This is a genomic window from Pleurocapsa sp. PCC 7319 (assembly GCF_000332195.1).
Classification (GTDB): Bacteria; Cyanobacteriota; Cyanobacteriia; order Cyanobacteriales; family Xenococcaceae; genus Waterburya.
In genome coordinates this window covers 2,624,332-2,682,002 of sequence record NZ_KB235922.1, presented here as the reverse complement: position 1 = coordinate 2,682,002, position 57,671 = coordinate 2,624,332, and the positions used below count along the sequence as shown (strand labels likewise).

The following is a 57,671-nucleotide window of genomic DNA, read 5'->3' as shown; positions in this document are numbered from 1 at the left end:
GTTCATGCCCTTTCTGATGGTTCGGGTTTGGCAGTTACTATTGCTCGCTATTACCCTCCCAGCGGTATGGATATTAACCAAAAAGGTATAGCTCCTGATATTAAAGTTGACTTGAGTCGGGAAGAGCAAACTACTTTAAGTGTCAATCCAGATTTGATTGGTACTAAAGCAGATCGTCAATATGCTAGAGCGATCACCATACTTAAAAATGAGTTCATTAGCAAAACGGGTAGTGATTTTTCAGCACCGCTCACAACTCGCTAAACCTTTCCCAGCAATCCCAATCTAAAATATAAATTCATTAAGTAAATTGACTAACAGGGATGTAGATGGGTTTTTGGCTCAAGAAAAAACCAGAAATTGAAGAGTTTGGCATGACAAAATCAGCCCTTAGTCAGTAATTAATGGCTAAAAAACTACTGATGAGATTCTGGTATATTGTGAATTTAGCAGCTTATTTTGGGCAACTTACTGATATATACCTAAAGAAATCGTTTTTGTTGATTAAATTTTCATGTCAAGCTTCAATGTAACATCCGCCGCCAACACGACTAGTGAAACCAGATCTATTGAAGAAATCTCCATAATTATTGCTGCCCAAGATCTTACTCCATCTATGTTGAGTCAAGATTTTCTCAAATTTAGTGGCATTATTCCTAAAGAATGGAAGTTTTCCCAGCAACCGATACAAAAGCCTAATTTTGCTCAATTAAGTTTTTCTAATGGTGTTGGTCTTACCGCTCAACCCCGCACCATCAGCATTAGTGAATCACTGGGGTCGAAAGAATTATCAGAGTTGGCAGTCGCCACTGTAGCTAGTCAATATATCCACAAGTTACCCCATGCTGAATATATGGGCTTGAGTATTAGCCCTAAAATTTTGATTCCGTTCCCCAATGCTCCTCAAACCGTACGGCAATATATAAGTGGCAATTTACTTGGCTCCGGTGCTTGGAAAAAAATTGGTAGAGTCCCCGTACAGGCAGGTATCAATTTAATGTATCTCTTAGATAGATGCCAACTAACAATCAACATCTCAGAAGCCAGATTGCAGCAACCCCAGAAGCAGCCCATCATAGCAATTTTGTTCGCCGGTAGTTTTAATTACAGTGTGAATGTGGGTAAAAATCAAGAAAATAAAGCGATTCAAATAACTAATTTCCTCAATAACTGGAAAACAGATTTAGAAGAGTTTAGAGAAATAGTGCATCAAAAGTTTTTAGAATCTGATAATGGGGAATTTGGGCAGTCTATTGGTGAAACTAGTTTATTTCCTGGTCAAACTCTCTAGCTTTTTTTTGTCGAACAATTACAATAGAAAGGTTGTCCTTTTAAATTAAATAATTATGGCAGTACCCAAGAAGAAAACTTCTAAATCAAAACGTAATAGTCGCAAAGCTACTTGGAAGCGCAAAGCAGCTTTGGAAGCCCAAAAAGCTTTGTCTTTAGGAAAATCCGTCTTGACTGGACGTTCTAATAGTTTTGTTTATCCTCAGGATGATGACGATGATGACGAAGAATAGATTAGAAGAATAGATTAATTACCTTGTTGGATTCTGAGTGATTAAATCGGTAAAATGATGAGTGGTGTGTTTCCTTAAATGGTACACATCATTATTTTTTAGCTTGCTCCGATGGCGATTATGCCGAGAAAGTTTTTTTCCAAACCAGATTCATCTCAAAGCGATCGCGTTCCTCCCGGTCAGTATTTAGCCAAAGGGTTTCCCGTTCTCACCTATGGAGAAACACCCAAAATAAATACTAAAGACTGGCAGTTTAAAGTGTGGGGGTTAGCCGAACCCAAAACTTTTACTTGGTCAGATTTCATGAGTTTGCCTCAGCAGGACTTTACTGCCGATTTTCACTGTGTTACCAGGTGGTCAAAGCTAGATGTCCAGTGGACAGGAATCAAAGTCACAGATTTTCTTCAGGAAATTGACCTCAACTCGAAAACCACACATCTTCTTCAACATTGCTATGGTGGTTACACCACTAATTTAGCTTTAAAAGATTTTGCGCGAGCTGAAAACTTTTTTGCCCATACTCTCAATGGGGAACCCCTCACCGCCGAACATGGTGGTCCTATGAGATTAGTAGTACCTCACCTCTATGCTTGGAAGAGTGCGAAGTGGATCAGTGGTATTGAATTTCTCGACCACGATCGGCCTGGTTTTTGGGAACGCAATGGCTATCATCATCGTGGAGAGCCTTGGAAGGAAGAACGCTATGCAGGAAAATATTAAAGTTAATGTAATTTTTACATCAAAAATTGGTTTTCATTTTGGTTAAAATCTGCCTAAGAAACAGTTTTAGTGTATATGTAATATTAAGAACAATTCAAAGTACTTGTCTATGCTTTCTCTAGAAACCGATAAAGCCTCAACTGAATCCAAATTAACGCAAAAAAACCGAATTTTGCTGATTGAGGATGAAGATTTGATCAGAGACATGATTGTAATTGCATTAGAGGAAGAAGGCTATGAGGTGCATACTGCCATTAATGGTAGAACGGCACTAAATACGTTGCAAAATTCGGACTTGGCTCGCACAAAATTAATTCCAGACTTAATTATCTTAGACTTAATGCTACCGGAAGTTAATGGACTAGATATCTGTCGTCTGTTGCGCTTCCAGGGAGATATTACTCCGATCTTAGTAATTAGTGCTAAAAGTAGTGAAACAGATCGAGTATTGGGATTAGAGGTTGGGGCAGACGATTATTTAACTAAGCCTTTTAGCATGAGAGAGTTGGTTGCTCGTTGCCGTGCACTACTACGTCGCCAAAGATACAGTAATTCTGTGCCAACTTCGATCCAGAAGTATCGCGACATCAGTTTATTTACTCAGGAGTGCCGAGTTGTGGTTCGCGGTACTGAAGTTAATTTGTCACCCAAAGAGTTTCGTATGCTGGAGTTGTTTATGAGCTATCCTCGCCGAGTTTGGTCACGAGAGCAGCTCATAGAGCAGGTATGGGGTCCAGATTTTCTGGGAGATACTAAAACTGTTGATGTTCATATTCGTTGGTTAAGAGAAAAGCTTGAGGAAGAGCCTAGCCAGCCTGAATATCTAATTACAGTCAGGGGATTTGGTTATCGCTTTGGTTGACACTCCCACACATATTGTTAATTAATTTTGATTGATAGCTTAACCGCAATTAACTATAACTATAGTTACTCAGTCAGGATTAACAAAAACCCTATGGCAGCTCTATATTTTTTCTTAGGACTAGCAGTTGGCTTGGGAATTTTTGCCGGGCAGCAATATCGCTTTAAAAAGCAGCTAAAAAAAACCCTGAGATCTTATGGAACCAATATAGATGAAGAGATTGCTCTCCCTTTACACTCTCTAATTCGTCGAGAGTTGCTTGATTTAGACCGCCAGCGCCAACAGCTCAAAAAAGATAAACGTAATTGGCAAGAACTAATTGAGAAAGCACCAATTGGTTATTTACAAGTAGATGCGGAAAATCAACTTTTAGGTTGTAATCAAACAGCTAAAGATTTACTGAGAATTGATAGTCGGCGATCGCTAAAAATTCGTCTGTTGTTAGAAGTGGTACGCTCCTATGATTTAGATAGCCTGATCGAAGAAACCCGCAGAACTCAACATCCGCAATCAAAAGAATGGGTATATTATTTTACTCGTTATACACTGCCTCAGGATCAAAAGCAGGATCTTGATACTCAAAAATTAGCCAGTCGCCAAACAGTAGAATCGATCGCTCTCAAGGGTTATGGGTTTCCTTTATCCAATCGACAGGTAGGAATTTTTCTTGAAGATCGGCAAACCTTGGTCGAGTTAGCTCAATCACGCGATCGCACTTTTTCCGATCTTACCCACGAACTTCGTACCCCTCTCACTTCAATTTCCTTAGTAGCTGAAAATCTGCTACGACGTCTACAAGATCCTGAGCGACGTTGGGTAGAGCAAATGAGCCAAGAAATCAATCGCCTAATTGAACTGGTTCAAGAATGGTTAGATTTAACTCAATTACAAGCTGCTCCTGAACGAGCTTTAAACTATAAAACTATTCAGCTACATGAACTGATAAACTCCGTGTGGCAAACACTAGAGCCAATTGCCAACCGAAAACAAGTAACCTTGACCTATAAAGGTGATCAGAATCTCACAATTTCAGCAGATCGTTCCCGTTTGATTCAAGTTTTTCTTAATCTTTTAGACAATGCGATTAAACATACTCCGCCACAAAAAGAGATATTAGTTCAAGTATTACCCTATAAATCAGCAGATTCAACATTAGAGCAGCTCAAGATTGATGTCATCGATTCTGGTGCAGGATTTAATGCGTCAGATCTTCCCTATATTTTTGAACGACTATATCGAGGAGACAAATCCCGCAAGAGAGAACAAAAGAATAATTCTTTACCTTCTGCCGATGGTAGTGGCTTGGGTTTGGCGATCGTGGAACAGATTATTCAAGCTCATGGTGGGACGATCTCAGCTAAAAATCATCCCCAAGTTGGCGGTGCCTGGTTGGAAGTATTACTGCCGATAACACAAAACTAAAATTCCAATAACCAATTTTGGTTACACAACATACAATTTCTAAGCAGAACTTAAACTTTATTTGTTATTAATAGAGAAAACACGATCAACTTTAAAATTCAACAATTTTTTAAATAATCAGTGACTTTATCTCCCAAAGCTAATAGCTCAGAGGAAAACCAATTAGAGCGTTCTCTTCGGCGAGTACAACAAGAGGTTCTCCGCATGGGCACTTTAGTTGAACAATCATTTCGCTTAAGCCATCAATCATTGTTTGAGCGAGAAGTTGATGCGTCTCAAAAAATCCTGATTATCGAAAAAGAAATTGACCTTTACTATCGTCAAATCGAATCTAACTGTGCCACCTTGATGACCCTCCAAGCACCTGTAGCTCAAGATTTGCGTTTACTTAGTGCCTTTATGCAGTTGGTACGAGATCTAGAGCGCATTGGCGATTATGCGCAAGATTTAACTGAAATGGCAGTTAAACTGATGAAATATCCGGCTCACTCTGTTTTGCCCGAAATTGCTCGAATGTCAGAACAAGCCCAACTGATGCTAGCTACCAGTCTGGTTGCCTTGGCAGATTTAGATTCTAGTGCAGGAGAAAGAGTAAAGGAGCTTGATGACATTGTGGATCATGCCTATGAACGAATCTACAATATTTTGGCTTTTCAAAAAGATGTTCCCGGAGTAGTTGAACCAATTTTGCTGTTAGGATTAATCATCCGTCACCTAGAAAGAATGGCAGACCATGCCACAAATATTAGTCAAAGAGTAACCTACATTGTGACTGGCAAAAGAAACTGAGTCACTCCAAATCTTAGGAGTTTTTTTGCTAATCTCACTGATCTCTTTTTACTGGGATTATGATAGTCGAATTTAATATAAATTTTTCTTTCTAGTGTGCGGTCACTAAAATGTCACGATTTTCTGGTTTTATAACTAAAGATTGAATATACTAGTCGAAATATTGGCTACAATAGTTATCATCAAAGTCCAACTTTGATTGTTAAAAATACTACTGTTTTGTAGTTAAATTTATATTAGGTGTGTGAGGATAGATAAAAGTGAATAAACTATTTTGGAAAGCGTTAAAAGTTGCTCCCGTATTATTTGCAGCATCATTATTTGCGGCTAGCGGTGCGAGTGCACAAGCAGTAAATGACACTCTGCAACAAATCAATAATTATCAAACTCAAGATCAAAACGATTCTCTATCTCAGGTAACTAACGTCAACCAACTGCGTGACGTATCTCCTACAGACTGGGCTTATGAAGCTCTCCGCAGTTTAGTAGATCGTTACGGTTGTATTGCTGGTTTTCCTAACCAAACTTATCGTGGAAGTCAGGCTCTAACTCGTTACGAATTTGCGGCTGGTTTAAACTCCTGTTTAAATCAAATTGAGCGTCTAATTGCATCTTCGGAAGCTGTTAGCCAAGAAGACTTAGATACTATCAACCGTCTAACCCAAGAGTTTGAAGCAGAACTTGCTACTCTTGGTGGCAGAGTCGATGAATTAGAAAGTCGTACTGCTATCTTGGAAGACAATCAATTTTCTACAACTACTAAATTAAATGGTGAAGTAATCTTCACTATAGCTGATGTATTTGGTGATGAAGTTGGAAACATTGACAGTGTTAGCGACGCTCAAACTACTTTCAGCGATCGAGTTCGTTTGAACTTTGATACTAGCTTCTATGGTGAAGACCGCTTAAGAACAAGACTCGAAGCAGGTAATTTCGAGCAACTTGACGGAGATGTAACTGGTACAGCTTCAACTCGTTTGGGTCATGATGCCGGTGGAGACAACGATATTGAAGTTAGCGACCTTCATTATCGCTTCCCCCTTAATGATCGAATTCGAGGTTGGGTCGGAACTGCTGGCTTAGATTTAGATGATATCTTTGACGTTGCAAATCCTATGCTAGAGAGCAGTGGTAGTGGTGCATTATCTCGTTTCAGTCGTCGCAATCCTTTATTGTTCCGTGGTACAGAAGGTGCTGGTGCTGGTGTTAATCTAGAACTCATTGAAGATAAATTAGGTGTCAACGCTTTATATTTGGCTAATGATGCTAATGATCCTGGCAATGGAGAAGGACTATTTAATGGTTCTTTTAGTGCTGGTGGGCAAGTCGTCTTCTCTCCTTTCGAGGCTTTGGAAGTAAGTGCAACTTATGTTCGTAATTTCCAATCAGGTGATGATGTCGATCAAGCAGGTGATACTGTAGGTTTATTTGAAGATATTGATAATGATGTGAATACACCTGATGTACTAACAGAGGGTTTCGCCGCTCAACCTTTTGGTGAGACTGATACTACAGCTAATAAAATCGGTGCAGGTGTGACCTTCGATTTAAACGAAAGAATGATCATCGCCGGTTGGGGTGGTTTCTCTGATGTTACAGGTTTAGTTGATGGCAATGACAATAACCTGGATGGTGAAATCTGGACTTGGGGTGCTAATGTTTCTTTCCTAGATTTGGGAAGGGAAGGTTCTAAACTATCTATCGCTGGTGGTATGCTACCTAAGTTTATTTCTGATGACGCTGTAAATGAGAATCAAAATGGTCTTCAAGAAGACAGAGACACATCTTACCTTGTCGAGGCGCTTTACAGTTTCCCTGTCAACGATAACATTGCTATCACTCCTGGTGCTTATGTTGTCTTCAATCCTAACCATGACGAAGACAACGATAATGTATATGTTGGTGTAATTCGTACTACATTCAAATTCTAAGTTCTGGATTTAATTAATATTGTGTGAAAACAAGGTTTGTAATGCAGACCTTGTTTTTTTATTTAGCTTAATAACTCTAGGTTAACTCTTTGTTAACCTTGTCTTTATCTATAAGTAATCGAAACAAGATAAATTATTGTAGCTACATAAGCAAAAAATCTATTTTGTGCTTATTTTTTTGAGTAATTGATGGCAGATAACTTATTCATCTTGCTTTCAAGCAGTTAACTTACAAGACAATATATATGGTTTCTACAATTTCTCTTAAAAGAAAAGCTTGGTTAGCTCCTGTGCTAGCCATCACGTTAAGTCTTACTGCTTGTGGAGGTAGTCCGACCGATTCTGAATCTACAGCAGGAGGAGATAATGCTGGAGGAAAATCAGTATCTCTGACTGGTGCCGGAGCAAGTTTTCCTGCTCCTATATATCAACGCTGGTTTTCAGAATACAATAAACAAAATCCTAATGTTCAAGTTGCTTACCAATCTGTAGGTAGCGGTGCGGGAGTTGAACAGTTTATTCAAGGGACTGTTGATTTTGGTGCCAGTGATGTAGCCATGAAAGACGAAGAAATGGCTCAGGTTGAACGGGGTGTCTCTTTATTACCTATGACTGCAGGAAGTATTGTATTAGCTTACAATTTACCTGATGTTCCCGAATTGAAGCTATCTCGTCAAGCTTATGTAGATATTTTATTGGGCAAAATCACTAAATGGAATGATCCGGCGATCGCCAGCTTGAATCCTGATGCTAATTTGCCAGATAGCAACATAACAGTTGTTTATCGCTCCGATGGTAGCGGTACTACAGGGGTATTTACCAAACATCTCAGCGCAATCAACCCTGAATGGAAAGAAAAAGTTGGTGAGGGAAAAACTGTCGAATGGCCCACTGGTATTGGAGCTAAAGGAAACGAAGGGGTAACAGCACAAATTTTGCAAACAGAAGGGTCTGTTGGTTATATTGAGTATGGCTATGCCAAACAGCAAGATATTCCTACCGCCACTTTAGAGAATAATGCCGGGAATTATATTGCGCCTTCTAGTGAATCTGCTTCTGCAGCTCTGGGAGCAGCTACCCTACCAGAAAACTTACGTGCTTTTGTCACGGATCCTGAAGGAGAAGATTCCTATCCAATTGTTACCTACACTTGGCTACTAGCGTATCAAAGTTACGATAATGCCAATAAACTACAGGCTTTCAAAGATGTGGTTAATTGGTCTCTCACTGATGGACAAGCTTTTGCCGAAGAATTAGGCTATATACCTCTACCTGATAACGTAGTGGAGAAAGTTCAGGCAAAACTAGATACGATTGAATCAAAATAAAATCGTTGGAAATTTAAACCTTTATTAAATTCCCTGTCAATATTGATGGGGAATTGTTTTGTTGAGCCTCTAATTTTGCTCATAAGTCTTATTATGGAAATAGCTATGGTCTATATAGCGACAAAGCTTAATTTAGAAACCTTATGTCAGAAAAACAACAACTATTATTAGTAGACGATGAACCTGGTATCAGAGAATCCGTACAAGCATACTTAGAAGATAATGAAGCATGGAGCGTGACCGCTGCCAGCAATGCCGAAGAAGCTTGGCAAACAATAGAATCTCAAGCTCCCGATCTGATTATTTCAGATATTATGATGCCTCAAGTCAATGGTTATGAATTTTTACAAAAACTCAGGGACGATCCACGCTACCGTTCTATTCCTGTAGTTTTTCTGACAGCTAGAGGTATGACTAGCGATCGCATTCAAGGATACGAAGCGGGTTGCGATGCTTATTTGGCTAAACCTTTTGATCCTGAAGAACTAGAAGCGATCGTCAAAAATTTACTATCCAAAAATCAAGTCGCTACAGATAATCAAGACAATAGTTCGGAATTAGAAAAAATTGCCAAAGAGTTAGTAGAAATTAAAGCCAAGTTAGACAATAAATTAGGTGGAAATTCGGGAATTGCGGTTACGCCGCCGCCGATTAAAATTGATTTAACCCCAAGAGAGCAAAGTGTTTTAGATTTAGTTGCTCAGGGTTTAATGAATAAAGAAATTGCCCGTGACTTAAATACTAGCGTGAGAAATGTCGAAAAATATGTCAGTCGTCTATTTGGTAAAACTGGTACCAACAGTCGTACAGAATTAGTCCGTTTTGCCTTACAGCATGGCTTAACTCAATAAGATCTACCTGTAACAGGAAAAAATAAATAAAAATATAAATATTTTTTTTAGTTCAAGATGATAGCTAACACCATTTTCTCAGGTACATTAATAACAACTTTCTTAGGTGCGTTTTTACCTCCCATTGCTTTGGATAGTTTGTTTTCTACTCAAGGTATTATGGTAATGCTATTAGTAGCCTATGCTGGCGCGATGTGGATGTTCCTCCGTAGCGCACCCAAAGTATATACTGTGATGGTGTCAGACCTACGAAACGCCCAACAGTTTTATGAAGGTTTACTAGAGCTTCCCGCAGCAGATATCCCTTTGCACTATTACTACAATTACGAACAGGCGATGGGAGCTGGGGGACTTGACCCTTTATACATGTCAACAACTCCTGGTGGTACTGGTTTAAGTGGCTCAGAAGGACTGTGGTATCAACTGAAAAAAAATACCCAACTTCATATTATTGCGGGTGCAAGTGGGGGCTATAAAGATCGTCAACGTCATGTTTGCTTTGATCGAGATTGCTTAGAGGCTCTTTTATTGCGAATTCAGTCAAGACGTTTGAGATACAAAATACGTCGCGATCGCCCTTTGAATTTTTTAGTTAAAGACATAGACAACCGTACAATTGAAATGGCGGAAGTGTCTAATTAACCTCAGTTTGGGTTAAGGTAATTTAAGGGTGAGGTCAGCTAATAGCTAATAGCTAATAGCTGTTTACTTATTTGGTGCAAGCTCCTTTCTCAATGGTATCGATAAGGGCTTGGTGCTTGACGCTTTCTTTCTGACTAATACTAGTTTTTACACCCCAATGACCATCTTCTGAGTTGCCGCTGATGCTGGAGTAATAAACAAAATCTTCCCCACCAGATTCTTTCCAGAAGCAAAAATAATCTTGAAGTAGTTGACCCATTCTCGGATCGTTTTGTGCGGCAGTCTTGATCTCCAGAGCATCAGAACCAGTAAGATGTTGTCCACCTTCATAGGCATAAAGTTTCAAATTATAGTTTTTCGCTAATTCTGCGTGTTCCGTAATTTGTGGTTTAATTTCTGCTTCGTAATATTCGCGCATTGAGGAGAAAACTTCATCCACAGAATTGGGGTTAAAATCCTCACCATCGTAAGTATCGATATAAGGGGCAATGGCGATCGCATGAAGATTACACGAACTTTGTCTACTTGTCGCAGTAAGATGTTCCAAGCCTTTGCTAATATGCCAACTATTGGAGGCTTGCCCTGCCAGAACCGGTTTGATTCGATCTGCGCGGTCACCAAATTCCTGACGAAAGATATCAGCAATATGACAAAGTCGGTCAACAACTGCTTTTTGTGGCAATTGCTCATGGTCTTTGTTAGCAATTGCTTCTGCTTCTGTTAAATTTTCTGCTGCCATCAATTGATCGAGAATTGAATTGTGCAAGTCATAGGTTTGGTCAAAGACCCAGTTCCACAACTCGTTACTGTTCTCCAGATATAGATTCAAGTCGCGATCATATTTTTGAGCAAATAATCTTGCAGTTTGGCGTATATGCTCATCATCAGCAAGATGTGGCAAAGTAATCCAGGCTTCTTTGTTAGTAATATTTGACAGTTCAATTAAATCTTCATAGGCAACACCTGACCCTGGTGCATCAGGCTTAATGCGATCGCTCCAGGTTTTAACAGAGCTGTGATTAGTCTCCAGAAGATCCATGTATCGCAAAATTTTAAAAGGTTTCACAAAATCCAGAAACTCTGTAGTGAATACATCTGGGGAGTTTAAATCATAACCTGAGGCAACAACTTTTAAATCGTATGGTGGATTATCAGGGTCTATATTTCGCATTATTAAATGCACTGAATCCAACTCACCATCAGAAGTTTTGCGATCAGACCTTAGAAAAGTACCAGTTACAGTTCCATCCGCTTCTCTTGTGGTAGAAAGCAAGGTTCCACCAAAGGTAAAAGAAATATCGCCACTTCCCTTATAGGAAAATTGCCACACCCCCGGCTGGTACTCAAGTCCCTCAAACCATAGTCCAGCATCGGATAGAGGATATCCTTTTTCTGACAATTTAAGATTAGGATCTTTCTCATAGGGTCTATCTACATATCCCCAATCTCTGGCACCTTTGACTACATTGACCCACATTTTGCTATTTGACCAACTCACATCTTTTGCAAGGTTAATCCCTAGAGGAAATTTACCGGAAAAAGCAAATTTATCCTTTAGGGCTGAATTTCCTGCTAAGGAATGAGAAAAGGTTAAAGATTTTTGAGCAGGAGAAAGAAAGTTGCCATCAACTTTTAGTTTTTCGGCATTAGAAGCTCTAGCACCAATTAGGATGCAAGATAAAGTAAAAAGAAATATATTTTTCATCGAATTATACCCAATAGGTACTTGCTATTAGAACTTTACGCAGATAAGTAGTTCCAGATTATTAGAAGCTTTTAGCCGTTAGCTGAAAACTTGAAAAGATAAATTGGATTAATCTATGCGAATTTCTAATTCTTGAGCTAATTTAGCAACATGAGGCTCTTTTAAAATTCCGAGATGATCGCCAGGAATATCAATAATTTCCAATCCTCCTACGGCTAGATTACCCCAACCCAATTGAGGATCTACATCTCCAAATTCCAGCATTTCATCCATTTGTATAGACCTAAATAGGGTAATATCACCTGAATATGGTCGCGGTATATAGTTTTGTGTAGCTCGATCGTATATTTGATTTACTTTAATTAATCGTCGCTCTTTTTGAACTTGATAATTTTCCTCGGCTAAATTCAAATTAAACTTATTGATTGATGTCCAAGATTGCTGTTGAACCTGATCTACATTCCCTTGGAGCCAATTGTTCTTGGATGCAAGATACTCAAGTCCCAAACGAGAAAATTTACGTAAATGAGTCCCAAGTCTCTTATAAAGAGGGTGTCGAACATAGGCATTAGGTCCCCAAGTATCGAACAAAGCTAAGAGAGCAACTTTTTCGCCTTGGGCTTGAAGTTGTTGAGCCGCTTCTAAAGCCACCATGCCACCGAAAGATATACCACCAAAATAGTAAGGTCCTTGAGGCTGAACAGTTCTAATTTCCTTAATATAGAGTTCTACTAAGCCTTCTATATCATCAAACCAGTGCTTGGAATCATCAATCATTTCAATTGACAAGCCATAAACAGGTTGGTTCTCACCCAGACAAGATGATAGAGGATAGTAAATACCAACCCCTTCAAATAAAAATAGAGGAGTTTTAGAACCATTAGGTTGAATAGATGCTAGTGGAGACCAAGATTGAGAATTGGCTTTCTGTTCTAAGAAACTAGCCTGCTGCTGAATGGTCGGCATTTGAAATAATGCCGCCAAAGGTAAATTAACTTCAAAAGTTTGTTTCAGCTTAGTAGATAGCTGAATAGCTAGCAAAGAATGCCCCCCAAGATGGAAAAAGTTATCTTGAATACCAATCGATTGAATATTCAAAACCTCTTGCCAGATCAGAGCTAGCTTTTGTTCTAATTCATTTCGTGGGGCAACGAAATCACTATCTAGATAGTGCTGGTTAAGCTCTGGTGCTGGTAATGCCCGACGGTCTATTTTGCCATTGGGAGTCAGAGGGAAACTCTCCATTTGCATAAAGACTGAAGGCAGCATGTAGTCAGGCAGTTTTTGCTTTAAGAACTGACGTAATTCGCTGTTGCTGACTTCCTGCTCATCATCGGGCACTAAATAAGCCACCAAACGTTTACCAGAAACTCCTTCGCAAGCCAAAACCGCTGTCTGCTGGATGGTGGGATGTTGTTCTAATAAAGCTTCAATTTCACCAATTTCAATCCGAAAACCACGTATCTTGACTTGGTAATCAATACGACCTACAAACTCAATGTTACCGTCGGGCAAATAACGAACTAAGTCTCCCGTTTTATAGAGCAGATTGTTGGTATCGCTGCTGAAAGGATTGCTGATGAACTTTTGGGCTGTCAACTCCGGTCGACTAAAATATCCTCGGGCGATACCCCGACTTTCCAGGTGCAGTTCTCCAGGGACACCAATGGGCACTGGTTGTAACTGTCGATCTAAGATATAAGTCTTGGTGTTGGCAATGGGGCGACCAATGGGAATTTCCGATACAGCTTGTTCGGTTTTTGAATTGGCAGCAGGTTCATAGACTGTTGCTGTGACAGTAGTTTCGGTTGGACCATAAGCATTAAGCCAGCGACATTGTTCTCCTACCAACTTAAGCCATTGGTCATAGAGAGAACGAGATGCTTTTTCGCCCCCCACTACCAACAAACGAACTGTCTGGGTTAAGACCAGTTCCAGCTGAGACATTTGAGTCACCAGTTGATGCCAAAAAGCAGTGGGCAAGTTAAGAATCGTCACTGCCTGTTGTTGCACAAACTGGAGGAAATCAGTGGCAGATAAGAGCAACTCTTCGGGGCGGAAGACAACAGTGGCACCACTAATCCAGCTAGGGAAAAGCTCTTCCACCGCAATATCAAAACTAATTGAGGCAAATTGTAGGATGCGATCGCCTGGCTGGAGATCAAATTCTTGAATCATAGCCAGATTATGGTTAACCAAGCCGCGATGAGGAATCATTACCCCCTTGGGTTTACCAGTAGAACCAGAAGTATAAATTAGATAAGCGAGATTTTCCGGAGAGGTTTGATTAACTGGATTGGATGGACCGTGCTGAGCAATAGAAGACCAATGGCGATCGAGACAGATGACCGTGGCATTATGTTCGGGCAAAGATGATTGCAGTTTCTGCTGGGTTAAAATAATTGGAGTTTGGGAATCTTCAATCATCAAAGCGATGCGCTCTGATGGATAGCTGGTATCCAGAGGCAAATAAGCGGCTCCCGCTTTGAAAATACCTAAGAAAGCGATCGCCATATCTAAGGAACGCTCTAGATAAATACCCACGAATATATCTTTCCCAGCACCAAGAGAGCGAAGATAATGTGCCAATTGATTGGCTTTTTGATTTAATTCTCGATAAGTTAGCTGTTGATCTTCAAAGACGACAGCGATCGCATCAGGAGTCTTTTGTACTTGAGCTTCAAATAATTGATGGAAGCACTTATCCTGAGGATATTCTTGCTGAGTGTCGTTCCACTCGATTAAGAGCTGATGACGTTCGGTTTGTGTCAGGAGAGGCAAAGTGGAAATCGATTGTTCGGGAGCTGCCACAATCCCTTCTAACAAGACCTGAAAATGTCCTGCCAGACGTTGAATCGTCTCTGGGTCAAACAAATCGCTGTTATATTCCCATAATCCCGTTAATCCTTCTGGAGTTTCGGACATCGATAGAGTCAGGTCGAATTGTGCAGTAACTTTATTTACCGGCAGGGGAGTCAGAGTTAAATCCGACATCTGGTGAGTTTCATCGGTGCCATTCTCCATGGCAAACATCACCTGAAACAGGGGATTATGGCTCAGACTCCTTTCTGGTTGCAGTACTTCTACCAATTTCTCCAAGGGCAAATCTTGGTGAGCATAGGCATCTAAAGTGTTCTGTCTCACCTGTTGCAGTAGTTCCCAGAAACTAGACGACCCTTCCACATTGGTTCTCAACACCAAAGTGTTTACCAAAAAGCCGATTAAGGACTCCAATTGTCGATGATTGCGGTTGGCAATGGGAGAACCAACCACAATATCTTCCGAGTTACTATAGCGAGACAGCAGAATAGAGAAGGAAGCCAACAGGGTCATAAACAGGGTTGCTCCTGCCTGTTGACCGAGTGCCTCGAGCTTGCTGCTTAATTCTCTTGGTAGCTCGAATCGGACTACACCCCCCTGAAAAGTTTGCACTGCCGGTCTTGCTCGGTCTGTGGGTAGTTCCAATAGTGCAGGAATTCCTGCTAGTTGCTGTTGCCAGTAATCGAGTTGATGCTGGTAGACTTCTCCTTGTAACCACTCTCGTTGCCAATGAGCAAAGTCGGCATATTGAATTGACAGTTCTGGTAAGGGAGATGGTTGTCCTTGAATATAAGCATTGTAGAGAGCGGATAATTCCTGAGTAAAGACTCCCATCGACCAGCCATCGGAGATAATATGATGCATATTCACCAGCAGCACCTGGGAATCGGCAGCTAACTCGATCAGAAGGAGGCGCAATAAGGGTTCTTGACTCAGGTCAAAGGGTCGCTCGACTTCTTCGGTGAGCATACGTTGTAATTCTGCCTCTCCCTCTCCTTCGGACAAGTGTTTTAGGTTGACTACCGGCACAGATATAGGGGTATGGGGGCGAATCACTTGTACCGCGATGCCATCGACCATCTGAAAATTGGTACGTAGTATTTCGTGACGACGCACAATTTCCGAGACTGCTTGCTCTAATGCTGTCAGCTCTAATCTACCTGTTACCTGCCAGGCAGTAGGCATATTGTAGGTGGAGCTAGCTCCTTCGAGTTGATGGAGAAACCACAGTCTCTGTTGAGCAAAGGAGAGAATTAGTGGTTCATTTCTGGAAACTGGCACAATTGGTGCCACCGTCGCGCTCCGTGTTTCCAGTCTTTCTAGCTGTTGAGCTAACTCGCCAATGGTGGGTGATTCAAACAGGTTTTTGAGGGATATTTCTGTGTTCTGTGCTTCTCGAATACGAGAGATGACTTGGGTTGCTAGTAGTGAATGTCCACCCAGCTCGAAGAAGTTATCTTCAATGCCAATGGGTTCTAATTGAAGGACTTGAGTCCAAATACTGACTAATTGTTGTTCGATGGGGGTGCTCGGGGCAACATAGGTAGCTGCGCTTTCTCCTCTAACTTGCTCTGGTGCTGGTAATGCCCGACGGTCGATTTTGCCATTAGGAGTTAGAGGGAAACTCTCGAGTTGCATAAAGACTGAAGGCAGCATGTAGTCAGGCAGTTTTTGCTTTAAGAACTGACGTAATTCGCTGGTGCTGACTTCCTGCTCATCATGGGGCACTAAATAAGCCACCAAACGTTTACCAGAGACTCCTTCACAAGCCAAAACCGCTGTCTGCTGGATGGCGGGATATTGTTCTAATAAAGCTTCAATCTCACCAATTTCAATCCGAAAACCACGTATCTTGACTTGGTAATCAATGCGTCCCATAAACTCAATGTTACCGTCGGGCAAATAACGAACTAAGTCTCCCGTTTTATAAAGCAGATTGTTGGTATCGCTGCTGAAAGGATTGCTGATGAACTTTTGGGCTGTCAACTCTGGTCGATTAAAATATCCTCGAGCGATACCCCAACTTTCCAGGTGCAGTTCTCCAGGGACACCAATGGGCACTGGTTTTAACTGTCGATCTAAGATATAAGTCTTGGTGTTGGCAATGGGACGACCAATGGGAATTTCCGAGACAGATTGCTCAGTTTCTGGGTTAGCAGCCGGCTCGTAGACTGTTGCTGTGACAGTAGTTTCCGTGGGACCATAAGTATTAAGCCAGCGACATTGCTCTCCTACCAACTTGACCCATCGGTCATAAAGAGAACGGGATGCTTTTTCACCCCCCACTACCAACAAACGAACTGTCTGGGGTAAGACCAGTTCCAACTGAGAAATTTCCGTCACTAGCTGATGCCAAAAAGCAGTGGGAAGGTTGAGAATCGTCACTTCCTGTTGTTGCACAAACTGAAGAATATCAGTGGCAGCTAAGAGCAGATCTTCGGGACGGAAGACAACAGTGGCACCGCTAATCCAACTAGGGAAAAGTTCTTCTACCGCAATATCAAAACTAATTGAGGCAAATTGTAAGACGCGATCGCCTGGCTGGAGGTCAAATTCTTGAATCATAGCCAGATTATGGTTAACCAAACCGCGATGAGGAATCATTACCCCCTTGGGTTTACCAGTGGAGCCAGAAGTATAAATTAGATAAGCCAGATTTTCCGGGTAGGTTTGATTAACTGGATTGGATGAGCTGTGCTGAGCAATAGAAGACCAATGGCGATCGAGACAGACGACGGTGGCAGTATTTTCGGGCAAAGATTCTCGCAGCTTCTGCTGGGTTAAAATAATTGGAGTTTGGGAATCTTCAATCATCAAAGCGATGCGCTCTGATGGATAACTAAGATCCAAAGGTAAATAAGCGGCTCCAGCTTTGAAAATACCTAAGAAAGCGATCGCCATATCTAAGGAACGCTCCAGATAAATACCTACAAATGAGTCAGCTTTAGCACCGAGAGAGCGGAGATAATGTGCCAATTGATTGGCTTTTTGATTTAATTCTCGATAAGTTAGCTGTTGATCTTCAAAGACGACGGCGATCGCATTAGGAGTCTTTTCTACCTGAGCTTCAAATAATTGATGGAAGCACTTATCCTGAGGATATTCTTGCTGAGTGTCATTCCACTCGATTAAGAGCTGATGACGTTCGGCTTCTCTCAGGAGAGGCAAAGTGGAAATCGATTTTTCCGGAGTCGCCACAATCCCTTCTAACAAGACCTGAAAATGTCCTGCCAGACGTTGAATCGTCTCTGGGTCAAATAAATCGCTGTTATATTCCCATAATCCCGTTAATCCTTTTGGAGTTTCGGACATCGACAGAGTTAGGTCAAACTGAGAAGTGGCTTGCTCTACTGGTATGGGAGTCAGAGTTAAATCCGGCATTTGCTGAGTTTGATTGGTGCCATTCTCCATGGCAAACATCACCTGAAACAGGGGATTATGGCTCAGACTTCTCTCTGGTTGCAGTACTTCTACCAATTTCTCCAAGGGCAAATCTTGGTGAGCATAGGCATCTAAAGTTGTCTGTCTCACCTGTTGCAGTAGTTCCCAGAAACTAGACGACCCTTCCACATTGGTTCTCAACACTAACGTGTTTACCAAAAAGCCGATTAAGGACTCCAATTGACGATGATTGCGGTTAGCAATGGGAGAACCAATCACAATATCTTCCAAGTTACTATAGCGAGATAGCAAGATGGAGAAGGAAGCCAACAGGGTCATAAACAGAGTTGCTCCTGCCTGTTGACTAATAGCCTCTAGTTTGCGGCTCAATTCTCTTGGCAGCTCGAATCTGATTACACCCCCCTGAAAAGTTTGCACTGCCGGTCTTGCTCGGTCTGTGGGTAGTTCTAATAGTTCAGGAATTCCTGTTAGTTGTTGTTGCCAGTAATTGAGTTGACGCTGATAAACTTCCCCTTGTAACCACTCTCGTTGCCAATGAGCAAAGTCGGCATATTGAATTGACAGTTCTGGTAAAGGAGATGGTTGTCCTTGAATATAAGCATTGTAGAGAGATGATAGCTCCTGAGTAAAGACTCCCATCGACCAGCCATCGGAGATAATATGATGCATATTCACCAGCAGCACCTGGGAATCGGTAGCTAACTTGATTAGGACGAGGCGCAATAAGGGTTCTTGACTCAGGTCAAAGGGTCGCTCGACTTCTTCGGTGAGTATACGTTGTAATTCTGCTTCTCCCTCTCCTTCGGACAAGTGTTGTAGGTCGATTAGGGGTAGAGATATAGGGGTATGGGGGCGAATCACTTGTACCGCGATGCCATCGACCATCTCAAAATTGGTACGTAGTATTTCGTGACGACGTACAATTTCCGAGACTGCTTGCTCTAGTACTGTCACTTGCAATAAACCTTTTAGCTCCCAGGCGGTAGGCATATTGTAGGTGGAGCTAGCACCTTCGAGTTGATTGAGAAACCACAGTCTCTGTTGAGCAAAGGAGAGAATCAGTGGTTCATTTCTAGAAACCGTCACAATTGGTGCCACCGTCGTGTTCTGTGTTTGTAATATCTCTAGCTGTTGAGCTAATTCACAAATAGTGGGTGATTCAAAGAGGTTTTTGAGAGATATTTCTGTGTTCTGTATTTCTCGGATACGAGAGATGACTTGGGTTGCCAAGAGAGAATGTCCACCCAGCTCGAAGAAATTATCTTCAATTCCAATGGGTTCTAACTGAAGGACTTGAGTCCAAATACTGACTAATTGTTGTTCGATTGGAGTTTGAGGGGCAACATAAGTGGCTGCGCTTTCTTCCCTAACTTGCTCTGGTGCTGGCAATGCCCGACGGTCGATTTTGCCATTAGGAGTTAGAGGAAACTGTTCCATCAAGACAAAATGAGATGGAATCATATATTGTGGCAGAGTTTGCTGTAGAAAGCTCCGCAGTTCTTTGGTGGTTAGTGAGGAGTCATCTGTAGCAACAAAGTAAGCTATTAATCGCTTATCTCCAGGAAGATCTTCTCGAGCAGTGACCAGACAATTGCTAATCGAGGGGTGTGAACTGAGATGGGATTCTATTTCACCTAACTCAATCCGAAAACCACGTATTTTTACCTGATGATCGATACGACCCAAATATTCTAGCTCTCCGTTGGGCAAATAACGTGCCAAATCTCCGGTTTTATACAGTTTTTCAGAATCATCAAAAGGATTGATAATAAATCGCTGCTCGGTAAGCTCAGGTCGATTTAGATAGCCTTTAGCAATACCGACACTACCGATATAAATTTCTCCTACCACACCAATAGGAACTGGTTGCAATAATTCATCTAGAATATAAATCTGCGTATTAGCAATCGGACGACCAATAGGTAGATTATTATTGTGATGGTCATATAGACAGATAGTAGCGCAGACTGTAGTTTCTGTAGGACCATAGGCATTGAAGAATTTACGACCTTGTGACCATTGAGCAGCTAACTCTGGAGGACAGCTTTCTCCCGCGACAATAATGGCTTCTAGCTCTGGAAGTGGCTCATGGGGCAATACGGCTAAAGCTGAAGGCGGCAGAGTTACGTGGGTAATCTGCTTTTGACGTAGAAGTTCGAGCAGATTCATTCCCGGTAATAAAGATTCGGAAGTGGCTAAACAGAGTTTTGCTCCAGCTACAAAAGTCATGACAATTTCTGAAATCGAAGCATCAAAACTAAAAGAAGCAAACTGTAATACACAACTATCAGCTTTAATACCAAAAGCATGGCTTTGAGCAAGAGCCAGATTACCAATTCCTCGATGAGAAACTAAGACTCCCTTTGGTTTACCGGTAGAGCCAGAAGTATAGATGACATAAGCAAGAGCATCTAAGGAGTAAGTAAGGTCAAGATTGTCGGTACTATATTCAGCAATAGTATTTTGCTGACTTTCTAAATTGATCGCCATACAACCTGCAGTTAATTCTGGACTCAGAACTCCTGAACAGGTCAATAAGACTGATAGTTGAGAATCTTCGATAATATACCTGAGACGATCTGGGGGATAGCTCGGATCGAGAGGGACATAAACAGCACCAGCTTTTAAGACTCCTAGAAATCCGATGATCATTAAAAGCGATCGCTCCATGCTGATTCCAACTAAGGTCTCTGGTTTCACTTCCAGTTGTTTTAGATAATGGGCTAATTGATTAGCTTTTTGATTTAATTCTCGATAAGTTAGCTGCTGGTCTTCAAAAATGACAGCGATCGCATCAGGAGTCTTTTGCGCTTGAGCTTCAAATAATTGATGGAAGCACTTATCCTGAGGATATTCTTGCTGAGTGTCGTGAGTGTCGTTCCACTCGATTAAGAGCTGATGACGTTCGGTTTGTGTCAGGAGAGGCAAGGTAGAAATCGATTGTTCGGGAGCTGCCACAATCCCTTCTAACAAGACCTGAAAATGTCCTGCTAGAAGTTGAATCGTCTCTGGGTCAAACAAATCGCTGTTGTATTCCCATAATCCTGTTAATCCCTCTGGAGTCTCTGACATCGACAGAGTTAGGTCGAATTGTGCCGTAAATTTGTCGACCGCTAGAGGTGTTAAAGTTAAATCCGACATCTGCCTGGTTTGTTCCATAGCATTTTGCAAGACAAACATCACCTGAAACAGGGGATTGTGGCTCAGACTCCTTTCTGGTTGCAGTACCTCCACCAATTTCTCCAAGGGTAAATCTTGATGACCATAGGCATCTAAAGTCGTCTGTCTCACCTGTTGCAGTAGTTCCCAGAAACTAGACGACCCTTCCACATTGGTTCTCAATACCAATGTGTTCACCAAAAAGCCGATTAAGGACTCCAATTGACGATGATTGCGGTTAGCAATCGGAGAACCAACCACAATATCCTCGCTGTTACTATAACGAGACAGCAGGATGGAGAAGGAAGCCAACAGGGTCATAAACAGGGTTGCTCCTGCCTGTTGACCGAGTGCCTCGAGCTTGCTGCTTAATTCTCTTGGTAGCTCGAATCGGACTACACCCCCCTGAAAAGTTTGCACTGCCGGTCTTGCTCGGTCTGTGGGTAGTTCTAATAGTTCAGGAATTCCTGCTAGTTGTTGTTGCCAGTAATCGAGTTGACGCTGATAGACTTCTCCTTGTAACCACTCTCGTTGCCAATGAGCAAAGTCGGCATATTGAATTGACAGTTCTGGTAAAGGAGATGGTTGTCCTTGAATATAAGCATTGTAGAGAGCTGATAGCTCCTGAGTAAAGACTCCCATCGACCAGCCATCAGAGATAACATGATGCATATTCACCAGCAGCACCTGGGAATCGGCAGCTAATTTAATCAGGAGCAGGCGCAATAAGGGTTCTTGACTCAAGTCAAAGGGTCGCTCGGCTTCTTCGGTGAGTATACGTTGTAATTCTGCCTCACTCTCACCCTCGGACAGGTGTTGTAGGTCGACTATCGGCACAGATAGAGGGTTATGGGGGCGAATCACTTGTACCGCAGTGCCATCGACCATCTTAAAATTGGTACGTAGTATTTCGTGACGACGCACAATTCCCGAGACTGCTTGCTCTAATGCTGTCAGCTCTAATCTACCTGTTACCTGCCAGGCAGTAGGCATATTGTAGGTGGAGCTAGCTCCTTCGAGTTGATGGAGAAACCACAGTCTCTGTTGAGCAAAGGAGAGAATTAGTGGTTCATTTCTCGAAACCGTCACAATTGGTGCCACCGTCGTGCTCTGGGTTTCCAGTCTTTCTAGCTGTTGGGCTAACTCGCCAATGGTGGGTGATTCAAACAGGTTTTTGAGGGATATTTCTGTGTTCTGTGTTTCTCGAATACGAGAGATGACTTGGGTTGCTAGTAGTGAATGTCCACCCAGCTCGAAGAAGTTATCTTCAATACCAATGGGTTCTAATTGAAGGACTTGAGTCCAAATACTGACTAATTGTTGTTCGATGGGGGTGCTCGGTGCCACATAGGTAGCTGCGCTTTCTCCTCTAACTTGCTCTGGGGCTGGCAATGCCCGACGGTCGATTTTGCCATTGGGAGTTAGAGGAAACTGCTCCATCAAGACAAAATGAGATGGAATCATATATTGTGGCAGAGTTTGCTGGAGAAAACTGCGCAGTTCTTTAGTGGTTGGCGAGAAGTTCTCTGTAGCCACTAAGTAAGCTACTAATCGCTTATCTCCAGGAAGATCTTCTCGAGCAGTGACCAGACAATTACCAATTGAGGGGTGTGAACTGAGATGGGATTCTATTTCACCTAATTCAATCCGGAAACCACGTATTTTTACTTGATGATCGATACGACCCAAATATTCTAGCTCTCCGTTAGGCAGATAACGTGCCAAATCTCCAGATTTATAAAGCTTTGATTCTGGATCGGTACTAAATGGATTGTGAATAAATCTCTCTTTAGTTAAATCTTCACGATTAAGATAGCCTCTGGCTAAACCTGCACCTGAAATATACATTTCTCCCGTAACTCCAATAGGAACAGGTTGTAAATGGCTATTGAGTAAATATAGCTTCAAGTCAGGAATTGGATAGCCAATGACACTGCTTGACTTTTCCAAATCTTCCATCGAAATAGGACGGTAGGTAACATGAACCGTAGTTTCAGTAATACCATACATATTTACTAGCTGAGGTGAGCGATCGCCGTGTCGCTTGAACCAAGGTCTAAGACTTTGAACTTCCAAAGCTTCTCCACCAAAAATGACATAACGCAGATTTAATTGAGGAGCGATATTAGCATTTTCTTCTACCTGAATTAGCTGTAAAAATGCAGAAGGAGTCTGGTTGAGAACTGTTACCCCTTCGTTGCTTAACAGTTGCCAAAAATTTTCTGGAGAACGACTGACTAAATAGGGAACTACTACTAATTTTCCACCGTAGATTAAAGCTCCCCAAAGCTCCCATACGGAAAAGTCAAATGCATAGGAATGAAAAAGTGTCCAGACATCATTGCGATCAAACTTATACCAGTCTTGAGTAGCAGTAAATAAACGTACTACGTTGAAGTGCTTCACTAATACTCCTTTTGGCTTGCCCGTCGAACCAGAAGTATAAATTACATAAGCTACATTGGTGGGTTGAACCTCCTTCTTAGGATTTCCAAGATTACAATTGGCGATTTCTTGCCAGTCTCTATCTAAACAAACAATTTTTGCTTGATGTTTTGGCAATTTAGTTACATATTTCTCTTGAGTTAATAGAACTTTAACCTCCGAATCAGAAATGCTGTAAGCTATTCTTTCTGAGGGATAGGCTGGATCTAAAGGTACATAAGCTCCACCTGCTTTAAGAATCCCTAAAATACTAATAACCGTGTCTAACGAACGTTCGACACAAATACCCACCAGTTGTTCTTGCTGTACCCCCAGTTTTTGTAAATAATGTGCTAATTGATTAGCCTTAATATTAAGTTCTTCATAAGTTAACTGTTGGTCTTCAAAAACTACGGCTATAGAATCAGGATGAAGTTTTACCTGTTCTTCAAATAACTGATGAATGCACTTATCCTGAGGATATTCTTGCTCGGTGTCATTCCACTCAAACAATAACTGATGACGTTCGGCTGATGTCAGGAGAGGCAAAGTGGAAATCGATTGTTCCGGAGCTGCCACAATCCCTTCTAACAAGACCTGAAAATGTCCTGCTAGACGTTGAATCGTCTCTGGGTCAAATAAATCGCTGTTATATTCCCATAATCCTGTCAATCCCTCTGGAGTCTCTGACATCGATAGAGTCAGGTCGAATTGTGCAGTAACTTTATTTACCGGTAGGGGAGTCAGAGTTAAATCCGACATCTGGTGAGTTTCATCGGTGCCATTCTCCATGGCAAACATCACTTGAAACAGGGGATTGTGGCTCAGACTTCTCTCTGGTTGCAGTACCTCCACCAATTTCTCCAAGGGTAAATCTTGATGACCATAGGCATCTAAGGTAGTCTGTCTCACCTGTTGCAGTAGTTCCCAGAAACTAGACGACCCTTCCACATTGGTTCTCAATACCAAAGTGTTCACCAAAAAGCCGATTAAGGACTCCAATTGACGATGATTGCGGTTGGCAATGGGAGAACCAATCACAATATCCTCGCTGTTACTATAACGAGACAGCAGGATGGAGAAGGAAGCCAACAGGGTCATAAACAGGGTTGCTCCTGCCTGTTGACTAATAGCCTCTAGTTTGCGGCTTAATTCTCGTGATAGCTCGAATCGGACCACACCCCCATGAAAAGTTTGCACTGCCGGTCTTGCTCGGTCTGTGGGTAGTTCTAATAGTTCAGGAATTCCTGCTAGTTGTTGTTGCCAGTAATCGAGTTGACGTTGATAGACTTCTCCTTGTAACCACTCTCGTTGCCAATGAGCAAAGTCGGCATATTGAATTGACAGTTCTGGTAAAGGAGATGGTTGTCCTTGAATATAAGCATTGTAGAGAGCTGATAGCTCCTGAGTAAAAACTCCCATCGACCAGCCATCGGAGATAATATGATGCATATTCACCAGCAGCACCTGGGAATCGGCAGCTAACTCGATCAGAAGGAGACGCAATAAGGGTTCTTGACTCAAGTCAAAGGGTCGCTCGGCTTCTTCGGTGAGTATACGTTGTAATTGTGCCTCACTCTCACCCTCGGACAGGTGTTGTAGGTCGATTAGGGGTAGAGATATGGGGGTATGGGGGCGAATCACTTGTACCGCAGTACCATCGACCACCTGAAAATTGGTACGTAGTATTTCGTGACGACGCACAATTTCCGAGACTGCTTGCTCTAATGCTGTCAGCTCTAATCTACCTGTTACCTGCCAGGCAGTAGGCATATTGTAGGTGGAGCTAGCTCCTTCGAGTTGATGGAGAACCCACAGTCTCTGTTGAGCTAAAGACAAAGAAAATTCTTCCTTGCAGGTTAACGGTACAATCTGATTCATGTCGATAATATAAATTTGAAGAATAGTTGTATGTAGTTAAAGATTTCTGACAGCAACTCTGAGTTAAGCAAAGTGCAGAGCGATCGCCTTATAATTCAGTCAAATTATTTTCTTGATTCAGTCAATCTGGAACAATTTACTTAATTTCAATACTTGGTCAAAATATTGATTAGTTTATGTAGTGAATTACTAAGCAATTCAATAAATTAAAATCTCTAGTTTTAATAGAATTGATATTTTTGAGCGATTGATGGTTTCTAATCATATATATGCGATAAAATTTAGCTGTATAAATATGCCCAAGAGAGAGCGAACATAGACATTACTAGTATTTTCTGGTTTTACTCCTGAAGAATACAGTTGTTGTCTAATCAATTCAACCTAGCTTTTAAAGGCTTGTTGAACTTATATTGAGATTAACTTGTATGTCTAAACAGCTCATTATTATTGATGATAATAAGCTGCTCATATTCTCTTTAAAATAATTTACATCTGTGTTTGCTTCAAAATTAATTGTAATATCAAGCTCATTAAATCTGTTTGTTTAAGATCGATATTTAGAAGTTATCTTTTTAAAAAAGTTTGTAGTTCTCATAAATATAATTGCACAAATATTAAAGAATTTCTATTGCTGATACAGCATCTTTACAAAAGCAATACATTTTAAAGAAGTTACTTAAAGTTCACATAAATGATCGTAGTTGAATACTTGAAATAAATAAAAATAACTCAATAAAATATTCAGTGTAATTACGAAGAAAATCTAAATTTGAGCAGATAAAAGAAAGCTTTTGACAACCATTGAAAGCTTTCTTTTCGCTTGATAAATTATTATGGATAGCAATTTGAAATTTGATTCAAAAGGTAACCAATTTTTAAGCGATCGCCATGTGAACTTAGGAGAGATTTCCTCAGAACCATTTTTAGGAAGCGTTGAGATAATTGAACAATCAATAATAGATTAATGACCAGATAATAGATTAATGACCAGACGAATCATTCAACTGTAACAAACCACTCTTTAATTCCTTGAGCAATTGCCTTAGCTAATTTTTGTTGTTCTTGAGTATTGGTAATCCATTCGAATTCTTCAGGATTAATCATAAAGCCTAATTCTAATAAAAACGTTGGTGCCGTATGGGGACGAGTCAAAGCCAAGTTATTCCAAAATGTGCCATAGCTAGGACGATTCAATTGAGTAACTAAGTAATTATGCAGAAACATGGCTGGATCATGGGCTTGGGTGTTATACCAGAAAGTGCTTATTCCCTGAGTATTCTCTGCATCACCACTATCAGGTAGAGCATTATAGTGAATCGAAATTGCTAAATCAGGTTTAATTTTATCGATCATCGCTACTCGTTTTTTGAGAGAAACATCGACATCTTCCTCTCGGGTTAAATAGACCTTTGCCCCTAATTGGTTTAATTCTTGCTCAATTAACTTAGACAGTAGTAAATTAACATCTTTTTCTGGATAGCCAGTGGGACCTTTAGCACCGGATTCCTGACCACCATGTCCGGGATCTAATAATATTTCTATGTTGTTCAGAGACTGTAGCTGAGTAACTTTGCTTTCTGCTAAATTACTTCCTTGATATTTGGCTGTATTAATATCAGAGGGCAATAAAGCTTGAGGGGGATGACGCAGAGTAAAAATCAAACTTGTTCCTTCATAGCGCAGATCGTAACCCCATTGTTGTTGCTGATGAAGTTCAAAAGTATAGTCAATTTGAGTTGGTGATACCTGTTGCCAATCAAGACGTTTAATTATGGGATTGGCATCTAGACGGATGGTATCGGTTTGAGCGGTGGTATTGTGCAGAGTAAGAGTAATACTGGTTTCTTTTTGCTTAACTTCTACAGGTACAGGCAATTGCAACGGAAAAATAATTTCTGTTGCTGATTCTACTTGTCTAGCAGTGATCCCCCGAATTATAGACTGAGGAGGTATATTACCCAGAACGGACTTAGTTTCCTCAGCTTTGAGCCAACCTCCATAATCTAACCGCAACCATTCTCCCTCTTTTCCTGTCACTCTGGCTCTCGTCCCTTTGGGCAAAGGGGTTAAACGGGAATGGTTGGTGCTGGCTCCAGTTCTAGCTACTCCAGCATCAGCAATTACTTCAACTACTTGAATATCTTTGGGAGAAAGAATCTCAATTTGACCTCGACCTTGTTTAGTTACTTTTTTGCCATCTCGTTCTAGTTCAAATACTGGCTTACCATAATTTCTGGAAATCTCAAGAGTAGTGCATCCTTGGTACTTTCCTGAATTGGAGTTGATAGAGGGTCTATTTTCGGCTGTTAGTACCGCAGAGTTGGGTGGTAAATCGATCGATTCTAATTGGGGTAATAGTAAAATTTTACTTCTGCCCACCATGGCAGAGACATTGGCATTAGGTGGAGCAACTGCACCAAGACAGATTGGTTCATGGGGCATGCGGGTAATATCTACTCCAGGAGTCAGAGAATCAGGAGCAAAAGCCAATGTTTTCGGAACTTCAGGTTGCTCGCTATTGCGAGTAACTTTAATCTTAATTTCTTCGTCTTGATGACGGATGGTAAAAATGTTTTCTCCCATCTTCAAAGGTAAACTCGGAGCGAAATGTCCAGCATGGCTACGTTTTTTGATGGGTTGGTTATTAATAAAAACTTGCTCTTGAGAGGGAGCTGTACCAATGAAAAAAATTTGCTCAGCGGTGGTCTGATGGTCTGGAGGCGGATACACAACTGTTAGAGGTGATTCTGCATGAGCTGACAATGGTATGGTCATCATACCTCCTATCAGCATAATGTCTGTCAAGGCTGCTAGACCGAAAACTTGTTTCATTGGTTTGCTTAAGAACTAGATTATTTCCATCCTGAGAGATCCATAATCTTAACAGCAGCAGCGTTATTTTTTCCGTAGGAAGAAACGTTAGTGGTATCGTCCGTAAACTCACCAAAGCTATCTACAACGGGGTCTACTGGAGTTCCTTCAACTACAGGATATTCATTATTACCTAATGCAAAAAATTCTTGAGCTTTGGGACTAGCAAGATACTCTAAAAAAGCGATCGCATTGTCCTTGTTGGGTGCATTTTTCAGTAATCCCGCTCCACTTATATTGACATGAGATCCTCTATCTTCTTGATTGGGAAAAATTATACCAACTTTGTCGAATACTTCTGGATTATCTTCGTATCTAGCCAAATAATAGGTATTAGCAATAGTGACATCTCCCACTCCAGCAGCAATGTCCTCAATTTGACTCGTATCATTACCCTGAGGAGGACGGGCAAAATTGGCAACTATTCCTTTAATCCATTCTGCTGTGCCCTGTTCTCCTTTCTCTTCAATCATTCCGGCCACTAAAGATTGGTTATAAATATTGCCGGAAGAACGCACGATTAACTTCCCTTTCCATTTGGGATCGGCTAAGTCCTCATAAGTAGAAATTTGCGTTGGATCTACTTGATCTTTGTTATATATAATTACCCGTGCTCTCTTACTGTAGCCAAACCAAAGATTATTAGGATCTCTAAGATGAGCAGGAATGTTTTGCGTTAAAACTTCCGACTCTACAGGGGCAAAAATATCAGCTTGTTGCGCACGCCACAATCGCCCCGCATCTACGGTAATGAGAATATCTGCCGGGCTATTGGCACCTTCACTTTTAATTCTTTCGATTAATTCATCAGCTTTTCCTTCAATCAAATTAACTTTAATTCCTGTTTGTTCCGTAAAACCGTCATAAAGCTCATCATCAGTATTGTAATGACGAGAAGAATAAATATTTACCTGTCCATTCTGGGTTGGCGCTGTTTCAGTTTGCTGTTCACTCTGAGATTGATTTACCTGAGCTTGGTTACAAGCAACTATTAAAGCAGCAGTACCGATACTAATAAATAAACGACGTGAAAATTTACTTATACGATTACTCATAAATATTTAGCTTAGTTCTGTTCAGAAATTTGAGATATTTAGCCTCATTATCATAACTTTTTTTGCTAAATATTCTCAATAGTTTGATAATTAAAACTACCATTAAAAGAACAAAGCCCTTAGATATAAGCCTTAAAGGGGTTAGGGGTCATAGCTAAGGGCTGTTAAAGTATTTAGCTTTCTACAAAAGTAAACTTTAGAGCTAAGAGTTTCAGTCTATTACGAGTTTTTTGATGCAGCAGAAACAGCTTGACGCTTAAACATTTCTTTTAGGACTAAAGCAGGATCGATATAACTACCATTATGCTTGAGTACCCAATGCAGATGAGGACCTGTAGTGCGTCCGCTCATGCCAATACGACCAATTCTTGCTCCTACGGGTATATCTTGCCCTTGAGCAATTTGAATTCCCCCATCTCGATCGACTAGATAGGTTCCATTAGGTGAATCCTCTATGTGACCTTCCATATGACAATAGACGTGTTGCCATTCTCCTGAGTCAATGGTCATTGAGGTACCACATGCAGTGCCATCTGATAATTCAGTGACTTGACCTGCCCACCAACTACGAATATAACTACCACGGGGGGCAGCTAAATCTAAGCCGTTATGAAACTGCCTTTTTCCAGTAACTGGAGACATACGATAACCAAAGGGAGACGTATAAGATTGAAAATTCTCCACAGGAAAAGAGCCTTTTTCCCAAATAGCAGAAACATCTTGAGCTACCAAGTTATTTTCTGGTAAATCTGATGCTTGTGTAGAAAAAATACTCCAGTTCTGAAATCCAAAGGAGATCACAAAAGCCGCAGCAGCAATGGCTAATAGGCGACTCAACCGAACTCTAAATCTGTAGATCATTTATCTTGGCTCAATCAATATATTAGTTTCTGTTTATTAGCCTCGTTGATGGAAATTAAATACACAAAGTTTCCCATCACAATTTAGCAAAGCAATAGATAATTTTTAAGTAATACCTAGGAGATAAACTAATAGAATAAATAGTATTTCTCATAAATTTGACTAGTAGCCACAAGTTACTCAATCGTCATATCGCTGAGTGACCTGTGACTTTCCTTACAAATATACTGTTTAATTTTCTCACTAGCAATATTTTACATAAGTATTTGTACTGATATTAATCAAAGCTTTAAACTGGAGGTCTATTGATTAAAGTTTTGTTGAAATTATTCAAAAATTCCGCAATTGATAAAATACATGCAAAATAACTATTTATAAGCAAAATGAGACTAGATATTATCCCTTTTTCATTTGAACTAGACACTATTGATCTTGCTGGTAGTTGTATCTGGTCACTCGCTCTTTATATCGGTCTAGATTCCACTAAAATTTGGATTAGCAATCAGTTAGCAAGATGGTTTAATTATGCTGAGGGCTGGCTCTATACTTCTGTGGAGGAATTTGAGAAAACACGTCCTGCAAGAGAATCTCAAAATGCTTTTTATGCTTCGGTTTTGAGCATTGTTCCTTTTTTGATTGCGGGAGCATTTACCAACTGGGTAGTTAATATTAGCTTTGGTGGAAGCAGTTGGGCGATCGCTTTAGGAACAATGACCTGTGCTTTATGCAGCTTATTCGCTTTAGCAAATCAGGATTATGACCAAGAAGAATAGGGAACTTAAAGATAGACAACCAGTAGGATTTACTAACAATCAAAGATTACTCTACCTTCCTAAGATAGTAGAGTAATCTTTGATCCAATCCGGTCTAATTCTTGTTTATTCGTAGAGCCAAGATTGTCTTACTGGTTTCCAGTTCAATAGTTCTTCTTCTGTAAACCAGAGAGCAACTTCTGTTTGAGCTGTTTCGATCGCATCAGAGCCATGAATTAAGTTGCGTCCAATACTAACACCAAAATCACCACGAATTGAACCAGGTGCAGCAGTTGTAGGATTAGTTGCACCAATTATATTTCTAGCTGCACTAACCACATTTTCACCTTCCCAAACCATAGCAATTACAGGTGCAGAAGTAATAAATTCAATTAAGCTATTGAAAAAAGGTCTTTCTTTATGGACACCATAATGTTTTTCAGCTAATTCACGGGAAACCTGCATCATTTTTAGTCCTACTAGAGTAAAACCTTTACGTTCAAAGCGATGCATAATTTCTCCTGTTAGATGACGCTGTACGCCATCAGGTTTGATCATGATAAAAGTGCGTTCCATACTCTCCTCAATATTCGGTTACAAAATGTCACAAACTTCAGAGTAACCTAGATTCTTTCTTTTTCAACTTTTTTGTTGAGGGATTAAAAATTTAATTGGCGTTGGCTTCTCGATAACGCTCCACGGCGAGCTTGACTAAGCGATCTACTAGTTCGGGAAAAGCAACCCCACTATGCGCCCAAAGTCGTGGATACATACTAGTAGTGGTAAAACCTGGTAAGGTATTGATTTCGTTAATAAATACTTCTCCCTTATCCTCTAAGTAGAAGAAATCCACTCTGGCAAGTCCTGCTGCATCAACTGCTAAAAATGCTTTAATTGCCATCTCTTGTATTTGAGTGATAACAGCATCAGGCAGATTGGCAGGGATATGATGCTGTGCTGCACCGTCAGTGTATTTAGTTTCGTAATCATAAAAGTCGCTATCAAAGGTAATCTCTCCCACCACTGAAACCTTAGGATTATCGTTACCTAATACGGCACATTCGACTTCTCTGGCAGTTACTCCCGCTTCTACGACAATGCGACGGTCATAACTAGCAGCATTGTCCAAAGCTTCTTCTAGCTCTGCACGCGATCGCACTTTAGCAATTCCCACTGATGAGCCAAGGTTAGCGGGTTTGACGAAACAAGGATAATCTAGCTGAGCTTCAATATCATCACAGAGTTTGGGAAAGACACAGGGACTGGAATATACCTGCGATCGATTTACTGCCACATATTTTACTTGAGGTAATCCTGCTTGGGTGAATGCCATTTTCATGGCAATTTTATCCATGCCCAAAGCCGAGCCTAATACTCCCGAACCGACAAAGGGAACATTCATCAAACTGAGTAAACCCTGTACTGTTCCATCCTCCCCATTAGGACCATGCAAAATAGGAAACCAAACATCAATTTCTGAGTAACTAAAATTTTGTCCTGCGGGAGTTAAAGAGGAAAAACCAGTGACGGTTAGATTGCTGTTGCTTTCTTGAGTAACAGTTTTTGTCTGTTCTCTTTCTAGTAATAATGGCTCTCCTGATTCCAGTACTTTTTGGGCTAGATTACTAGATTGCCAGGTTCCACTTTTATCTATATAGACAGGCAGGATATCGTATTTAGTTTGATTATCACCTTCTTTCAAGGCAGATGCGATCGCTCTGGCTGAAGTTATAGACACCTCATGTTCTCCAGAACAACCACCGAATAATAAGCCAACTTTTTGCTTTGCCATAAATTCATCTCCCCAAAATCTTCTTTAGATGCTACATCATCTCTAGGTTTTTGGTTGAATACTAGTCCTATTACAAGGGCTAAAATCAACTTAGTTTACTAAACTGGGTCATGAAGCAAATCAATATTTATTTCCAAAAATGGCAACGGATCTGATCTAAATAATTCTATCCAAGTTGCGATCGCATGATTTTTTCAATCAAGCCTTCCATAATTGCTCGACAGTTATAACTAGGTCGGGGAAAGTAGATGAAACTATTTGCTCGTTGTTGTGAAAAACTTGCTCCTCATAAAAACCCTCAACTAGTTTTAAAACGGTCACTTTCTTTTCGGCTGGATCGATAATCCAATATTCGGATATTCCTGCTGCAGCATATTCAGAGCGTTTGTATCGATAATCTCGATTAATTGATTCTGAGCTGACAACTTCTATAGCTAAGATTGGAGGAGTTTCTAATACTGCCGAGACATTTATGTATGGCTGTATTTGTTCGCGGGTTACTAAACTTAAATCGGGAATTCGAGAGCGACTAAAAGCTGTGCGAATACCGATATCAGTAAGAGTTAACCAATCTAATTTTAATCGCTCAATTTCGGCTTCAAAAATTTTACCGATTAATCTAATAATTAAGGAATGGCGACCAATAGGAGGATTCATTAGCAGCAATTCTCCATCCACAAATTCATAGCGATTATCCGTGCCATCGTCATAGTTGAGATATTCTTCAAAAGTAAGTTTGGATTTTACATTAGTTGTAGTCATCGGCTTTTATTAACTAACGGTTTAATAATTCTATCCAAGTTGCGATCGCTCGATAACAAGGAGCATTGCGAGGATTTTTGGCTCTACCGGAATTGCCGTGGTAAGCGCTATATATAGTGGGTGGTCAGGTAAGACTAAATCTTTGACAACCATGAATATCGAGTGTGAGTCGTTGAAAAAGATGGTCGACATCAAAAATGCCATAGCAAGGACGCTTGAGAACTTTAACTCGGTTGTTAAACCCTTCGACAAAGCTGCTGGTTAGTCGCTCCAGAAAATAGTTGGTAATTTGGTCAAGCCAGGTTTCAATCGTCCCCAGGAAGCTATCAAACTGAGAGATTTTACTTTGACGCACTCGTTTGCACCAAGTACGAATAGCGTATTTGGCTCCCGCCCTCGTATAGTTTCGCTTATTAGCCATTTGACTATTTAGTCAAAATGATATCACAGCCAATTGCCAAGTAAAATATAGGGAGCCCAGAAATAGGGACGATTACGACTATCATCCTTCAAAAATTCTAGTTGAGCGCGACGTAGGGCTTCTGCTTTGGTTAGATGGGGATTGGCACTTAACTCTCGGTAAAATTGACCTAAGAGATCGCCAGGAGACTCATCAGCAGAAACTTTCCACAGAGTTGCCAGAGTACTTCTGGCTCCTGCATTAATAGCAACACCAGCTAATCCTAGAGTAGCTCGCTTATCTCCTTTAGCAGTTTGACAGGCAGCTAAAACAAGTAACTCAATTGGTTCAGATTCAGTTTCTTGTCGACTTTTGAGGAAATTACTCAATTCGTTAACATTAATGCGATTATCCCAGGCAATGATAAAGGTTTCTTCGGGTTGAGAACTAAATTGACCATGAGTTGCAATGTGAACCACAGAGAAAGGAAGCGATTGAAGCTGATTTTGGAAACTTGAGACAGTAAATTCTCTATCTAAAAGGATTTGGCTGGGAATTTCTGCACTAATTTGGTTCAATTGTAGATCTACATTTTTGAGAGGAGGATAGCCTTGGCGAGATTCCGTCAAACCGGCTAACATAGCGTTTAATTGTTCTCGTTGTAAAGTTTTTGGTTCTCGCAGTTCTAAACCCGAAGTTACCGCTACTGCATATTTCTCAATTAAATAGTTCTTGCCGTCATAAAGAACAGCCATCGGAATATTTCTTAGAGGAGTATCGAGAAAAAAAACTAAGGTATCAACTTTAGCTCGTTCTAAATCTACAGCAAAAGGTGCAATGAGCCATTGATAAATTTGACCAGCATCTGCTTGAACTTTTTTCTTAGTGTGGGGTTTAGCTAGGTTATCTTGTAGTCGTTGCAATACGTCTACTACTTCTCCTTTAAATAGTTTGTTATTGTGGTATTGTAGTTCGTCAGAATGAGGCAGTTTGAGAATAACATCAATTTGTTCGTCGAGAATAATTGGATAGATAACTGCTTCTGTAGAATGAGTGCGATTAACGATTTTGTCTAATGCTTGGGTTTTTTTGATGTTACAGCGTAAATAGTTTTCTAATTCTGCTAATTGAAGATTTTTTATAATTTGGAGGGTTTGAGCTAGATTAGGAATTGGTTGTTGTAAAAGTAATTGAGCGAGTTGTCGATAAACTGGTTCAATATTATCTCGAAAAGAAAACTGTACGTCAGAATTGATGGTTAATAAGTCACCTCTTACAGATTCAAGAGTTTGAATAGCGGATTGATAATAAGCAATAGACTCCCGTGTCTTTCCTTGTGCCTCTAATAAACGTCCTAATTGCCATTGCCATTGATAAGCTATATCAGGTAGTTGACTAGGTTGTGCTAAATATAAAGCTCTCTGAGTCAATTGTTGTGCTTGCTGTATCCATTGCTGCGCTTTAACTTTTTGTTGTTGCTGTTGTGCTAATAGTGCCAAATATTCATATAATCCACCTAAATTGCCAATAGCATAAGATTTTGCCCGCTTGTCTTGTAAGCCTTCTGTATCATGAATTGCTGTTTCTATTAAGCGAGTAATTTTGTTCCACGCGATATCTTCTGGAGAATAGTGTTGTTTAATACAGGCTAGACTTTTGGCATCATTAATTTGACTATAAACTTTGGTTCTATTATTCGGTAAATCAGACAATTTTATCTTCTGAGATAGTGTCTGAGCTTTTGACCACTGACCATTAGTAATTAATAGTTTTAAGAGATTAAGCTGTGCTTTGATTGCTGTAGTAGAGAATTGCGATCGCTCTGCTTCTAACATCTGTCGATACTTATTCTCGGCTTTGTCATACAATTCCTGAGCTTTTTGGGGAAGGGATAAGGAAACGTTGCGATCGCAACGCCAAGGAATATATTCATAACGAATAGGCAATAGTCTTTCTCTTTCTAAATTTCCCCAAGAATGCCAAGTATCAGCCAGACTAAGTTGAATATTACTTATATTTTTAGAAGAATTAGAATTTTTGGCTAGTTTCAAACTTGCTTGGAGATATTTTTCGGAATTTGCTAAATCGCCAACAGAACGATAAACATTACCTAAACTGAGTAATACTTGAAATTTGAGATTGTCTGGAAGATGATCGAGATTTTGTTCGACTGTTTTTCCGATTTTCGTCGCTTCTTGATAAAGTCCTAGAGTTTGTAAAGCTTGTATTTGATTAATCTGATTGGTAACAATTCCTTGTCTATCTTCTAATTGTTGATAAATATTAGTAGCTAGTTGCCAACTAGATAAAGCATTGTCTGCATCACCTTGAAGATACCGAAGACGACCATAAATATTAATTATTCTTGCTAGTATTTGCCGTTTTTCTGGATCTAGCTCGGAAATTTGCCAAGTTTGTGGTGTATCTAAATCGTATTTAAAGTTCAGAAGAGCTAAACTTTTGGCGATCGCAGCTTGGGTTTCTTGCCAGTTTCCTAGTCGTTGATAGGCTAAGGAAAGATTGCCTCTAGTGATAGCTTCTTTCTGTTCTTCTCCTAAAGCAGCAAAGGTATCGGCAGCTTGTTGTAGATTATTTACCGCTGCACTAAATTGTTCTGCTTGGTAGTATTTTTTTCCCTGTTGTACCAGGTTTTGGGCATTGGCTAGGTGAGATTGGGGTATTTGCGATCGCCCTGGTAGGATTCCAGCAGTAAGGAATAAACCCAGTAAAAACCAAATTAAGATTAAACGAAAAATTTTCATAATTAGTTTTAAATTGGTATTTCAAAAAAGATTCCATTGCAGAGAGAAATACAAGCCCTGTTCTTGTAAGGTTTGATCGCTCGAATCTGTATCTATTAGAGGAATACCGTAATCAAAGCGAAAATTAAAATTCTCCTCTTGCCAAAGCAAGCCAATACCTAGAGATGCCAAATTTTGAGGATCTGGATTAGGTACATCAAAGTTATTCCAGCCAAGGCCATAATCAAAAAAAGGAATGATTTGTACAATTCTTGGTTCGGAAAAACCTTCAATAATAGGAATGCGAAGTTCGGCTGAAGCTAAGAAACCATTATCAGTAAGCAGTCGATCTTGTCGATAACCTCGGACAGTATCAAAACCACCAATACTAAATTGTTCCGAAGGTAACAGTGCATCATTTGCTAGTTGCAGTCCACTCCTGAGCAATAATAGAGTATCTGGGGCTAACAAGCTTACCCACTGGGCTTGTCCTCGCCAAGAAAAAAAGCGACTGTCGGGAATTCTTTCAACCCCGGCGATCTGTTCGTTAGTAGTAGCATCAAAAACATTTAGACCAAAGCTAAACTCCGAACGCAAGGCGAAAACTGAACTAGCATTTTGTCTCGTCCATTCTTGGGCAAACCGCAGGGCAAAAATCCCAATATCGCCGTCGGCTTCCGCACCAGGAGATAAGGGAGAAGGGTTGTTCCCTAAAGAAGATTCGCTGTTACGCCAAAAAGCTGTTGCACCTAAAGCAACCTCGTCAAAAGTGCGAGTATCGCGATCGATGTTTTGAATTATGGGTTGACGCAGACTTAGTTCATAAGAACGAGATTCTGATTCAATATCTAAGGTATCAAAAGGAGACTCAACTACTTCATTTTCTGTGTTATTGAAGGTAAAACTCAGGGTACCGTTATCGGGATTAATCGGAATTGTGTAAGCAACGTCAAAGGCATCGCTACCATCGGTATTGGTATAACCTAAGCTAACTTTATCTCCCCATCCTAATAAATTTGCTTCTGTAATTATGCCGCCGCGCCGAAAACTTCCCACACTGGGAGAACGATTGTTATCACCAAAAATTTGAAGATTAAAAGAGTCTGCTTCTGATACTTTTACTTCTAGTATGCTTTGTTCTGAACGAGAACCAGCAGATAAGGTAGCAGAGATACTGTCAATTAAAGGATCGAGCTGTAGTAATTGTAAGGCTTCTTGAAGTTCGTAGATATTTAAAGGCTTAGATACAGCTCGGTTTAAACGAGAACGGATATAGTTACTATTTAGCTTCAGAGAGTCTTTCCCAGGAAGAATTCTTATTTCTGCCAACTCCCCTTCAATAACTATTACTTCAACAATTCCTGTTCCTTGTTGTTGAGTTGCTTTAGGAATCGAAATAATTGCACCGGAGGTACTATATCCTCGTTTGGCATAAAGACTAGCAATATCCGAAGCAATTTGGAGCAATCTGGTTAAAGAAACCGGTTTGTTCGTTAAATCTGTAGTAAATTTTTTGCTTAATTCTTCACTAGTAACAGCTGTGTTGCCAGTGAAGATAAATTTAGTAACAGTAATTGTTTCTTCTGTATTGAGAAATTCTTCTGATGGAATTCTGGGAGAGGGAAGTAATTCTTCTGGCGGTGGTGGTAAAGAGGGAGGTTCTTCGGGTAGAGAAGGAGGTGAAGATGGCGGAATGATATCCTGTGGTGGTATTTGAGGTCTGTCGCGAGAATCAAGGCTATTTTGAGTAATTTCGCTAGTTTGTGCCCTAAGATAACCAGTATTGGTGGTGCTGGTTAAAACTACTAACAGTGAGTATAGCCAGTAGCGCGGGAATCTAATCATTGTTTCCTCATTTTTGCTCAATAATTCATTTAGCCCCCTAAATCCCCTGCTCCTCCCTAGCTCCCCCATAGTGCTGCAACCATCAAATTCGATGTTTACCAGCTTATTTCTGACAAGGAAAACTGTTGAGCAGAGTTACATTACTAACCTCATCTCCTGTAAAACTTTTTTCTGAAGTTGGTGCTTGTATCTTCTTGTCTGCAAGATCGAGCGGAATCCATTCAGCGATGACCATTTCGCTACTGAATAGCTCGTCAGGGCTAGGCGGTAAACCCCCTGTGCCAATATCGAAAAATTCTAATGTTGGCTGACCTCCTGCTGTTTGGCAACCTTCGGCAACTTTAGCTTCTACTGTGTCTTGGGGTAAGTTATTTAAACCGCGAGTGGGATCGATGACAGAGGTATTAATTTCTACTTCTCCTTGCTGTCCAAATTTCGACGATGCTGTGATATCGCTCAGAGAAGTTTCTTGGTCGCGAAACTCTATCCCAAAAATGCCATTGGCATTAATCCTAATATTCCCACCATCTCCTTCAAAGGCATTGGCACTAATATCACTATTTTCCTGGGGAAAAGCAATAATAAACGGCGCATCTATTGTAATATTGCCCCCATCTCCTCCTGATTGAGCAGTACCAGCGGTAGCAGTAATTTGACTGTTATTGCGTAACGTTAATAAATCTGAAAGGGTCAGGTTAATATTTCCGCCTTGGCTGCTGACAGTTTCAGCAGTAATAGTTCCTTGATCTAGGGTGAGAAAATCTGCTTGTAAATCAATATTTCCGCCTATACCTTTACCATCACTGTTGACTGCTATTTGCGCTTCATCTCTAACAACTACGGTAGTAAGGTCGATGAATATACTACCACTGTTGCCAGTAGAATTCTCTTCAGTGTTGGCAAACAGACCGCTGTTATCTCCAGCTAGGAAAATACTGTCTTCCACTTTCAGGGTGATATCTCCTGCATTGCCATTGCTTTCAGCCAGGGTGAATATACTACTATTTACTGGCTCTCCGTTAATATCTCCAATACCAGTAATTTCTACAGATTCGGTAGCATCAATATTGAGAGTGCCACCATTACCTCTTTCAGTATCGATATTATTGACTCCGAATAAGGAACCTGCGCCTATTTGTCCGCCATCGCGTAGGATTAAATTATTGACATTAATATCTGCATCACCTGCATCACCCACACTAAAAGTATCAGCAGAAATTAATGCACCTTTTTCGATAATTAATTCTTTGGTGGAAAGACTTAAATTTCCTCCATTTCCAGTCGACTGAATTATTGTTCCAAATTCATCTTCTAGTGATGGCTCGACACTAACAAAAATACCACTTCTTCCTTCTCCTCCTAATTCTGCTAAGGGAGAAGTACCCGTTAGCAAAATTGAATCCGAGATATTTAGAGTTAAATTACCTCCATTCCCCTCATTTTGGGCAATTGTTCCGATTTGTGCTCCATCTCTTACTTCAAGTTTAGGAGTATTCACAGTCAAATCTCCAGCATCTCCTATTGCAGTTACTAAATCTCCTACATCAGCACCTAAGGAACTAGGATTATTAGTTCCTGGTATTGTGCCAATTAGTCTTACAGATTCTATTGCATTAACCAGTAAATCTCCTGCATTACCAGCCCCAACAGTAGAAGTAGAAATTTGTGCTCCTTCATTTATAGTAAGTTTTTCCGTAGTGATAGTTAAATTGCCCCCATTTCCAGTCCCATCGTCAAAAACGTTGGCAAAAATACCTGAAGCTTTAAAATCTTCTGGATCTTCAATGGGATCTTCAAAAATGAAAGATTTTTCGACAATTACCTCAGAAGCATTGATATTGATATCTGCTCCTTGACCAAAATCATTAGTGGTAGCTATTTGAGCTCCATTTGTAACTGCTAGTTTTGGGGTATTAATATTAATACTGCTCCCTTCTCCAGTAGCATCATCGAGAACGTCGATGAAAATTAAAGTTCTAAATTTTCCAAGCTCTACTTCTGCGGCATTACCATCTAATGTTAACGATTCAGAAGCAATAATGTTTACATCACCAGCTTGACCTGCTTCAGTATTAAGAGAAATTGCACTACCTTCAGTAAGACTAATATTTCTACCTTGAACTTGAACATCCCCAGTATTTTCGCCATAACTTTGGACCAACGCGCCAAAAGCAAGGCTAATGTCTTGGAAATTTTCGACTCCTTCATAGCCAATATCCAATCCTTCTTTAATTTCAGTCAGGCTAACAATACTGTTTTTCGCAACACTACCTATTTCAATACGACCTCCAGGTGTAGCCAAATATCCCCCATCAATTAAGACTTCTCCACCAATTAAAGCTAAGTTTTGCTCTGAATCTAAAAATATTTTTGCCTGATTAACAATTTTTCCTTCTTTACCTTCAAACTGCAATCCAATCAGCTGCTGAACGTTAACCGTCAAAATTGGCGGTGCTTCTGGGTTAGTCGCACTAAACTGATTTCCATCAGGAAAGAGAATGCCATCTGCAGTAGTCGTTAAAAACGAACCTCGAACATCTAAACTGGCATTCGGTCCAAACAGGATACCATTAGGGTTTAGAAAAAACAGATTGGCATTACCCAGTACCCCCAACCTTCCTAAGATGTTAGAAGGGTCACTACCGGTTACGCGACTAAAGATATTCTTGATCGCCGCTGGATTCTCAAAATATCCTGCTCTATCTTCACCAATACTAAATTCGCGAAAACTGTGAAAGAGATTACTCCCTCTAGCTGCCCCTCCTGAAATGCGATCGCTCTCAATTCCTTCGATGGTATCAGGAGTCACCACAGAACTTTCATCATCCAGAGTCTCGTCAGGAATAATTTGCGCCAAAACTATACTTTCCCAACAAGAAATAGTAACGCCGCCCAAAGCGATCGCGATCGCGAATTTCCTAAATCTAGCTCGCCAGTCTCTACTCATAGCTAAAGCCTCAAGAAAGACGGGGATTACGAAGTGAATCAGTCAGATTTCTCAGAAAAGTTAATTCTCTTTTCAGACCGATACCTTTATTCTCCAGAAATTTCCGAAAAGAAGATAATTCTTAGTTTATTTCACCTTAAATGTTTAATTTTTGTAACATTTTATAACATTTCTGCCATAATCTGGAAAAAATCTCTCAGGTTACTGATTAAAAAAGCTATTCCCTTATCACTCATTTAAATACATAAATGCCAAAACCTTACCCCAATAACTAAATGAAACCAACAAAGTTAGTAGGTAATTAGAGAAAACTCAGGCGATCGCCCTACTTCTTTCAGGAGGTGAATACCAATGTGTTGGTTAAAAAATAAGTTAATCGCTAAAACAGTAATTTGGTTAGCAACGGAAATTTTATTCAACTTCGCGGGAATTGATGACTTAGCTGACTACAGCGAGTTCGTGTTTGAAAACAATTTTGACAAGAATGTAGTAATGCTAATAGGTTAACAATACTAACGTAATGACAACTGGCATTTAGTCAGAGAGAGATTCAATTCGGACTGTAGTACTAATGAAACGTGAATAGATAATTCAATACGTACCGATGCGAATTCGATGTTGACCACGTAAAAATCTTCTGTACGCTCAATAAATCTGTCACCATGTAATCATCTCATGATGATAACTACTGTATTTAAGTAGTAAGACAGAATTAATTGTATATTTTAAGATAAAGTTTTAAGTGACTATTTTCAGGTTAAATTAAGGGGTCATTATAGGAGAAGTTGAGGCAATCGCTGAAAGTTCGGGAGAACCCAAAGTGCTCGGCGATCGCCTAAATAAAAGAAACCAGATTAAGATGAGATATATTAAGGGTTTAAACAAAGATACATTAAAACTTTTAAAGAGAATTTACCAGCAGAGTAAATATTATCAAGTAAGACAGAGAGCCCATTGTATTAAATTAAGTTATCAAGGCTATAAAATCTCAGAATTAAGGGAAATATTTCAAGTAAGTCGCAATACAATTTACAATTGGTTTAATGCTTGGGAATCATCTAAATTTTCGGGACTTTATAATAGTCCTGGTCGGGGAAGAAAAAAGCTATTTACTGTTGAGCAACAGCAACAAATAAAAAATTGGGTAAAAGACACGCCCAAAAATCTGGAAAAAGTCCAATCAAAAATTTTAAGAGAATGGGGAAACACCGTAAGTAAAAAGACTATAAAAAGAATAATCAAATCAGCTTATATGGGTTGGTCTAGAATCAAAAGAAGGGTAGGAGGAAATCCTATCCCTGAATTTTACGACCGAAAAGTCAAGGAATTAGACAAATTAAAAGAACAAGAGTCAACAGGAGAAATTGAAATTAGATACGTAGATGAAAGTGGTTTTTGTTTAATTCCATATATCCCTTATGCCTGGCAAGAAAGAAAACAAAAAATCGAAGTCCCTAGTCAACAAAGTAAAAGATTAAATGTCTTAGGCTTTTTAAGCAGACAAAATGAACTAGAAGTATACACTTTTAAATGCAGTATTAATAGTGACGTCATTGTAGCCTGTATAGACCAATTTTGTGAAAAAATCACCAAAAAGACCATTCTAATCATGGATAATGCTTCAATCCATCAAAATAACTTTCTCTGGAATAAGGAAGCAGAGTGGTCAGAAAAAGGACTAGAGATTTTCTTTCTACCAACTTATTCCCCTCATTTGAATATCATAGAAATTCTCTGGCGTTTTATTAAGTATAAGTGGTTAGAAAGTGATGCTTATGAAAGTTATTCTGCTTTAGTAGATGCTGTCGAAAATATTCTCAAAAACTTTGGTACGGAATATACAATTAATTTTGTCTAGGTACTTAGTCCTATCAATAGAAGTACTTACTTAAATGAAACTTACACCGATGATGTCTACAGTTTTAACATCAGTGATACCAGCAGCATCAATTTGAACCTCCACAATATTACTTCCGGTGATGATGCGGATCTTTATTTGTATGAAGACAGCAACAACAACAGAGTGTTTGATTCAAGCGACCAACAAATTGAAAGTTCCCGTCTTGGAGGTAACATGGACGACTCAATTAACTATTTGGCTTCGGCAGGTAATTACTTCGCCGTAGTTGAGCGCTATGCTCCAAGTAGTAACAGTCGTTTAGACTACGAGCTGGACTTGTCTGCTACTCCAGGCCGTCCCTATCCTGCACTCACAGAACCTCCTAACTTGCTTCCGAACGAGGTCGATGGTGGAGTTTTATCCCGCGGGGACCAGTTTACCTACAATGGCTGGGTGGGTGATAGTGATACATCTGATGTCTACAGATTTATTCTTGACCGATACAGCAATGTTAATGTTAGTCTCACTGGATTGAGCAGTGATGCCGATATCCAACTAATTCAGGATTTTAACGACAATAACATTGTTGAGGCAGGTGAGGTTGACTCTAATTTTACTTCAACTAATGGAGGCATATCAGATGAAGAATTTTCCTTTAGCTTACACGGTGACAACCCCTTCTACGTCCAAGTCTATCAATACACTGAAGACACCAGCTATCAGTTGCAGGTAGACGCTAGTTATTGAAAGTATTTCATAGCAGTGGTTCAACCCAGATAAGCACCTAAAAACTTAGCGCTTATTGCCACTCTAATTGACAGTAAGCGGAGCTAGGGATGTACCTGATGCTAGCTTCGCTTCCCACCAAAAGTCCAATCATGAATGCAATTTTACAAATCGGTAATCATACTCTCACTGCTGAGGAAATTATTCCTCTTCTAGCTAGTTACAAGCTCATTCCCCAATTGCTGTGCGAATTGATCATTGACCAAGCAATTGTGCAGATCAGCTATACACCGGAGGAGATAGCTCTTGCTTACCAGGAGTTTGATCGGCATTGGGGGCTGACTTCCGAAGCAGAAAGGCAAGCCTGGGGAGAACAGTGCGGTCTGAACCAAGAACAGTTAAAACTCTTGGTAACTCGAAGGCTCAGAGTTGAAAAATTCAAAGAATCTACTTGGGGTAGTCAGTTGCGTTCTTACTTCTCCAAACGCAAAAAGCAGCTTGATCGCGTAGTTTATTCCTTGATTCAGACTAAAGATAACGGAATTGCCACTGAACTTTATTTTCGTCTTCAAGAGAGAGAACAATCCTTTGCCGAACTGGCTCGCGAATATTCTAAAGGTTCAGAAGCATTAACAAATGGGCTGATGGGTCCAGTTGAGTTAGGCACGCTTCACCCAACACTGGCTTATCTACTATCTAGCAGTCAAATCAGCGAAATTCGTCCTCCCGTGTCCGTGGGAGAATGGCAGATAATCGTGCGCGTTGAAAAGTTTATCCCCGCACAATTCAATGATTTAATGCGTCAACGATTGCTCCAGGAAAAGTTTGAAGCCTGGTTTCAAGAGCAGGTTAAACAACTCTCTTACCAAGAGCAAATTTGGATGGGGATTACACCAAGGAATCAGCTTGAGTTGACAGATAAGCTAGCAGCGGCATAGTAGGCTCAGAGAAAACTAATTAATTTGCCAAGTTGTAACGTTCGACAACTGGTTCTTGGCTAATCTCATCTAATCCTACTTGTTGTAATCAGTCAGTACAAGTAGTAGCGATCACTTTGTTTTAGCTCTATTTGTCGCAGGCGATCACTCTATTGTTGCTTTAGAAATCGCTTTTTTATAATCCTAATTATTTTAGACGATCGCGCTATCAACAAGCCATCTAAATCTATTCTTTCTTCTTCAGTTATGGCGCTCACTCTTGAGCCCTTTTTTCAGCGATCGCTTTTCCCGATCTTATCCCAACTGAAGTGTAGACTAGTATTAATTCAACTAAAAAATCAACATCACTATCAGGGCTGGCTTCGTCTCGTGCCACTGAACCAAAGATTTCCAGAGACTTAACACCAAGATCGTGCAATTCGGCTTGATGGGCATTCAAAATCGATACTACTCGATCTCTTTTCATGGATTATGCGTTGTAATGATGACTTAGATTTATTCTATTAATTTTCCAAATTGTAACGTTTCACAATTGGCTTTTGACTGATTTCATCTAAACCAACTTGTTGCAATAAGTCACTCCATAAATTAGCGATCGCTTTATTTTCTGGCTCTATTTGTCGCAGGCGATCAAGATTAGTTAAAGTATCGTACCAAAGCCCATTTTCTGCATAAATAGATATACGCTCTATGGGTTGAACTGATTCTAGTTGATTATTAATAAATGGATTCAATCTTACTCTTTCGATCCATCCTTCTACAAAATCATCAGTTGTATCTTCTGAATCGCACATAATATTGAAATACCAATGATAACTTTTATCAATTTCTAATGTAATCTTATCTTTAGGAAGAGTTAAGCTGACTATCCCAGATGTTTTATTTAAGGTAAAAGTAGTTTGATAAATTTCATTTTCCGCTTCATCCTGAAGAACAAATTCAGCATAAGTATTAGCTGGATAAGCAACGTAAAACCAAAAATTTGGATGGTCAACAGCTGTTTTTCCCCAGACATAAGTTTTACTTTTTGTTTCCGTTTCTATGGGTATTTCAGGCATTAGAGCAATCAGAGGAGTAATCTCTGTTGCTTGTTTAGTAAATTTACATAAGCTATGGCTTCCTGCACCTTTCCTGCGACCTCCAGGAGCACCATTGTCTGCTACAGGAGGTGGATTAAAAGATACTTTTATAGTTCGAGAAATATCGTCGATTGGTTGTCGAGATTGTGCTTTTCCTTCTGAAGCATTAACGAGCGAAGCGATCGCGGTTAAAGTAATAGTCAAACCGATTATTATCCTCTGTCGAGATAATTTAAATAAAGACATTTTCCTTTTTCCAAACTAAAAATAATTATTAAAAATTGCTAATGATAAAAAAGAAGTTATTTAATTAAATATGCTTTTTCTGTTCAAAGTATGCTATTTAAATAGTTATTAAAGATGTAGCGTTTTAGAGACTATTATTGTAGTAGTTACTAAAGCTAATACTGGAGGTATTAGAGGTATCCATTCACCGTGAATAAAGATAACCAACGAGATAGCAAATATTCCTATTAAACTGCCAGTTACGTTGAAAGCCAGATATAATCTATGGGCACTAGTAAGAACTAATATCCCTCCTACAATTGACCATCCCCAAATCCAAAGTGCTTCACCCAAATCGCTCCACCACCACAGCATGGGACGTTCATCTAAAACTGCACTAATAATTTGACTTACCATTTGTGCTTGGAGAAAAACTCCTGGAATTTCTTTTCCGTAAGGTGTGTCAAAGAAATCATCATAATTCTCTCCCCTTGCAATAGTACCGATCAGAACGATTGGTTGTTGCATTCTCTTTAACAGGGGAGGAGGAATTCCATCTTTTAGTACTTTTTGTAGTGAAATACTATTGGCAACGGTTTTAGGTGAGGAGTAGAAACGGTAATTAAGAAGTATTTGGTAACCACGGTCATCTAGTTTTTGATATCCGCTGTTATGATTATTTAATCTCTTCAGAATTAGATTTTTAAGCTGCCATTCTCCTTCCGAGGTAAGTTTGGCTGTGATATCTTTTTTCTCAGATAAATAATGCAAGGCAAGTAATGAGCTTAGGGAATAGTCAGTATCACAGGGGTCTGTCGGTTTGGGAATCATACTTAAAAGATGGCGACGGACTACTCGATCCCGATCCAGAAGAACATCACTGAAACCCCATTGTTGTTTTGGTATATCTTGAGGTGGAGGAGTTCCAAAATAGTTTTTATTATTTTCAACAGAATAAGCCTTACAGATAGCAAAAAAACGCTCATCTTTTTGAAGACGGATAGATAAATCCGAATCAAAACCGGCTGGACGATAAATATCTAAGCCAATAGAAGTAGGATTTAGCTTTTCCAGTTCATCTAATAATTTGTTCAGGGCTGGATCTGATAAAGATTCTAAGGAACTTTTGTACTTCATTCCTGCCTGTTCTTGATATTTGATATCAGAATTATCGACAGTAACTACCAAAATACGTGGATCTGGCTTGACTTCTCCAGGACGTAATTGCATTAGGCGATCGTACGCATATAATTCTAATGGTTGTAATAGACCTAACCAGCGCACTCCGATCACCAAACTAGCGATCGCTAAACTATTGAGAGCTGCTTGAAAAAGTCGATACCATTGAGATCTTGCTCGCTGGAAAAGAACTACTTGGCTAGATCGTGGTGGTAACTTGTCTGAAATTGTACTCAAAAAATCATTTCATTGGGGCGGTATTACATTTGGATTTTGGAATATCAACGGTAACCAAGTTGCACCAGGGTAATCAGTAAATTCTTCTAGTCTAGCTTGTGCCCTGCGAACCGCAGTATATAAAGGCAGTCCGCAATTATATTCGGTTAAAAATTCTTTTAAAAAGGATTGAGCAACTAGATCTGGTACTATCTCTTGCATAGCAATAACTACTGGAATATGGAGATCTGCTAGTCTTTGGGCGAGTCCTAAACCGTCACAGGAGTTAAAAATAGCTATTTTTAAGCCGTTACTAATTGCTTCTGTTAGAGCATTTTTAAACTGATCGAGCGTTAAACTTTCTCTTTCGTTAAGATAAATTCTACCAACATTAATTTCCCTCTGACTATGACCGGCAAAGAAGAACACATCCCAACCTCTACGACTGCGCAACTGTTGAATTAGTTCTCTGGAAATAGGCTGGTGTAAAAAAACTGGTTCTGTATTTTTTAAATTATTAATTGCTTGTCGATCTTCTGTTAAATCGATATTTTTACTATCTCCAAAAACGGCTAGAATGCTAACTTTATTATGAATTGTTTGTATTAAAGAGGGTGTATAGTTTTCATTAGTACTATAACCAATACCTACGTCGGGATAATCTGATAACAAATCCCATACATGCCAAGGTAGTTTCCATAGTTCTTCTTTTCGAGCTTTAATTATTAACCGTATTTCTTGAGTCTAACAACCGATCAGCTGTTGCTAAAGATAATTCCGTTGTCGTTACTAATTCCTGTTTGGTTTGAGCAACTGGTTGTGGAGATAATAAGATCTCTGTGATATCTGACTCTAAATATTCCTGACTGATATAGTAAGAGCGATCGCTTGGTTCGTATACTCCTCGATCTTTCAATTGTTGATAACTGACGTATCCTCTGACTCTCATCCAAGCTTCATCAGAAAGGTCTAAATTTACTTGAATAGCGATATAATAATCTGCTTGCCACTGAGGAATATCAACCCATTCTTGAGGTATATCAAACTCTTCAATGTCAGTCGTCTCACTGGGAATTAATGCTATTTTAGTTTGACCTAAATTAATAACACTACCGTTAACAAATTGCCAAAGATCGAGTAAAGATGTCTCTGTTTGAATTAAATTAGACCGATCGCTGTCTTCTTCAAACCAAGGGATAAAAGTTTGCCAGCAGAGATCGTTTAGGTGCGCTTGACATCGACTGGTAGGATTAGAATACAATTGCGATCGCTGCCAAGATTTCTGCTGTATTTCCTCTGTTATTTTCAACCATAATTGGTTGGGGTAACGTAAGGATTCAGGTATTAAAAAGAGAGATAAGGTTGCACTCGTTAAGAAAACTGGGTAATGTAACGGTAAGATGAACCAGGAACCTGAGTTAAACGAACTAGAAAAACTCAACCAGTTGTCAAAAAAGGAACTGGTGAAGCTCATACTGAGTCAACAAGAAATCATCGAGCAGCTAAAAATAGAAATAGAGAAGCTAAAAATAAGCAGAAGCCTAGACAGTAAAATATCGTCAAAGCCTCCATCATCAGATTTACTCAAAAAACCAGAAAGAAAAGAAAAGTCATCGTCTCAAAAACCGAAAAAAAGTCCCGGGGGGCAATTAGGACATCAAGGGAAAACAAGAAAAGGATTTGGGCGAGTAGATCGCTGCGAAGTACTCAAAGCAGAAAAGTGCTTGAGTTGTGGAGAACTGTTAGCCTCAGCAGAATCAATCAAGATTGAAACCAACTCAGCAGCAGTATTAGTAGAAAGACCAATAGAAATAGTTGAGTATCAACGTCATCACTCTCTATGTCAGTGTTGTGGAGAAATAACATCGCCACAATGGTCTCATCAGATTGTACCAGGACAAGACTTGGGAATTAAGTTACAGGGATTACTAGGATGGCTAGGAAACTATGGGCATCTACCCTATCAAAAGCAGCAGGAACTATTGCGGGAGTTAGGTCAAATTGAAGTTGGATTAGGAACTTTAGTTGCCAGTAACCAAAGAATTTCAGCAGCTATTAAGCCCAGCATTAGTGAACTAGAAGAATGGATTAATCAGAATCATCCAACCTTAAATATTGATGAAACACCTTGGTCAGTAAGAGGATTAAAAGAATGGTTGTGGGTGTTTGCTAATCCGAATTTTTGCTTATTTCGAGCGGGGGATACTCGTTCGAGAAAAGAAATAGAAGACCAACTAGGCGCGCAGTATTCGGGAATCATTATCTCCGATGATTTCAGCGTGTACAATGGCTATCCGGTCGCAGCACAACAAAAATGTCAGGCTCACTTACGTCGTCACTGTCAAAGACTCATGAAAACACCAGGAATTGACAATGGATCAATGGGACTAGCTTTGACCGAAATTGCGGATTCTGCTTTTCGACAACATCGATTATGGCGTGAAAATAATCATCGGCAGCAATATCTCGATTCTACTACGCAATTAAAAACTCAAATCAATTTAGCTTTGAGTAAGTGGAGTGAGAAGGCAGGTTATGAAGCTGGTAAATTATTACGGAATTTGAAATTAAAAGCAGACCAATGGTGGTATTTCTTAGACCATCCAGAAATTTCGCCTGATAACAATCTCGCCGAACGTGCTTTAAGATTGGCAGTCACTAAACGAAAAATAAGTGGTGGTTCTCGCAGCATGACACGATTTCAAGATACAGCTAATTTATTGAGTGTGATTCAAACCTGCCGTTTTCAGGGTCGCTCTGTGATGGATTTTTTCACTCAAGCTTTATTGGCAACTATCGGTGTTATCGATCGCCCTTCTTTAATCCCTCAATTTAGTACCTGAATTCTTACGCAATTTTATTCCAAAATTATTTAATTTTCTGAGACTATTTATATCTACATTACACAACAAATGCCAATCTGATTGTAAATCTATTTTTTCTCTAATCGAGTTTTTAAGTATACTTAAAATATAAGTTTTAATTGAAGCCTTTTTATCGTTTTGAGGATTATACTTATTCAGATATTTTTTTAATTTGTGTGATTGACATAAAATCTCATTGGTCAGACCATAAAACTCTTCTAACTTGGCTGCATAAAATGGAAAATAATGAAAATTTCTCCAAATTAAATAACAGCGGTCTAAATCGAGATAAGCTAAGAAATGCCAATGAGCAAAACGCCTTTCCGAATCAGATTCTGGCTTATTTAGAAAATTTTCGACAAAATATTGGACATAATCAGACTCATTCCATTCTGGATGTAAGTTAGCTAGTCTTTCTATTCTCTTTCTTAATTTATATTGCACTAAAGCTTTAAATAGTGGATAACCATTGTTTTGGTGAAATCGTGAAATGTGGAAAATTTATCGCTCATGTCCTGCTCCTATAATGCCAAGGACATCAATAGTTAAATTGAGATAATCTAATAACTTATTGGGGAACCCCCAAATTTTTTATGCATTTGACTCGATCGGAATCAAGAGAGGGTATGGGATGAAAGCTATACTTGTCCAGGATTTTATGCATTTGACATCCAGAACAACCTAAACCGTAGTTAGTCAGGAATGTAGTCGAATTTTGGGGTTATTTGCGAGCCAGTCTCAGATCTTGAACTTGGAAGACTGTAGTTCGATTCTGAGTCTGTAGCCAACGTTCGGCATCTATCGCTGCCATACAACCACTACCAGCAGCTGGTAACGACTGGAAGAAAAATCCGTCACAGGTAGCACAGAATGATATGCCTCGCCCTAATAGCTGTTGTTCATTTTTCAATCCCAAGTATCGTGGTTCAGCCCCAGTGGCAATAATTACGGTATCGGCAAACAAAGACTTTTCCCGATCTACGGTCAGATGAAATGGCCGTTGTGAAAAGTCCACTGTGGTAATCGTCCCCAACCTTAGCTCAGTTTCAAATCGAGCTGCTTGGGCCTCAAAACATCGCATCAGCTTTGGTCCCAGAATTCCATTGATAAAGCCTGGATAGTTCTCCACATTCGTTGTGATGACCAACTGACCTCCTGGTTGTGGACCTCGAATAACCAGGGGCTGAAGTTTAATACCTAGTTTATTATAACTAAAGTGCTTGTTCCAATGCTGGAAAGTTTATTCGAGCAATAAAAAAGAGGCTCTAAACCTCTTTTTTATTATGTAGTGGGCCGAGCTGGATTTGAACCAGCGTAGGCATAGCCAGCGGATTTACAGTCCGCTAAATTGAATTTTGTATAGCATATATAGAAGCAGTTGTATCAATATTTAAAAATTATTGATCTACATCTGATCTAAATAATAAAGTCTTAATTTACTATACTTTTGCAGATTTTGCCCTCGCTGCCTGAGTATTTATACTCAAGAATCTGGAGAAATACCATAGCCGAAGGAGTTGTCAGAGACCAGCCCTTTCAAGAGGTACAAATGAACTATCAACGGTTTGTTCGTATTCCCGCTATATCTCCGCGATCGCCAAGCTGAAATTGAGCATTACTAATCAGGAGAAATTTATTTGAGCTTAAATAAGGAGTAATTTCCTGATGTCTGAAATCCCTATTTTTATATTGGCGATCGCCAATTATATTAGTACAAATGATCACGTTGAAAGGACTGGTTGTCAGAGACCCTAATGGTAGAGTGAACCTGGCTATCTCAATCAGCGAGGTGTGGGTATGCAACAGTTTATTCCTCTGGAATTGTTCAGCTATTTTCTGGTTTTTCAGTGTCATTTCTCAAAGCCAAATTTTGTCTATTTCCAAGCCTATTTATGGGGACTGTTGCTAGCCAGAGGTCGCCAAACAATGAACAATATTGCTCACTGTTGTTTCTGGGTTGAACGGTCTCTATCGAGTTGGGAACGTTTTCTCTCTGAGAATCTGTGGGATCTTAATGCCATTGGAAAAACTTTAGTCATTCTGCTGCGGCAAAAGCTAGAAGCTCAACTTCAAGTTCATGGGGGATATCTGGCTGGGCTAGATACCTTATTAATTCCGAAAAATGGCCAGAAAATGTCAGGAATTCAACTCTGGAAAGATCATAGTGGCAATGCAGATAGGGGCGAAAGACTCACAGGGCATCATTAGACCTCTTGCAAAAATAATTCGTGGTACAATAGGGGATTGTCCAAAAATTATGACAACTCTTGGTAGCAAATCTTTTCCAAGTCAATTTTGAAAGAATTTAGCGATCGCCAACAAAGACATTGCTGAAAAAACTATAGTCCTTCATTATATCATAAAAGACTTTTGCAAGAGGTCTTATGATTTTGCCACTACTAATATCAAAACTAGCAATTAGAGTTTGAGTGCCGTGTCGAATATATTCAAACTCTCTTTTGGCTGGCTGACCTGGTTTCATTGGTTTGTCAAAATATTTTCGCTCCAGAGCTTGAATCCCTGTCATCTCATCGGTACTGATAACTCTTTCTTCCCTTTTTCTTAAATCTTGTGCTTGTTTGTACAACCAACAGATGTTTTTGATTTTTTCATCAAACTTTTCGTCGGGGGGGGATTCAACCAATATTCTGAGACATGGGGTTTTAAGGTGGCTTCGGAGAGTAATCTGCCCACGTGCCTTGTGGAAATACTTCCGACTATTCCTTGTTTGACCATCTCTTCTGCTAATTCTCTTGATGTCCAATGACTGATTGGTCTGCCATATTTTTCTGGTGACTCACAAGCAATGGCAAATAATTGTAATACTTGTTCCGTCGTAAATTTAGTCGGTGACCCTGGTCTTTCTGCATCCAATAGTCTTTCCTTGACGAGTGCATCTTTTTGCTTCAACTGTAACCATCTTTCTCGCCACAGTCTTGCCATTTTTCGGCTAATGTCTAATTCTTTTGCAATAGTGCGATGATTTTTTCCTTGAGATGCCAAAAGTATAATTTTGGCTCTCTTGGCAACTTGTTGACTGGTACTATGACGAGCCAAAATCTTTTCTAATTCTTGTTTCTCTTCATTGTCTAACTTTACTGGTTTAGGAGCTAGTCTTGGCATCTGCTTTCTTCTCTTATTTTTACTCCTGATTAATGGTATCTTTATTTGCGCCCTAATCCACTAGTGCTAAGATTCAAGATTAAGGTTCTAAATGTTGACGACCGTTGCGCACAATTGTCAGCATTTCTTGAAGTTTGTGTTCAATATCCCCTAAAACTTTGCCAGCATAACTATCGGCATCCAACTGAATTACTCGACATTCGTCAATTACTTCTTGTCGCCATTGCTGTATCTCATTTTGAGTTGTTTGTTTTAGTTGCTCACATTCTTGTTCAGTTTGAAGTCTAATTTTTGCCCCATCTAACTCTGCTTGACGCACAATAGTTGATTCCTGAACAATTTGCTCTGCCTTTTTTTCAGCAGACTTGACGATTGAACCAGCATAACTTTGGGCTTCGGACATAATTTCCTGTCTTTGATTTACTATGTCAATAGCTGTAGCTAATACTGTAGGTAAATTTGCTCTAATTTGGTTGAGATAATCTAAAAGCAAAGTCTCATCAACAATAGTTAATTCAGTTAGAGGAATATTAGTTCCATTTAAAATAAAATCTTCTAGTTTATCTAATTCGACTTGAATATTAAAACTAAATTGCGAGTTATTACTTAAATCCGCTTCTAGTTCTGGCTCATTAAATTGAATTTTCTCGTCTTGAGTATAGTTTACTGGCAACATTATTCAACCCGATTCTTTGAGTTTATTTCTAACCTAGATATCCAATGATTGCCAATAAAAGTTAGCAAAAAAACTTAAAGAAAACCAGGAAAAAGCTATTGCTTGGTATTTATTTATACGATCTACTTATTGGTTTTGATACTTAGAATACATATCTTGAGCAACATTTTCTGAAACCAAATGATCGATCGTACCTCCAAATTGAGCTATTTCTTTGACAATACTACTACTCAAAAAACTATATTCTTTAGTTGTAGCTAAAAATACGGTTTCAATATCATGATTAAGTGTTTTATTAGTATGTGCCATCTGTAACTCTTTCTCAAAATCTGATAACACTCTTAACCCTCTGAGTAATACTCCTGCATGGTGTAGTTTGGCATACTCAACAGTCAATCCCACAAAACTATCTACCTTAACGTTAGCGATATGTTGCGTACATTCAGTAATTTGTTCGATTCTTTTGTCTACAGTGAATAAAGGTTTCTTACTAGGATTAGAAAGAACAGCAACAATAACTCGATCAAATAATTTTGCTCCTCTTTCAATAATATCAATATGACCTAAGGTGATGGGATCAAAGCTACCTGGATAAATAGCAATCATAATTTTAGCTGTTTGACAATCAATAAACTTTAAATATTAATTGGTAGTTTTGTGTGTTCGGATTCAGTTTTAAAAATCATAAATAAACTTTTGATAAAACTAGCCGCAGGTACAGCTAAAATCAAACCTAAAAATCCTCCTAGCTGAGCTCCTACCAAGAGAGACAGTAAAATTAGTACGGGATTCAAACCTGTAAATTCACCTAACAGACGAGGGGCAATTACACTTTCAACTATTTGTTCAATTACAAAAGAGATTGCTAAAACTTTTAAACCTAGCCAAATACTTTTTAAAGCCATCAAGAAACTAACTAAACTTATGCTCAATGCTGCACCAAAAGGGAATAATGCCATAATTCCAATGACTAAACCAAACAAGAAACCAAAAGGGACTTGAATTATAAAAAAGGCTATGGTCATAGTAATTCCCATAACCGAAGCAACAGTTAACTGCCCCACAAAATAGTTATTAAAGGTTTCTTTCAATGATTCGCGGATTTTAATCCTATTCTCATCAGGAAAGACTTGAAACAGATCTTGCCAAAGTTCACTGCCATGAAGTAACAAATAGAAAGTTAAAACTATAGTCAACAATAAATCGAGTAGACTACCCACTACTGAAAAAAGACTACCTAAGATCTGTCCGCTAAATTGCTGTAGCTGATATGAGATCTGACTGAGTGAATCAGCAACCAAGCTGCTAATAGTAATGGGCAAATTACGTTCATCTGCCCAAGTCTCAAAAACTTTCGCTTGTTCACTACCCGATGCTACCCAACTGGGTAAACGATCTAGTAGTTCATTTAGTTGCTCGATCACAATTGGAATAACTGTCACCCCAATCACACTAAATAGCAATACACCTGTCAATAAAACTATTAGAATGGCGATCGCTCTTTTGATCTTCTGTTGTTCTAGAAAACGGACAGGATAATCCAAAATAAAGGATAGTAAAGTTGCAGTGGCAAAAATCGTAATTAGAGATTGAAAATATTCAAACACTAAGAGCAGCAGCCAACCATTTAGCACCAGTAAAGGTAAAACCAAACCTCTTGTCAGCCACTTTGGTAATTTGGAGATTGTTTCGTGCATTTATTTTATTCTTGCTGATCTAAAGAGCATTCAAGGCTCTTAGCTGTTATTAATGCTGACATATTATTACCCGAGATCGAGGTTTAAATCTATTAGCTTCTGTTGAATACTGTCAAAGTGATTAACTTAATTTTTAATTCCCGTTGAACCAATACCTTGAATAAACTGTTTCTGACCAATCAAAAATAAAATCAACACTGGTATGGTAGATATTACCACTGCTGCCATTAATAGTGACCAATCATTGGTAAACTGCTCCTGAAACTCTGATAAAGCTAATTGCACTGTCCTTAATTCTGGTCGGGTAGTAAAGACCAAAGGTTTAAATAAATCATTCCACTCCCCAATAAAAGTGAAGAGAAATAAAGTAATTAATGCCGGACGAGATAAAGGCAACATGATCCGGGTTAAAACTTGCCAACGATTGGCACCATCAAGAGTTGCTGCTTCTTCTAGTTCAAAGGGTATGCTAGCAAAATACTGACGCATTAAAAAAATGCCAAAACCATTGGCGGCAGTGGGTAAGATTAATGCCCAATAACTATTAATGAGGTGCGCCCATTTTAAAATAATAAAAGTAGGAATAACTAAGAGCTGAAAAGGAATAACTAAAGTCGCTAAAATTAGTAACAGTATTCCTTGTTTACCGCGAAATTTGAATCTAGCTAAAGCATATCCTGCCAGAGCAGAAGTAATTATTTGTAATCCAGTAACTCCTAATGCCACTAAGGTGGAATTGGCAAATGCTATCCAGAAATTACCTCGGTGCCAAGCTGCTTGATAATTAGCCAGGGTAAAAGAACTATCAGGTGAAGTGAAGGAACTTCTCAAGACGACTATTAAAGGAAATAAAATAACTATCGCCCCCAGGATTAAGACAGTCAAAGTCAGTAATTGAGCAACAGAAAAGTTGGATGAGAATAGTGTCAACGAAGTTGCTTTGACGATAGGCGATCGCTGTTTCATAGGGTAAGCTGTCAGATGTCACATAATTGCATCTCTGCGGGATGATATTGTGGCTGAGACTCAATTCATTCTCTGTGTCTCCGTGTCCCGCGTCAATCTTAACCATCCCATGATAATGCAACACCGCCAATTTAATTGATTAAGACTATTTAGATCTAGTTTTGCTGATCACTCACTTGTCTAAAGTTGCATTTTAAGCTAACCTTCCATAGAAAATAGATCGAAAATAATCAAATAATCTTATATTTACCAACTTTTTACTAAGATGATTTTTTATCGATCACAAAATTGTCCTATTAATCTTAAAAATCACTTGGCTGGCTTAGTTTTGGTAACGATCTTAAACGTTGTTATCAAACAGAAATAACCTAATCTTATCGATACCAATTCAACCTTAGCAAGCAAATATTATTTAAGATGAGTCGTATGCCCGAAAATCAAGCTTTATCTCTCTCTCAGCAAAATTTGAAGATCAATACTTCATCGAGCCAGGCTCAATTAAAGACATCAACTACTCTCAAAACTTCCTGCCATTCCAGCATAATGTTACGCTTGACTATTGCTTTGGCTACGACGGCAATGTATTTACCTCTTTCTAGTCAGTCAGCTTGGGCTACAGGTTTAAAATTGCGCCCCACAAGCGATGCAATTGAACTT

Annotated in this window: 43 protein-coding genes and 2 pseudogenes (2 of these 45 only partly in view); 18 read left to right on the top strand and 27 right to left on the bottom strand. The window is 39.6% G+C overall.

Annotated features, from left to right (window positions below):
- The 11 genes from ctpB to PLEUR7319_RS0116030 all read left to right on the top strand — a co-directional run.
- On the top strand, nucleotides 1-264 hold the 3' portion of the coding sequence (gene ctpB, locus PLEUR7319_RS0116080) for a carboxyl-terminal processing protease CtpB (RefSeq protein ID WP_019506254.1). The gene continues 1,077 nt to the left of window position 1, outside the view; 264 of the gene's 1,341 nt are visible here — the last part of the coding sequence; its start codon lies off the left edge, out of view; it ends in the stop codon at nucleotides 262-264.
- Nucleotides 265-514: 250 nt separating this feature from the next.
- Nucleotides 515-1,291 carry a hypothetical protein gene (locus PLEUR7319_RS0116075; RefSeq protein ID WP_019506253.1) on the top strand — a complete coding sequence of 259 codons (777 nt, stop codon included), beginning with the start codon at nucleotides 515-517 and terminating at the stop codon, nucleotides 1,289-1,291.
- A gap of 55 nt (nucleotides 1,292-1,346) precedes the next feature.
- Nucleotides 1,347-1,523 (top strand): 50S ribosomal protein L32, encoded by a 177-nt coding sequence (rpmF, locus tag PLEUR7319_RS0116070; RefSeq protein WP_019506252.1) that lies wholly within the window; start codon nucleotides 1,347-1,349, stop codon nucleotides 1,521-1,523.
- Between the two features lie 120 nt (nucleotides 1,524-1,643).
- Nucleotides 1,644-2,243 carry a sulfite oxidase-like oxidoreductase gene (locus PLEUR7319_RS0116065; protein ID WP_026102563.1) on the top strand — a complete coding sequence of 200 codons (600 nt, stop codon included), beginning with the start codon at nucleotides 1,644-1,646 and terminating at the stop codon, nucleotides 2,241-2,243.
- 109 nt (nucleotides 2,244-2,352) lie between these two features.
- Nucleotides 2,353-3,105: a response regulator transcription factor gene (locus PLEUR7319_RS0116060; protein WP_019506250.1), complete on the top strand. Its 753-nt coding sequence runs from the start codon at nucleotides 2,353-2,355 to the stop codon at nucleotides 3,103-3,105.
- Between the two features lie 93 nt (nucleotides 3,106-3,198).
- The gene (locus PLEUR7319_RS0116055) at nucleotides 3,199-4,527 is read left to right on the top strand and encodes a cell wall metabolism sensor histidine kinase WalK (RefSeq protein ID WP_019506249.1); all 1,329 of its coding nucleotides are present in this window, start codon (nucleotides 3,199-3,201) and stop codon (nucleotides 4,525-4,527) included.
- Between the two features lie 120 nt (nucleotides 4,528-4,647).
- Nucleotides 4,648-5,316: a phosphate signaling complex protein PhoU gene (gene phoU, locus PLEUR7319_RS0116050; protein ID WP_019506248.1), complete on the top strand. Its 669-nt coding sequence runs from the start codon at nucleotides 4,648-4,650 to the stop codon at nucleotides 5,314-5,316.
- Between the two features lie 260 nt (nucleotides 5,317-5,576).
- Nucleotides 5,577-7,247 (top strand): iron uptake porin, encoded by a 1,671-nt coding sequence (locus PLEUR7319_RS0116045; RefSeq protein WP_019506247.1) that lies wholly within the window; start codon nucleotides 5,577-5,579, stop codon nucleotides 7,245-7,247.
- A 245-nt stretch (nucleotides 7,248-7,492) separates the two neighbouring features.
- Nucleotides 7,493-8,575 carry a phosphate ABC transporter substrate-binding protein PstS gene (gene pstS, locus PLEUR7319_RS0116040; RefSeq protein WP_019506246.1) on the top strand — a complete coding sequence of 361 codons (1,083 nt, stop codon included), beginning with the start codon at nucleotides 7,493-7,495 and terminating at the stop codon, nucleotides 8,573-8,575.
- 143 nt (nucleotides 8,576-8,718) lie between these two features.
- The gene (locus PLEUR7319_RS0116035; RefSeq protein WP_019506245.1) at nucleotides 8,719-9,426 is read left to right on the top strand and encodes a response regulator transcription factor; all 708 of its coding nucleotides are present in this window, start codon (nucleotides 8,719-8,721) and stop codon (nucleotides 9,424-9,426) included.
- A 57-nt stretch (nucleotides 9,427-9,483) separates the two neighbouring features.
- Nucleotides 9,484-10,068 carry a hypothetical protein gene (locus tag PLEUR7319_RS0116030; protein ID WP_019506244.1) on the top strand — a complete coding sequence of 195 codons (585 nt, stop codon included), beginning with the start codon at nucleotides 9,484-9,486 and terminating at the stop codon, nucleotides 10,066-10,068.
- 67 nt (nucleotides 10,069-10,135) lie between these two features.
- On the opposite strand, the gene PLEUR7319_RS0116025 is transcribed toward PLEUR7319_RS0116030, so the two are convergent.
- The 5 genes from PLEUR7319_RS0116025 to PLEUR7319_RS0116005 all read right to left on the bottom strand — a co-directional run bounded on the left by PLEUR7319_RS0116025 (nucleotide 10,136) and on the right by PLEUR7319_RS0116005 (nucleotide 30,246).
- Nucleotides 10,136-11,773 carry a hypothetical protein gene (locus PLEUR7319_RS0116025; protein ID WP_019506243.1) on the bottom strand — a complete coding sequence of 546 codons (1,638 nt, stop codon included), beginning with the start codon at nucleotides 11,771-11,773 and terminating at the stop codon, nucleotides 10,136-10,138.
- Between the two features lie 108 nt (nucleotides 11,774-11,881).
- Nucleotides 11,882-25,459 (bottom strand): non-ribosomal peptide synthetase, encoded by a 13,578-nt coding sequence (locus PLEUR7319_RS0116020; RefSeq protein ID WP_019506242.1) that lies wholly within the window; start codon nucleotides 25,457-25,459, stop codon nucleotides 11,882-11,884.
- Between the two features lie 996 nt (nucleotides 25,460-26,455).
- Nucleotides 26,456-28,291 carry an N-acetylmuramoyl-L-alanine amidase gene (locus tag PLEUR7319_RS0116015; protein WP_019506241.1) on the bottom strand — a complete coding sequence of 612 codons (1,836 nt, stop codon included), beginning with the start codon at nucleotides 28,289-28,291 and terminating at the stop codon, nucleotides 26,456-26,458.
- Nucleotides 28,292-28,311: 20 nt separating this feature from the next.
- A complete protein-coding gene (locus PLEUR7319_RS0116010; protein ID WP_019506240.1) occupies nucleotides 28,312-29,385 on the bottom strand; it encodes a Fe(3+) ABC transporter substrate-binding protein in 1,074 nt (357 codons plus the stop codon).
- A 219-nt stretch (nucleotides 29,386-29,604) separates the two neighbouring features.
- Nucleotides 29,605-30,246 (bottom strand): M23 family metallopeptidase, encoded by a 642-nt coding sequence (locus PLEUR7319_RS0116005; protein ID WP_019506239.1) that lies wholly within the window; start codon nucleotides 30,244-30,246, stop codon nucleotides 29,605-29,607.
- A gap of 383 nt (nucleotides 30,247-30,629) precedes the next feature.
- Between PLEUR7319_RS0116005 and PLEUR7319_RS0116000 the strand changes: the two genes are divergently transcribed.
- Complete coding sequence (locus tag PLEUR7319_RS0116000; protein WP_019506238.1) at nucleotides 30,630-31,019, top strand: hypothetical protein; 390 nt, start codon at nucleotides 30,630-30,632, stop codon at nucleotides 31,017-31,019.
- A gap of 105 nt (nucleotides 31,020-31,124) precedes the next feature.
- On the opposite strand, the gene ndk is transcribed toward PLEUR7319_RS0116000, so the two are convergent.
- The 8 genes and pseudogenes from ndk to PLEUR7319_RS43145 form a co-directional block, all read right to left on the bottom strand.
- Nucleotides 31,125-31,574, bottom strand: a complete 450-nt coding sequence (gene ndk / locus PLEUR7319_RS0115995) for a nucleoside-diphosphate kinase (RefSeq protein ID WP_019506237.1) — start codon at nucleotides 31,572-31,574, stop codon at nucleotides 31,125-31,127.
- 91 nt (nucleotides 31,575-31,665) lie between these two features.
- The gene (locus tag PLEUR7319_RS0115990; protein WP_019506236.1) at nucleotides 31,666-32,790 is read right to left on the bottom strand and encodes a D-alanine--D-alanine ligase family protein; all 1,125 of its coding nucleotides are present in this window, start codon (nucleotides 32,788-32,790) and stop codon (nucleotides 31,666-31,668) included.
- Between the two features lie 198 nt (nucleotides 32,791-32,988).
- Nucleotides 32,989-33,552 (bottom strand): Uma2 family endonuclease, encoded by a 564-nt coding sequence (locus tag PLEUR7319_RS0115985; RefSeq protein WP_019506235.1) that lies wholly within the window; start codon nucleotides 33,550-33,552, stop codon nucleotides 32,989-32,991.
- Between the two features lie 124 nt (nucleotides 33,553-33,676).
- Nucleotides 33,677-33,955 (bottom strand): annotated as a pseudogene (locus tag PLEUR7319_RS35635) (transposase); the annotation flags it as partial.
- A 41-nt stretch (nucleotides 33,956-33,996) separates the two neighbouring features.
- On the bottom strand, nucleotides 33,997-36,714 hold the full coding sequence (locus tag PLEUR7319_RS0115975) for a CHAT domain-containing protein (RefSeq protein WP_019506233.1): 2,718 nt from the start codon (nucleotides 36,712-36,714) through the stop codon (nucleotides 33,997-33,999).
- A gap of 21 nt (nucleotides 36,715-36,735) precedes the next feature.
- A complete protein-coding gene (locus tag PLEUR7319_RS0115970) occupies nucleotides 36,736-38,538 on the bottom strand; it encodes a ShlB/FhaC/HecB family hemolysin secretion/activation protein (protein WP_019506232.1) in 1,803 nt (600 codons plus the stop codon).
- 103 nt (nucleotides 38,539-38,641) lie between these two features.
- Nucleotides 38,642-41,485 (bottom strand): filamentous hemagglutinin N-terminal domain-containing protein, encoded by a 2,844-nt coding sequence (locus PLEUR7319_RS0115965; RefSeq protein WP_019506231.1) that lies wholly within the window; start codon nucleotides 41,483-41,485, stop codon nucleotides 38,642-38,644.
- 290 nt (nucleotides 41,486-41,775) lie between these two features.
- Entirely contained in the window at nucleotides 41,776-41,904 is a 129-nt protein-coding gene (locus PLEUR7319_RS43145) for a hypothetical protein (RefSeq protein ID WP_256380640.1), read from the bottom strand.
- 440 nt (nucleotides 41,905-42,344) lie between these two features.
- Between PLEUR7319_RS43145 and PLEUR7319_RS0115955 the strand changes: the two genes are divergently transcribed.
- The 3 genes from PLEUR7319_RS0115955 (at nucleotide 42,345) to PLEUR7319_RS0115945 (ending at nucleotide 44,989) form a co-directional block, all read left to right on the top strand.
- Nucleotides 42,345-43,343 (top strand): IS630 family transposase, encoded by a 999-nt coding sequence (locus PLEUR7319_RS0115955; RefSeq protein WP_019503786.1) that lies wholly within the window; start codon nucleotides 42,345-42,347, stop codon nucleotides 43,341-43,343.
- A 12-nt stretch (nucleotides 43,344-43,355) separates the two neighbouring features.
- Complete coding sequence (locus PLEUR7319_RS35630) at nucleotides 43,356-44,072, top strand: pre-peptidase C-terminal domain-containing protein (protein WP_063822249.1); 717 nt, start codon at nucleotides 43,356-43,358, stop codon at nucleotides 44,070-44,072.
- Between the two features lie 131 nt (nucleotides 44,073-44,203).
- The gene (locus tag PLEUR7319_RS0115945; RefSeq protein WP_036800156.1) at nucleotides 44,204-44,989 is read left to right on the top strand and encodes a peptidylprolyl isomerase; all 786 of its coding nucleotides are present in this window, start codon (nucleotides 44,204-44,206) and stop codon (nucleotides 44,987-44,989) included.
- 325 nt (nucleotides 44,990-45,314) lie between these two features.
- Here PLEUR7319_RS0115945 and PLEUR7319_RS35625 read toward each other — a convergent pair.
- From PLEUR7319_RS35625 to PLEUR7319_RS35610, 5 genes and pseudogenes are all read right to left on the bottom strand, one after another.
- A pseudogene (locus tag PLEUR7319_RS35625) lies at nucleotides 45,315-45,455 on the bottom strand (nucleotidyltransferase family protein); the annotation flags it as partial.
- 37 nt (nucleotides 45,456-45,492) lie between these two features.
- Nucleotides 45,493-46,314: a DUF928 domain-containing protein gene (locus PLEUR7319_RS38235; protein WP_019506226.1), complete on the bottom strand. Its 822-nt coding sequence runs from the start codon at nucleotides 46,312-46,314 to the stop codon at nucleotides 45,493-45,495.
- 108 nt (nucleotides 46,315-46,422) lie between these two features.
- A complete protein-coding gene (locus tag PLEUR7319_RS38230) occupies nucleotides 46,423-47,709 on the bottom strand; it encodes a CHASE2 domain-containing protein (protein WP_019506225.1) in 1,287 nt (428 codons plus the stop codon).
- Nucleotides 47,710-47,718: 9 nt separating this feature from the next.
- Entirely contained in the window at nucleotides 47,719-48,360 is a 642-nt protein-coding gene (locus PLEUR7319_RS38225; protein WP_019506224.1) for a CHAT domain-containing protein, read from the bottom strand.
- A gap of 46 nt (nucleotides 48,361-48,406) precedes the next feature.
- Entirely contained in the window at nucleotides 48,407-48,997 is a 591-nt protein-coding gene (locus PLEUR7319_RS35610) for a DUF1822 family protein (protein ID WP_019506223.1), read from the bottom strand.
- Nucleotides 48,998-49,088: 91 nt separating this feature from the next.
- On the opposite strand from PLEUR7319_RS35610, the gene PLEUR7319_RS0115920 reads away from it, so the two are divergent.
- Nucleotides 49,089-50,531, top strand: a complete 1,443-nt coding sequence (locus PLEUR7319_RS0115920) for an IS66 family transposase (protein WP_019506222.1) — start codon at nucleotides 49,089-49,091, stop codon at nucleotides 50,529-50,531.
- On the opposite strand, the gene PLEUR7319_RS0115915 is transcribed toward PLEUR7319_RS0115920, so the two are convergent.
- From PLEUR7319_RS0115915 to PLEUR7319_RS40735, 3 genes are all read right to left on the bottom strand, one after another.
- Nucleotides 50,508-50,996: a hypothetical protein gene (locus PLEUR7319_RS0115915; protein ID WP_019506221.1), complete on the bottom strand. Its 489-nt coding sequence runs from the start codon at nucleotides 50,994-50,996 to the stop codon at nucleotides 50,508-50,510. The two genes, PLEUR7319_RS0115920 and PLEUR7319_RS0115915, sit on opposite strands and share 24 nt — an antisense overlap.
- Before the next feature lie 277 nt (nucleotides 50,997-51,273).
- Nucleotides 51,274-51,699, bottom strand: a complete 426-nt coding sequence (locus tag PLEUR7319_RS35605; RefSeq protein ID WP_202804240.1) for an FAD-dependent oxidoreductase — start codon at nucleotides 51,697-51,699, stop codon at nucleotides 51,274-51,276.
- 410 nt (nucleotides 51,700-52,109) lie between these two features.
- Entirely contained in the window at nucleotides 52,110-52,355 is a 246-nt protein-coding gene (locus tag PLEUR7319_RS40735; protein WP_144054321.1) for a hypothetical protein, read from the bottom strand.
- Between PLEUR7319_RS40735 and PLEUR7319_RS0115905 the strand changes: the two genes are divergently transcribed.
- Nucleotides 52,350-52,760 carry a transposase gene (locus PLEUR7319_RS0115905; protein ID WP_019506219.1) on the top strand — a complete coding sequence of 137 codons (411 nt, stop codon included), beginning with the start codon at nucleotides 52,350-52,352 and terminating at the stop codon, nucleotides 52,758-52,760. The two genes, PLEUR7319_RS40735 and PLEUR7319_RS0115905, sit on opposite strands and share 6 nt — an antisense overlap.
- A gap of 97 nt (nucleotides 52,761-52,857) precedes the next feature.
- On the opposite strand, the gene PLEUR7319_RS35600 is transcribed toward PLEUR7319_RS0115905, so the two are convergent.
- The 6 genes from PLEUR7319_RS35600 to PLEUR7319_RS0115875 form a co-directional block, all read right to left on the bottom strand.
- On the bottom strand, nucleotides 52,858-53,139 hold the full coding sequence (locus tag PLEUR7319_RS35600; protein ID WP_019506218.1) for a hypothetical protein: 282 nt from the start codon (nucleotides 53,137-53,139) through the stop codon (nucleotides 52,858-52,860).
- The gene (locus tag PLEUR7319_RS0115895; RefSeq protein ID WP_019506217.1) at nucleotides 53,115-53,675 is read right to left on the bottom strand and encodes a helix-turn-helix domain-containing protein; all 561 of its coding nucleotides are present in this window, start codon (nucleotides 53,673-53,675) and stop codon (nucleotides 53,115-53,117) included. The genes PLEUR7319_RS35600 and PLEUR7319_RS0115895 overlap by 25 nt, the downstream gene beginning before the upstream one ends.
- 79 nt (nucleotides 53,676-53,754) lie before the next feature.
- Nucleotides 53,755-54,351: a hypothetical protein gene (locus PLEUR7319_RS0115890; protein WP_019506216.1), complete on the bottom strand. Its 597-nt coding sequence runs from the start codon at nucleotides 54,349-54,351 to the stop codon at nucleotides 53,755-53,757.
- Between the two features lie 126 nt (nucleotides 54,352-54,477).
- Nucleotides 54,478-54,957, bottom strand: coding sequence for a pantetheine-phosphate adenylyltransferase (coaD, locus tag PLEUR7319_RS0115885; RefSeq protein ID WP_019506215.1), 480 nt, complete (start codon nucleotides 54,955-54,957; stop codon nucleotides 54,478-54,480).
- A gap of 29 nt (nucleotides 54,958-54,986) precedes the next feature.
- On the bottom strand, nucleotides 54,987-56,048 hold the full coding sequence (locus tag PLEUR7319_RS0115880) for an AI-2E family transporter (RefSeq protein WP_019506214.1): 1,062 nt from the start codon (nucleotides 56,046-56,048) through the stop codon (nucleotides 54,987-54,989).
- 126 nt (nucleotides 56,049-56,174) lie between these two features.
- On the bottom strand, nucleotides 56,175-57,014 hold the full coding sequence (locus PLEUR7319_RS0115875) for a carbohydrate ABC transporter permease (RefSeq protein WP_083892492.1): 840 nt from the start codon (nucleotides 57,012-57,014) through the stop codon (nucleotides 56,175-56,177).
- Nucleotides 57,015-57,431: 417 nt separating this feature from the next.
- Between PLEUR7319_RS0115875 and PLEUR7319_RS42090 the strand changes: the two genes are divergently transcribed.
- Nucleotides 57,432-57,671, top strand: the beginning of a protein-coding gene (locus tag PLEUR7319_RS42090; RefSeq protein WP_237743583.1) for a peptidoglycan DD-metalloendopeptidase family protein. It continues 1,359 nt past the right edge of the window; only the first 240 of its 1,599 coding nucleotides appear in the window; its start codon is at nucleotides 57,432-57,434; the stop codon falls past the right edge of the window.

Bases quoted from the DNA above. Each gene is read 5' to 3' on its own strand.
- PLEUR7319_RS0116075 (WP_019506253.1), top strand. From the start codon at position 515: ATGTCAAGCTTCAATGTAACATCCGCCGCCAACACGACTAGTGAAACC.
- rpmF (WP_019506252.1), top strand. From the start codon at position 1,347: ATGGCAGTACCCAAGAAGAAAACTTCTAAATCAAAACGTAATAGTCGC.
- PLEUR7319_RS0116065 (WP_026102563.1), top strand. From the start codon at position 1,644: ATGCCGAGAAAGTTTTTTTCCAAACCAGATTCATCTCAAAGCGATCGC.
- PLEUR7319_RS0116060 (WP_019506250.1), top strand. From the start codon at position 2,353: ATGCTTTCTCTAGAAACCGATAAAGCCTCAACTGAATCCAAATTAACG.
- PLEUR7319_RS0116055 (WP_019506249.1), top strand. From the start codon at position 3,199: ATGGCAGCTCTATATTTTTTCTTAGGACTAGCAGTTGGCTTGGGAATT.
- pstS (WP_019506246.1), top strand. From the start codon at position 7,493: ATGGTTTCTACAATTTCTCTTAAAAGAAAAGCTTGGTTAGCTCCTGTG.
- PLEUR7319_RS0116035 (WP_019506245.1), top strand. From the start codon at position 8,719: ATGTCAGAAAAACAACAACTATTATTAGTAGACGATGAACCTGGTATC.
- PLEUR7319_RS0116030 (WP_019506244.1), top strand. From the start codon at position 9,484: ATGATAGCTAACACCATTTTCTCAGGTACATTAATAACAACTTTCTTA.
- PLEUR7319_RS0116025 (WP_019506243.1), bottom strand. From the start codon at position 11,773: ATGAAAAATATATTTCTTTTTACTTTATCTTGCATCCTAATTGGTGCT.
- PLEUR7319_RS0116020 (WP_019506242.1), bottom strand. From the start codon at position 25,459: ATGAATCAGATTGTACCGTTAACCTGCAAGGAAGAATTTTCTTTGTCT.
- PLEUR7319_RS0116015 (WP_019506241.1), bottom strand. From the start codon at position 28,291: ATGAAACAAGTTTTCGGTCTAGCAGCCTTGACAGACATTATGCTGATA.
- PLEUR7319_RS0116010 (WP_019506240.1), bottom strand. From the start codon at position 29,385: ATGAGTAATCGTATAAGTAAATTTTCACGTCGTTTATTTATTAGTATC.
- PLEUR7319_RS0116005 (WP_019506239.1), bottom strand. From the start codon at position 30,246: ATGATCTACAGATTTAGAGTTCGGTTGAGTCGCCTATTAGCCATTGCT.
- PLEUR7319_RS0116000 (WP_019506238.1), top strand. From the start codon at position 30,630: ATGAGACTAGATATTATCCCTTTTTCATTTGAACTAGACACTATTGAT.
- ndk (WP_019506237.1), bottom strand. From the start codon at position 31,574: ATGGAACGCACTTTTATCATGATCAAACCTGATGGCGTACAGCGTCAT.
- PLEUR7319_RS0115990 (WP_019506236.1), bottom strand. From the start codon at position 32,790: ATGGCAAAGCAAAAAGTTGGCTTATTATTCGGTGGTTGTTCTGGAGAA.
- PLEUR7319_RS0115985 (WP_019506235.1), bottom strand. From the start codon at position 33,552: ATGACTACAACTAATGTAAAATCCAAACTTACTTTTGAAGAATATCTC.
- PLEUR7319_RS0115975 (WP_019506233.1), bottom strand. From the start codon at position 36,714: ATGAAAATTTTTCGTTTAATCTTAATTTGGTTTTTACTGGGTTTATTC.
- PLEUR7319_RS0115970 (WP_019506232.1), bottom strand. From the start codon at position 38,538: ATGATTAGATTCCCGCGCTACTGGCTATACTCACTGTTAGTAGTTTTA.
- PLEUR7319_RS0115965 (WP_019506231.1), bottom strand. From the start codon at position 41,485: ATGAGTAGAGACTGGCGAGCTAGATTTAGGAAATTCGCGATCGCGATC.
- PLEUR7319_RS0115955 (WP_019503786.1), top strand. From the start codon at position 42,345: ATGAGATATATTAAGGGTTTAAACAAAGATACATTAAAACTTTTAAAG.
- PLEUR7319_RS0115945 (WP_036800156.1), top strand. From the start codon at position 44,204: ATGAATGCAATTTTACAAATCGGTAATCATACTCTCACTGCTGAGGAA.
- PLEUR7319_RS38235 (WP_019506226.1), bottom strand. From the start codon at position 46,314: ATGTCTTTATTTAAATTATCTCGACAGAGGATAATAATCGGTTTGACT.
- PLEUR7319_RS0115920 (WP_019506222.1), top strand. From the start codon at position 49,089: ATGAACCAGGAACCTGAGTTAAACGAACTAGAAAAACTCAACCAGTTG.
- PLEUR7319_RS0115905 (WP_019506219.1), top strand. From the start codon at position 52,350: ATGCAACAGTTTATTCCTCTGGAATTGTTCAGCTATTTTCTGGTTTTT.
- PLEUR7319_RS0115895 (WP_019506217.1), bottom strand. From the start codon at position 53,675: ATGCCAAGACTAGCTCCTAAACCAGTAAAGTTAGACAATGAAGAGAAA.
- PLEUR7319_RS0115890 (WP_019506216.1), bottom strand. From the start codon at position 54,351: ATGTTGCCAGTAAACTATACTCAAGACGAGAAAATTCAATTTAATGAG.
- coaD (WP_019506215.1), bottom strand. From the start codon at position 54,957: ATGATTGCTATTTATCCAGGTAGCTTTGATCCCATCACCTTAGGTCAT.
- PLEUR7319_RS0115880 (WP_019506214.1), bottom strand. From the start codon at position 56,048: ATGCACGAAACAATCTCCAAATTACCAAAGTGGCTGACAAGAGGTTTG.
- PLEUR7319_RS0115875 (WP_083892492.1), bottom strand. From the start codon at position 57,014: ATGAAACAGCGATCGCCTATCGTCAAAGCAACTTCGTTGACACTATTC.